Below are 57,452 nucleotides of genomic sequence, written 5' to 3'. Positions count from 1 at the left end.
TACCCACCCGTCCGGAACGACGCGCCTGCACCCTCCCGCCCGTCGTCCGCGCCCCTGCGCCCCCGCACCGGCCTCCGCGGCCGCCCCGTCGCCGACCGGCAGATCTCCACCGGCCTGGACCTGCTGCGCAACCTGCTCCGCAGCCAGCTCGCCGCCTCGCCCCAACTCGTGCCCGCCGGCGCCCCGTTCGGCCACCCGCACGGCTCCGGCCTGGCGCTGCGCACCACCGCTGCCGGCTCCACCGGCACCGGCTCGCGCGGCCGCACCGGCAGCACCGGCGTCGGCCGCGGCCGCGCCCGGACCGCGCCGAGCCCCGGCTACGAGACCGAGCACAACCCGATCATGGAGCTGGTCGAGCGGGCCCAGGCCGGCGAGAGCGAGGCCTTCGGCCGGCTCTACGACCACTACGCGGACACCGTCTACCGCTACATCTACTACCGGGTCGGCAGCCGGGCCACCGCCGAGGACCTCACCAGCGAGACGTTCCTGCGCGCGCTGCGCCGGATCGGCACCTTCACCTGGCAGGGCCGGGACTTCGGCGCCTGGCTGGTGACCATCGCCCGCAACCTGGTCGCCGACCACTTCAAGTCCAGCCGCTTCCGGCTGGAGGTGACCACCGGCGAGATGCTCGACTCCAACGAGTGCGAGCGCAGCCCGGAGGAGTCGGTGCTGGAGTCGCTCTCCAACGCCGCCCTGCTGGACGCGGTGCACCGGCTCAACCCGCAGCAGCAGGAGTGCGTGACGCTCCGCTTCCTCCAGGGGCTCTCGGTGGCCGAGACCGCGCGGATCATGGGCAAGAACGAGGGTGCCATCAAGACCCTCCAGTACCGCGCCGTCCGCACCCTGGCCCGGCTGCTGCCGCCGGACGCCCGGTGAGGCCGCGGTGACCGGGGGAGGCATAGCCGGCGGGCGGCCCGACGGGCCGTCACCATCCGTACCCGACCGACACGTCCGGGTGAACGGTCGATCCGATGATCAGCCGCGCGTAACCCACCGCCCACACCACTCGTTGGCCAGCGTGCAAGTCCCCACCAGGCGTACGGTCAAGCCGAATTGCGACCTGTCACCCGATGGAGTGGCTTTGGCCCGCCGAGGCAACCGTCCGGCAGGCCGGGGTGTCGACAACGACGAAGGGAGGTGTGGCCCGTGACGGCAAACGTGCTGGAGCACCGACGGGCGAAGGCCTTCGCCGAGGCGCTGGAGGCCCACCGGGCGGAGCAGCGCGGCGCAGCGGACGCCGAATCGGCCAACACCGCTGCCACCGGCGCCGGTTCGGTCGCGATGGCCCAACTGGTCGGCCTGACCGACGCACTGGGCGCGATGCCCGGACCAGCGCTGGACCCGGAGGTACGGACCGTCCAACGCGCGCAGCTGATGGCCGCGTTCGAGCAGGCCTTCGCCGGCGGACCGGGCGCCACAGTGCCCCGCCAACGCCGGCACCGGGCCATCCGGACGGCGCCGCGCGGCCGCTGGAGCCGCCGGTTCGCGATCGGCGGACTGGTCGCCGGACTGGCCGTCGGCAGCCTCGCCGGCGCCGCCGCCGCCAGCTCCAACGCCCTCCCCGGGGACACGCTGTACGGCATGAAGCGCGGCCTCGAAGGGCTCAGGCTCGACCTGGCGGACACCGACTCCGAACGCGGCGAACTGCTGCTCGACAACGCCGCCACCAGGCTCGGCGAGGCCAAGACCCTGGTCGGCCACCCCGGCCCGGCCACCGGGCTCAGCCCGGGCACCGTCGAACGGGTCCGCCGCGCGCTGGACGACATGCACGCCGACGCCATCAAGGGCCGCGAGCTGCTCCGCTCGGTCTACCGCAGCAACGGCTCGCTCGGCCCGATGCGCGCCCTGGCCGGCTTCGCCCAGGGCGAGGACGGCCGCTGGACCGAACTGGCGGGCCAGCTGCCCGTCCAGCTCACCCAGCAGGCCCACCTGGTCGACCAGCTCTTCGACGACATAAGCGAGGACGTCGCGCCCCTGCGCCTGGCCCAGCCCACCGCCAAGAGCGGTGGCCCGGCCGGCACCGGAGCGGGCGGCGACACGGCCGGCCCGGCCACCGGCGGCGCCCCCGCCGACACCCCGGCGAACGGCTCCGGCACCGCGCCCGGCGAACGCCCGGCCCAGGGTGGCGGCACCGGCGCGACCAGCGGCGGCAACAACCGCCCCGGCGGCACCGAGCGGGCCCCCGCCAGCACCGGCGCCAGCACGCCCGGCGGCATCGGCGCCAAGGGCGGCGGCCTGCCCAGCACCCTGCCCAGCAGCGCGCCGGACGCCGTCAACGGGCTCGTCGGGGACCTCACCAGCGGGCTCACCGGCGGCAAGACCTCGCCGAGCGCCGTCCCGGCCCCGCCGCAGGCACCGCAGCAGCCCTCCGGCACGCCCAGCGCCCCGGCCGCCGGCCAGCCGCAGGGCGTCGAGGTGCCCCCGCTGATCCCGGGCCTGCTGCCCGGGCTGCGGCTCCTCGGCGGCTGACCGGCAGCCGACCGGACGGCGCAGGGCCCCGGCGATCCCTGGAGTTCCAGGATCGCCGGGGCCCTCGGCCGTCCCTCGCGGGTCTCCTGTGCTCCGGGGGCCACGGGAGACCCAGGGGTCGCGGGAGACCTAGAAGAACACCGACCGGCGCTGCACCAGCAGCTTGTAGAGCGTGTGCTGGATCGTCTCGCGCACCTCGTCGGCCAGGTCGAAGACCAGCATCGGGTCGTCCGCCGCCTCCGCCGGGTACCCGTCGGTGGCGATCGGCTCCCCGAACCGGATGGTCCACTTGGTCGGCAGCGGCAGCACGCCCAGCGGCCCCAGCCACGGGAAGGTCGGCGTGATCGGCACGTACGGCAGGCCCAGCAGCCGGGCCAGTGTCTTCACGTTGCCGATCATCGGGTAGGTCTCCTCGGCGCCGACGATCGAGCACGGCACGATCGGCACCTTCGCGCGCAGCGCCGAGGAGACGAAGCCGCCGCGCCCGAAGCGCTGGAGCTTGTACCGCTCGGCGAACGGCTTGCCGATGCCCTTGAAGCCCTCCGGCCAGACCCCGACCACCTCGCCGCGCTCCAGCAGCGCCTGGGCGTCCTCGTTGCAGGCCAGCGTGTGGCCGGCCTTGCGGGCCAGCTCGTTGACGCCCGGCAGCACGAACACCAGGTCGGCGGCGAGCATCCGCAGGTGCCGGTGGTGCGGGTGGTGGTCGTGGATGGCGACCTGGGTCATCAGGGCGTCCAGCGGGATCGTCCCGGAGTGGTTGGCGACGATCAGCGCGCCGCCCTCGGCCGGGATGTTCTCGACGCCCTGGACCTCGATCCGGAAGTACTTCTCGGACAACGGGCGCAGCAGGGCGAGCAGCACCTCCTCGGTGAGCTCCCGGTCGAAGCCGAACTCGTCCACCTCGTAGTCGCCGGTGATCCGGCGGCGCAGGAAGGCCAGCCCGTCCGCGGCCCGGCCCTCCCAGCCCTTGCCGAACAGCCGGGTGGCCGCCGAACCGAGCTGCCCGGACAGCGCCCCGCCGACGGCGTCGGCGAGCCGGTCGGCGGGCCGGTCGGCGGGCCCGGGGTCGTCGGGCGAGGTCCAGCTGGGGGCGGACTCGATCGGGATGACCCTGGCCTCGCCCGGCGCGTTCTCGGCTGCGGCACTCATCGCGGGTTCAGCTCCTGGGTCGGCGGGGGCGGTCGGTACGGACGGTGGGGACGCCGGCGGCCGGGGCCCGCACCGGGCCGAGCAGGGCGGCCAGCCGGTCGGTGACGGCGGCCAGCCGCTCGGGCGGCAGCAGGCCGGACCCCTGCGCGGCGGCGAAGTCGGCGAAGGCCTCCGGGGTGGTGAACGCCGGGCGGTAGCCGAGCGTCTCGCGCAGTCGCGTGGTGTCCACCACCCGGCCGTGGGTGAGCAGCCGCAGCTGCTCCGGCGAGACGTCCAGCAGCCGGGTCTGCCGGGCCAGCCCGGCCATCCAGCTGACCGCGGGCAGCAGCAGCGGCACGGTCGGCCGGCCGAGCCGGCGGGCGCACTGGGAGAGCAGCAGGACGCCCTCCCCGGCCACGTTGAAGGTCCCGGTGTTGACGGTGCCCGGTTCGGCCTCGGCGGCGGCCCGGCAGAGCACCGCGACGGCGTCGTCCTCGTGCACGAACTGCAGCCGGGGGTCGTAGCCGAGGACGGTCGGCAGCACGGGCAGCGCGAAGTACTCGCTGAGCGGGGTGTCCGCGGCGGGGCCGACGATGTTGGCGAAGCGCAGGACCGTCACCGCGACGTCCGGGCGGCGCCGGGCGAAGCCGCGGACGTAGCCCTCGACCTCCGCCGCGTCCTTGGCGAAGCCGCCGCCGGGCGGGTTCTTCGGCTGGATGCGCTCGGTGAACACCGCCGGGTCGCGGGGCGCGGAGCCGTAGACGCCGGTGGTCGACTTCACCACCAACCGGCGCACCCCGGGCGCCTTCTGGCAGGCGCCGAGCAGCTGCATGGTGCCGATGACGTTGGACTCCTTCACCGCGGAGCGGTTGGTGGAGCCCAGGCCGGTGGCGCTGACGCTGAGGTGGACCACGGTGTCGACCCGGTGCTCGGCGATCACCCGGGAGACCGCCGGGCGGCGCAGGTCGAGCTGGTGGAAGCGGTACTCGGCGGCCGGTCCGTCCGGCTCCTCGACCGGCAGCCGGGGCGGCTGCACGTCCACGCCGACCACCAGGTCCACGCCCGGACGGCGGCGGACCTCGGCGGCGAAGCGGGCACCGAGATGGCGTGCCACGCCGGTGACGAGCACGACCACGCCCACGGTGTGCACCCCATTCCCTCGGCCCGAGCGGCCTGCGTGCACCGTACCGCGCCGCCCTGCCGGGCCGTGAAACGACACCGCCCGCCCAGGCCGAGGCCTGGACGGGCGGTGGAAGCGCCGGGCGCGCTGAGCGCGGCCGGGGGCGCTTACTTCTTGTTGCGACGCTGAACGCGGGTCCTCTTCAGAAGCTTGCGGTGCTTCTTCTTGGCCATACGCTTGCGACGCTTCTTGATGACAGAGCCCACGGAACAACCCTCGCTCACTGAGACTCGCGCCCGTGAGAGACGGAGTCCATACGACTGACGGACGGCCTAGCCTACCGTCCACGGGCCCTGGGCCGTAATCGTGCTCCCGGTGACCGGGAAACTCGCGGGGAATCCCCGGCGAACGGGGGTGGGATCCGCAGCTGCGGCCCCACCCCCGCCCACCCGGAACTACGCGCTCTCAAGCCTCACGTAGGACTCCTTGAGGTACTCGTGCACCGCCTGCTGGGGCACCCGGAAGGACCGCCCGACCCTGATGGCCGGCAGCTCTCCGCTGTGCACCAACCGGTACACCGTCATCTTCGACACCCGCATGACCGAGGCAACCTCCGCCACGGTCAGGAAGACGACTTCCTGCAAGGGGCGTTCGCCGGAACTCATGACCATCACCCGACCCTTCACCCGTGTGCAAGGCACCGGCTTCCCCTCCGGTGACTCCACCGGCACACGTGTATCCCCAGAGTAGTTATGGGTGGTACCAGTGGGAAGAGGGGAGGTGCGGTCCTCGTACGGTGAGAGATAGGACTGTTGCAGTACGTAGTCACTCGGCGGAACGCGGGAGCGGGCATACGCACGGCCCACCCGCACCTGGGCCGGGAGGCCGGTCTCAGGCCAGGAGGCCGAGGTGGGGGAACACCGCGCGGCGGCTGGCGAGGATGGCCTGATCGAGTCGGTCGGCCGGATCGTAACCCGCGTCGAAGTCGCGCCAGACCGGTCGGGCGCCGTCGGTCATCCGCAGCGGGGCGGGCCGGCGGGTGCGGCGGTAGACCTCGGCGCGCCAGGACTCGGGGGTCTCGGTGGCCAGGTCGACGGGCCGTCCGGCGGCGGTGGCGACCAGGTGGGTCCAGGTGCGCGGGACGACGTCCACGACGGCGTAGCCGCCCCCGCCGGTGGCGATCCAGCGGCCGCCGGTGAGCTGGTGGGCGAGGTCGTGCAGTTCCTCGGCGATCATCCGCTGGGCGTCCAGCGTGACGGCGAGGTGGGCGAGCGGGTCCTCCAGGTGGGTGTCGGCACCGTGCTGGGTGACCAGGACCTGCGGGCGGAAGGCGGTGAGCAGTTCGGGCACCACGGCGTGGAAGGCGCGCAGCCAGCCGGCGTCGCCGGTGCCGGCCGGCAGCGGCAGGTTGGCGGCGGAGCCGGGGGCGTCCGGGCCGCCGGTCTCGGTGGGCCAGCCGGTCTGCGGGAAGAGCGTGGCGGGGTGCTCGTGGAGCGAGATCGTGAGCACCCTGGGGTCGTTCCAGAAGACCTGCTGGACGCCGTCCCCGTGGTGGACGTCCACGTCGACGTAGGCGACCCGCTCGGCGCCGAGTTCGAGCAGCCGGGCGACGGCCAGCGCCGGGTCGTTGTAGACGCAGAAGCCCGAGGCCTTGGCGGGCATCGCGTGGTGCAGTCCGCCGGCGAAGTTCACCGCGTGCGGGGTCTCCCCGTGCCAGACCGCCTCGGCGGCGGCCACGGACTGACCGGCGATCAGCGCGGAGGCCGAATGGATTGCGGGGAAAGCCCAGTTGTCGTCGGTGCCGAGCCCGTGCCGGGGATCCGACTCGTCGGGGTGGGCGGCGGCGTATTTGACCGCCTCGACGTACTCCCGGGTGTGCACCAGCCGCAGGGTGGACTCGCCGGCGGGCGGTGCGGCCCGCACCGTCACCCCGGGCCCGGCGTCCAGTCCGAGGGCCTCGACCAGGCGCATGGTGAGCGCCAGCCGGGTCGGGTCCATCGGGTGGCCGGGGCCGAAGTCGTAGGCGGTGACGGCCTCGTCCCAGAAGAGGTGCAGGCCGCAGGGGGTGTCACGCTCGGCGTCGGGCATGGCCTCCACCGTAGCGGGTGGGGGTGGCCGGGCCTTGTCCAGGGCGCGCCGGGGGCGGGGCTCAGGGCCCCTGCGGAGGCCCTACAGACAAAACCTTCACGACTTCATATCCTCTCCGCCATGAAGCCATTCAGCGCGCAACGCCTTGGGGTAATTCTCGCTGCATTACTGGGACTTGGCCTGCTCTTTGCCGCCCAGCCGGCCTCCGCCGCGGTTAGCGGCAGCTCGTTCGCCGTCGACAAGAAGACGGCGGCACCGGGCGACCAGCTGACCCTGACGCTCTCGCTCACCAACACCGAGACCACCGACATCTACTTCGCCTACGAGTACATCCAGCCGATCTGGCCGGCCAACCAGCAGGCCGGCGCGTTCACGGTCACCGGGTGCTCCGGTGACTCCACCGACTGCGCCTTCGGCGGGAACAACGCGAACTTCCACTTCCGGGCGCCGATCGCCCCGGGCGAGACCCGCACCGTCGCGGTCACCGTCCAGATCACCTCGGCCCCGACCTGGACCGGGCCGTACACCCTGAACTGGGCACCGTACGTCTACTACGAGTACTACCAGTCGGGCGGTGGCATCAAGGACCAGCTGTGGGCCAACGGCCTGCCCGAGCTGGCCACCGTGATCGGCTGACCTCCCTTCCCGCCCCAGCTCGCCCCCGTCACACCCTGGCGGGGGCGAGCGCCGGCGCCGGGGCGAAGCGCTCGGCCAGCGGCAGGACGGCGAGCACCAGCAGCATCGGGGCGAGCAGCGCCCAGCGGTACGAACTCGCGTCGGCGATCGTCCCGACCAGCGGCGAACCGATCAGGAAACCCACGTAGTTGAAGAGGTTCAGCCGGGCCACCGCGGCGTCCGAGTCGGCCGGGAACAGCCGGCCCCCGGCCGCGAACACCTGCGGGATGATCGCGCAGATGCCGAAGCCGAGCACGGTGAAACCGGCGATCCCCACCCAGGCGGTGGGCGCGGCGGCGGCCAGCGCGAAGCCGAGCGCGGCCAGCCCGGCACCGGCCCGGACCACCGGGACGGCGCCCCAGCGCTGCACGGCGCGGTCGCCCAGCGCGCGGCCCAGCAGCATCGCGACCATGTAGCCGAGGTAGGACAGCTTGGCGACGTCCGCGGCGCTGCCCAGGCCGTCGGTGAGGTACTTGACGCTGTAGTTGGAGACCGAGGCGTCGGCGATGTACGCGAACGCCATCGCCAGGCACAGCGGCAGCAGCGGCCGCCAGGGGATGGACCGCGCGGCGGCCTCGGCGGCCTCCCGTACGGCGTCCCCGAGTTCGGCCGGTCCGGCGAATCGGGTGCCGGTCAGCAGGGCCAGCGGGACGATCACCGCCGCGGCCGTGCCGAACAGCACTGGCAGGCCGAGGTCGTAGTGCGAGCCGAGGCCGGCGAGGGCCGCCCCGAGGATGCCGCCGAGGCTGAACGCGGCGTGGAAGCCGATCATGATCGAGCGGCCGTAGCGGTGCTGCAGGCCCACCCCCAGCATGTTCATACTCGCGTCGAGCGCGCCCACCAGCAGGCCGAACACCCCGAGCGCGACGGCGAGTTGCCAGAGCGTGTCGCCGAGGCCGGCGCCCGCGAGGCTGAGGCAGACCAGCGGCTGGACGACCCGCAGCACGGCCCGCGCGCCGGTGCGCTTCACCAGCTGCTCGGAGGTGATCGAGCCGACCCCGGCGAGGATCGGCACCGCGGCCAGGAACAGCGGCAGCAGCGCGTCGCTCAGCCCGTACCGGTGCTGGATCTCCGGGATGCAGGTGACCAGCAGCGCGAAGGTGGTGCCCTGGAGCAGGAAGCTGACGGCGAGCGCGGCCCGCCCGGCGCGCAGGCCGGGCGGGATCGCGGGTGACGCGGCACTCATGACGGACCTCGCTACTGGCCGGTACGACGATGTTGGCGAGAGCGTAGGCGGTGGACCGCGATTGCGGGAGGGGTCGCGCAGGGACTTTCCTCCGTCGGGCACCAGGCCGCGCGGAACGGGTCGGGACAGGACGGGTCAGAGCGGAACGGGTCAGAGCAGGGCGGGTCAGAGCAGGGCGGGTCAGAGCAGGACGGTGACCTCGGAGAGGTCGGCGATCAGCCCGGTGGCCCCGGCGGCGGTCAGCTTCGCCGGGTCGGTGAGCGCGGTGTAGCCGTACACGTCCATGCCCGCGGCCCGGGCCGCCAGCACGCCGTTGGGGCTGTCCTCGACGACCAGGCAGCGGGCCGGGTCGACGCCGAGGGTACGGGCGGCGTGCAGGAAGAGGTCCGGCGCGGGCTTGCCCACGCCGACGTCCTGGGCGCTGAAGATCCGCTCCTCGGCGACGTACCCGCGCAGGCCGGTGACGTCCAGCGCGGTGCGGATCCACACGTGGTGCGCCGAGGAGGCCAGGCAGTAGGGGACGGAGCGCTGCCGCAGTTCCTTCAGCAGCTGCTCCGCACCCCGGACGGCCGTCAGCTCGGTGCCGAACGCGTCGAAGACCCGGCCGTGGAACAGCTCGTCGAAGCCCTCCGGCAACGTCGCGCCGTCGTGCCGCTCGGCGATCACGTCGTGGATGCGGTGGGCGGCGCAGCCCATGAAGTCCCGGTAGGAGTCCTCGACCGTGGTCGGGTAGCCGAGTTCGGTCAGGTACGCGGCCAGCACCCGGTTGGAGAGCGGCTCGCTGTCCACCAGGACACCGTCGTTGTCGAAGATCACCAGGTCGTAGGCCATGCCGTCGAGCCTACCCAGTCGGCTACTTGCCCCCGGAGGCGAGCTCCCGGGAGCGGTCCCGGGCCGCCTCCAGGGCGCCCAGCAGCGCGGCCCGCACCCCGTGGTTCTCCAGCTCGCGGATGGCCGCGATCGTGGTGCCGGCCGGGGAGGTGACGGCCTCGCGCAGCTTCACCGGGTGCTCGCCGGAGTCGCGCAGCATCACCGAGGCGCCGATCGCGGACTGCACGATCAGGTCGTGCGCCACCTGCCGGGGCAGGCCGAGCAGGATGCCGGCGTCGGTCATCGCCTCGACCAGGAAGTAGAAGTAGGCCGGGCCGGAGCCGGAGAGCGCGGTGGCCGCGTCCTGCTGGGCCTCGGGCAGCCGCAGCGCCTTGCCGACCGAGCTGAAGATCTCCTCGGCCCGCTCCAGGTGCTCCTCGGTGGCGTGCGAGCCGCCGGAGATGACGCTCATCCCCTCGTCCACCAGGACCGGCGTGTTGGGCATCACCCGGACCACCGGGGTGCCGGCCGCCAGCCGCTCCTCGAACCAGGCGGTGGGGATGCCGGCCGCGGCCGAGATCACCAGCCGGTCCGCGCCGACGTGCGGGGCCAGCTCCTCCAGCAGGGTGCCCATGTCCTGCGGCTTGACGGCGAGGATCAGGGTGTCGGCGAGCTTGGCGGCCTCGGCGTTGGAGGCGGCCACCACGCCGTAGCGGGCGGCGAGTTCGGCGGCGCGCTCGGGGCGGCGGGCGGTCACCAGGACGTCCGCCGGGTCCTTGCCGGCCCGCAGCAGGCCGGAGAGCAGGGCCTCGCCGATCTTGCCCGTGCCCAGGAAGGCGATCTTCTGTCCGTGTGCTGCGCTGGCGCCCATGGCCGCTCCTTACCTCGGTACTGCGGCCATCCTCGCACCGCACGGGGGCACCCGCCGGGACCGTCCAGCCCGTGGTCGACGACGAGTTGCCCGACCTCGTCCCTAGGGAGAATCTCGGGGGTTTCCCCTATGGCCTCCGGCGCCGCGCGGGAGCACCGTGGAGTCATGGCACACGACGAAATGTCCCGACGTGAGAACCGGCAACTCGCCGTCGCCTCGGCGACCGTGGGACCGTGGCGGACGGCCGCGGGGGTCGGTGCGGTGGTGGGTGCGACCGCCCTGGGGATCGACGCGATCTCCGGGCACTGGTCACTGGGCATGCTGGCCGGGCCGGCCGGCTGGGCCCTGTTCTTCTTCTTCCTGGTCGGCACCGTCGGCGGGCAGCTGCGCCGCGACACCTCCGAACGGCGGCTGCGCCGCTGGGCGAACGACCACCCGTGGCAGTCGGCCCTCCCGGCGGCCGGCGGACTGCTGGTGCTGGACATGCTGGCGCAGCTGCTGCTCGGGGACGCGGGCCTTTTCGGCGCGTTCTTCCTGGCGCTGCTGCCGGCCGGCATCCTGCTGGCCGTCGCCGGGATCGTGGGGTCGGTGAAGCAGGCCCGCACCAAGGACTGACGCCCCCGCAGGGCGGCCCGGACTCGACCGGACCCGGCCGGAACGGAACGGAACGGAATAGAACGGAACAGACCGGGACGGATCGCCGCGCCCGCGCACGAGTTCACCACAAGGTGTGCCCCCGATCGACGAATCGTCACACCCCGTCGGCATACTGGCGCGATGCCGATAGCCGAAGATCCACAACCGCGCCCCGCCGAGGGCCGTGAGCCGGGCGGGTCCGACCCGTCCGGAGCGGGTGAGAAGGACCCGTTCGCCGACCTCGTCCTGGACGAGGAGTTCGTCAAGGGGGCCGCCGTCACCGAGCAGTCCGGGCGCACCCGGATGCTGGCCGCCCGATGGAAGCACACCCCGCCGGTCGACCCGGGCGGCCGCCGCTCGGTCAACGACGGCCCGGCCAAGGCCGGCCGCCGGTTCGGCCGCACGCCGAAGCCCCCGGTGACCGACCCCTGGGGCAACCCGCGCCCGCGCCGCCGCCGGCTGGACTGGCGCGCGCCGCTGTACGTCGTGCTGACCATCGCGGTGCTGCTCGCGGCCCTGAACCTCGACGGGCTGCGCAGCTGGTACTCCGACCACTACGGCGGGGGCTCCTCGAACGCCCATACCCCCGTGCCCACCGTCGCCCCGGAGACGGCCCAGCCGACCGCCGCGCCGCCGAAGGTCGACGAGCAGCAGCCGACCGTGGACCACCCGTGGGCCGGTTCCGTCGCCGAGGGCTGGCCGAGCGGCGCGGAGGCCTTCGTCCTGCCCGACGCCCGGGCCACCGGCGTGTTCTCCGCCGAACAGGTCGGTACCCAGCTGCAGTTGGTCAAGGACTACCTGACCGCCGCCAACCTGGACCCGCAGGTGATCGCGGGCGGCCGGCCGGAAGCCGCCCTGGCGCTGCTGGACCGGGAGGACCGGGACCGCGCGATCAACGCGCTGGCCAACCCCGCCAAGGACACCGACCCGACCACCTGGTTCAGCCGCTTCGACCAGCGCGAGGCCGTCCAGGTGGGCGACACGGTCAAGGTGCAGGGCCGGATCACCTTCGAGGGCGACGGGGACAAGGGCCTCCTCGTCCACGCCGACTTCAGCTACGTGTACGCGATGCGCCCCGGCCCGGACGCCGCCAAGCGCGCCGCGTCACCCCAGCCGCCGACGGGCGGGCAGCCGCCGACGAAGCCGGCCGCGCCGAAGGACGGCACGGCCAAGCCGGTGGGTCTGCTGGTGCCGGTGGGTCTGCTGGTGCCGGCGGCCGACGTGGCCGGGGACACCTGGACCACGCGCACGATCGTGCGCCGGGTCGAGAACTTCCGCTTCTACGACCCGGCCCGCTACCGGGTCAACCCGAAGAAGCTCGTGTTCGGCGAGGGCGGCGGGTCGGAGTCCGCCAACTCGTCCTGCGACGTCTACGACGGCTACTACCACCCGGAGTTCGACCAGTTCGCGGCGCAGTCGCCGGACGCCCCGGGCAGCCGTCCGACCGGCCCCACGACCGACCCGTACGACCGCCGCAAGGACCTGTCGACCCGCGACGAGTGCGGCGCGGCCAGCCGCCTCTGAGGCTCAGCCCCGGCGCTTGCCCCGGCCCGGCGCCTTGGCGCCGGGCCGGCCGCTGCGGCCCGCCTGGCGCTTCTCGTACTGGGCGACGGCCCGCTCGTACGAGGAGCGCCTGACCGCCTCGCCGGGGGCCTCGACCAGGCTGCGGGCGAAGTAGGCGGCCAGGCTGCCGGCGCCGCCGATGAGCCAGACCGCGCCGAGCGACTTGTCCTCGGCCATCCAGCCGCTCAGCTGGTCCTTGCCCTCGGTGAGGACCTTCCAGGTGCGCATGACGCACATCATCGAGCAGACCGCGATCGCGGCCGTCAGCAGCCCGTTCAGGAAGCCGCCGCCGTCGGAGAGGGCGACGCCCTCGACCCCGAAGCGCAGCAGCAGGACGGCGACGGCGGTCGCGACCAGCGCACCGGCCGACACGGCGACGCGGCGCAGCCAGTAGCCGTTGTCCCGGTTCACCCAGCTGGTGCCGAACCAGCGGATCGGCTCCGGCTCGGGGGCGCCGGCGGGCTTGGGTGCGGGGGTGGGGGGCTGCTCGCTCACGGGGTCGATTATCACCCAACGCGCGAGGAGCCGCCCCGGCCTGCGGGACGGCTCCTGCGGTGCTGCGGTGCCGCGGGGCTCAGCCGAGCTTGGTGACATCGCGGACGGCGCCCTTGTCGGCGGAGGTGGCCATCGCGGCGTAGGCGCGCAGGGCCTGGCTGACCTGGCGGTCGCGGTTCTTCGGGCGGTAGCCGCCCGCGGCCTCCAGGGCGCGGCGGCGCTCGGCCAGGACCTCGTCGGGCACCTCCAGGGAGATGCTCCGGCCGGGGATGTCGATGGCGATGGTGTCGCCGTCCTCGACCAGGGCGATGGTGCCGCCGGAGGCGGCCTCCGGGGAGGCGTGGCCGATGGACAGGCCGGAGGTGCCGCCGGAGAAGCGGCCGTCGGTGACCAGCGCGCAGGCCTTGCCGAGGCCGCGGCCCTTGAGGAAGGACGTCGGGTAGAGCATCTCCTGCATGCCCGGGCCGCCCTTGGGGCCCTCGTAGCGGATGACGACGACGTCGCCCTCCTTGACCCGCTTGGCGAGGATCGCCTCGACGGCGTCGTCCTGGGACTCGACGACCACGGCCGGGCCGCTGAAGGTCCAGATCGACTCGTCGACGCCGGCGGTCTTCACGATGCAGCCGTCCTCGGCGAGGTTGCCGTGCAGGACGGCGAGGCCGCCCTCGAGCGAGTAGGCGTGCTCGACGCTGCGGATGCAGCCCTTGGCGGCGTCGGTGTCCAGCGACTCCCAGCGCTCGGACTGCGAGAAGGCCTCGGCGGAGCGGACGCAGCCGGGGGCGGCGTGCCACAGTTCGACGGCCTCGGCGGAGGGCGAACCGCCGCGCACGTCCCAGGTCTTGAGCCACTCGGCGAGCGAGTCGGAGTGGACGGTGTGGACGTCCTCGTTGAGCATTCCGCCGCGGTACAGCTCGCCGAGGATGGCGGGGACGCCGCCGGCCCGGTGCACGTCCTCCATGTAGTACGAGCCGTTGGGCGCGACCTTGGACAGGCAGGGCACCCGGCGGGAGACGGCGTCAATGGCCCGCAGGTCGAAGTCCAGCTCGGCCTCCTGGGCGGCGGCGAGCAGATGCAGGATGGTGTTGGTCGAGCCGCCCATGGCGATGTCCAGGGCCATGGCGTTCTCGAAGGCGGCGCGGGTGGCGATCGCGCGGGGCAGCACCGAGGCGTCGTCCTGGCCGTAGTGGCGGTCCGCGATCTCGACGACCGCCCGCCCGGCCCGCTCGTACAGGGCCTTGCGGGCGGTGTGGGTGGCGAGGACGGAGCCGTTGCCGGGCAGCGAGAGGCCGATGGCCTCGGTGAGGCAGTTCATCGAGTTGGCGGTGAACATGCCGGAGCACGAGCCGCAGGTGGGGCAGGCGTTCTCCTCGATGATCGCGATGTCCTCGTCGGAGACGTTCTCGTTGGCCGCCTGGGAGATCGCGTCGATCAGGTCGAGCCTGCGCACGGTGCCGTCGACGAGGGTGGCCTTGCCGGCCTCCATCGGGCCGCCGGAGACGAAGACGGTCGGGATGTTCAGGCGCAGCGCGGCCATCAGCATGCCCGGGGTGATCTTGTCGCAGTTGGAGATGCAGATCAGCGCGTCGGCGCAGTGCGCGTTGACCATGTACTCGACCGAGTCGGCGATCAGGTCGCGCGAGGGCAGCGAGTAGAGCATGCCGCCGTGGCCCATCGCGATGCCGTCGTCCACGGCGATGGTGTTGAACTCGCGCGGGATGCCGCCCGCCTGCTTGATCGCCTCGGAGACGATCCGGCCGACCGGCTGGAGGTGGGTGTGGCCCGGGACGAACTCGGTGAAGGAGTTGGCGACCGCGATGATCGGCTTGCCGAAGTCCTCGCGGGCTACGCCGGCGGCCCGGAGAAGCGCCCGGGCGCCTGCCATGTTGCGACCGTGGGTGACCGTACGGGACCTCAGCTCGGGCACTGTGCTCCACTCCTTCGGGGCTCTCGCCGGCGCCCCGCCGGTAGGAGGGTGCGGGGGCCGCTGTGGCTACCGAGCCTACGCCCGCCGTCCAGGCGGCGGACGGTCCGTCCGCGATGCGGGCACGCGGGCGGGCCGTCCGGGCGCGGGTCGGGCAAGGCGCAGGTCAGGCCGGGGTGATCCCCACCGCCAGCTCCAGGACGTAGGGCTCGACCACCCAGCCGTCGGGGAACTCGGCGATCATCGCCTGCCGCTCGACGGCCAGCACCGGTTCGCGCTCGGCGGGGGACAGCGCGGCCATGAACGAGCGGGAGACCAGGTCGTCGAGCACGTGGTCGACGGTGGCCCGCCGCTCCCAGCGCAGCACCGCGCGTTCGACCGTCAGCCCGGCCGGGGCGAGGAGGGCGGTGAACTCGGCGACCCGGCCGTAGCCGTGGTAGTTGGGCAGCGCGGCGCTCAGCCGCTCCACCCGGGCCCGGACCCAGGGCACGGTCTCGTCGTGCACGTTCCACCAGACGGCGAGGGCGCCGCCGGGCCGCAGCACCCGGATCGCCTCGGGGATGGCCCGTTCGGTGCGGGTCCAGTGGAAGGACTGGGCGTAGCTGATCAGGTCCGCGGAGTCGTCGTGGAACGGCAGTTCGTCACCGCCGGCCCTGACCAGCGGCAGGCCCGGCGAGGAGGCCAGGAACTGGGCGGCCATGCCCGCGTTGGGCTCCACCGCGACGACGTCGGCGCCGCGCGCGGCCAGCAGCCGGGTGGCGATGCCGGTGCCGGCGCCGATGTCCAGCACCCGGGCGCCCTTGAGGCTGCGGCCGGACAACCGCTCCAGCGCCTCGAACAGCCCGTCCGGGTAGCCGGGGCGGCCCCGGTCGTACTCGGCGGCAACCCCGCCGAAGCTCTCGGCGATCTCCCGGAAGCCCTGTTGATCCGTCATCTCTCCCCCTACCCAAGGAAGTTCGCACCCAGCCGGGCGCGGCTCCTCAGCGTACGCGCGAGGGGGTGGCCAGGTGCAAGCGGGTGAAGGCGAGCGCCTCGGCCAGGTCGGCCTCGCGTTCGGCGGGGGACGCGGAGCGGCGGGTGTTGACCTCCAGCACCACGTGGCCGTCGAAACCGGTACGGGCCAGGTGCTCCAGCAGTTCGGCACAGGGCTGCTTGCCGCGGCCCGGGATCAGGTGTTCGTCCTTGCCGGAGCCGCTGCCGTCGGCGAGGTGGATGTGGGCGAGCCGGTCGCCCATCCGCTCGACCATGGCGAACGCGTCGATCCGGGAGGTGGCGACGTGCGAGAGGTCGATGGTGAAGTGCCGGTACTCCTCGTCGGTGACGTCCCAGCCCGGCGCGTAGGCCAGCACCTCGCGGTCGCGGTAGCGCCACGGGTACATGTTCTCCACCGCGAAGCGGACGTCGGTCTCGCCCGCCATCCGGTTGATGCCCGTCACGAAGTCCCGGGCGTACTGGCGCTGCCAGCGGAACGGCGGGTGGACCACGACGGCGCTCGCGCCGAGCTTCTCGGCCGCCGCCCGGGCCCGGACCAGCTTGGTCCACGGGTCGGTGGTCCACACCCGCTGGGTGATCAGCAGGCAGGGCGCGTGCACGGCCAGGATCGGCAGCTGGTGGGCGTCGGAGAGCCGGCGCAGGGCGTCGATGTCCTGGCTGACCGGGTCGTTCCAGACCATCACCTCGACCCCGTCGTAGCCGAGCTTGGCGGCCAGCTCGAAGGCGACGGCGGTGCCCGCCGGGTACACCGACGCGGTGGACAGGACCACCTTGGTGTCGGGGATGTGCAGGGCCGGGTGCGAGGGCAGCACCAGCCGGTCGGTGGTGCGCAGCAGCGGCGGGCGGGCGGCGTCGCGCCGGGCGGCCTTGACCGAGCGCACCGACTGGACGGCGGCCTTGGCGGCGCCGGCGGCCCGGGCGGTACGGGTCTCCCGGGGGGCGGCTGTCGCGGCGGCCTTCCGCGTCCCGGGCTTCCGCGCTTCGGGCTTCGCCCCGGCGGGCTTCCTCGCTTCGGGCTTCCTCGCTTCGGGCTTCGTCCCGGCAGGCTTCGTCCCGGCGGTCGTCTTCGCCTCGGACGTGTCCCCCGCGGGCGTCTTCGCCTCGGGCACGGACGGCTGCTCGGCGGCCTTGCGCGCCGCGCTCTTGCGCCCGGTGCGCCGGGCCGCCTCGACGGCCTTCGCGGCCTGCGCCCCGGTGGCACCCTTGACGGCCTTGCCGAGTTTGCGGCGCGGGCCGTCCGGCCGCGGCTGCCCGTCCCCGGGAGCGCGGCCCTCCCGCGTCCCGTCCTCACCCGCTGGTTGCGCCACGGGAGACAGCGTAAGCGGACCGCGCTCCGAACGGGACCGGATCCCCGGCCGGCCCCGGCGGGAGCCGCCGGACGGGCCATGGGGCCCACGGTGTGGAGCCCTGCGGCGCGCGGGCCCTACGGGGTGAGGGCCGGGCGGCGGCGGTCGGCGGCGCCGTCCATGGCGTCCAGGCGGCGCAGGATGATGCCCTCGCGCAGCGCCCACGGGCAGACGTCCAGCTCGTCGAGGCCGAACAGGTCCATCGCGGCGTCCGCGACCAGTGCCCCGGCCAGCAGCTGCTTGGCGCGGCCCTCGGAGACGCCGGGGATCCGCGCCCGTTCCTCGACGGTCATCGAGGACAGTCGCGGCAGCCAGGCGGACAGCCCGCTGCGGGTGAGCCGGCGGTCGGCGTACGGGCCGGCGTCGGCGGGGGCGGCGCCGGTCATCCGGGCCAGCTGCTTGAAGGTCTTGGAGGTGGCGACGGCGTGCTGCGGCGCGCCGAGCCGGGCGACCTCGCCCACGACGGTGGCCATCTCGGCCCGGATGTGGCGTCTCAGCCCGCGCAGCCCCTCCGGGTCGGCGATGTCGCCGGGCAGCCAGCGGGCGGTGAGCCGGCCGGCGCCCAGCGGCAGCGAGCAGGCGACGTCGGGCTGCTCGTCCTGACCGCAGGCGATCTCCAGCGAGCCGCCGCCGATGTCCAGGTTGAGCAGTCGGCCCGAGGACCAGCCGAACCAGCGCCGGACGGCCAGGAAGGTGAGCCGGGCCTCGTCCTGCCCGGACAGCACCCGCAGCTCCACCCCGGTCTCGGTGGCGACCCGGCGCAGCACCTCCTCGCCGTTGGCGGCCTCCCGGACGGCGGAGGTGGCGAACGGCAGGATGTCGACGACGCCCTTGTCCTCCGCGACCCGCAGCGACGAGGCGATGTGGCCGACCAGCCGCTCGACGCCTGCCTCGCTTATCGCGCCGTCGTCGTCGAGCAGTTCGGCCAGCCGCAGCTCGGCCTTGTGCGAGTACGCGGGCAGCGGGGCGGCACCCGGATGGGCGTCCACCACGAGGAAGTGGACGGTGTTGGAACCTACGTCGAGTACACCGAGTCGCATAACTCTCCACGCTACGCGATCCGGCCCCGGGCGAAACCGGTCTCGACCGTCTTCACACTGGTCCCGCCCGTACCCCGCCTCCGGCGACCGGACGCCCTCAGTGGCCGCGCGGTCCGGCCCGGCGCTCGGGGCGGCAGTTGGTGTCCACCCAGCGGCGGGCCCGGCCCGGGGTGTCCGTGATCAGGCCGTCCGCGTCCCGGGCCGACATCAGCTGCCAGGACTCCTCGTCGTCGAGCGTCCAGACGTACACCTCGCGGCCCGCCTTGCGCTCGGCGGCGATCCGGGAGGCGCTGGCCAGCGCCGCGTCCAGGGCGATGCCGCGCAGCGGCAGGTCGCCCGGGTCCTCGGCGATCGCGGAGCCCTGGATCAGCACGACCGGCAGGGCGGGCGCGGCGGCGTGGGCCTGGCGCAGGTGCTCCGCCGAGAACGAGTAGAGGACGACCCTGGCACCGCTGGCGGCGGCGATCCGGGCGATCCGGGTGACGTCCTCGGCGCGCTGCCACTTGATCTCCATCAGCAGGGTGGCGTTGCTGTCGGAGAGGCGCTTGAGCAGTTCCTGGAGGGTGGGGACGGGCTCGGTGGGGCCGGGGCCGACGGTCACTCCCAGGGCGGCGATCTGGGCGGCGGTGAGGTCGGCGACGGCGCCCTTGCCGTTGGTGGTGCGGTCCACCGTGGGGTCGTGCATCAGCACCGGGACGCCGTCCCTGGTGGTCTGGACGTCGGTCTCCAGCCAGTCGGCGCCCTGGTCGAGGGCGGTTTCGAAGGAGGCCATGGTGTTCTCGGGGGCGTTGCGCGGGGCGCCCCGGTGACCGATCACCACCGGGGCGTCGCACAGCGGAGCGGCGGCGGCCGTCCGGGCCCGCAGCGCGGGCGCGGAGGCGCACCCGGCGGCCAGGACCGCGAGGGCGGCGAGGACGGCCGTGTGGGCGGCGCGGGGCGAGGCGGTCACGGCTCGGTGCTCCAGTGGTGATCCGGGGTGTTCCAGGGCATCCAATACGGGTCAACGCGAGATCATCAAACTGATCTGACAACCCGACAGCGCCGTCTGGTTCCCTCCAGCCTGCGGTCGGCCGGCCCTCGCCGACGCCACGGCGCACCCCGGATCACCCGGACGGGTCCCGGCCGGCCGGCCCGAAGGCTCTACCCTTGCCGGGTGGCACCAGCAGAAACGTCCAAGAAGAAGTCCAAGGCCTCCCCCGCCCCCGTCGACCTGGCGATGCCGACCCTGCGCGGCGAGAGCCCGCTCGGCGGGATCCCCCGTGACGAGGTCCCGCTCGACTTCCCGCGCGCCTGGGTCGAGTTCGCCGACCCCGACGACGAGGAGCAGGTGTTCCGCTGTGACCTCACCTGGCTGACCTCCCGCTGGGGTTGCGTCTTCGGCCAGGGCTGCCACGGCATCCGCGAGGGCCGCGGCGAGTCGGACGGCTGCTGCACGCTGGGCGCGCACTACTCGGACGAGGACGACGAGAAGCGCGTCCTCGGCCACGCGGCGCGGCTGACGCCCGAGCTGTGGGAGAACTTCGCGCACGGCACCGACGCCGCGGGCCGGATCACGTCCGACGGCGGCATCACCATGCTCGACGAGGACGGCGACCGACAGACCCGCCGGGTCGGCGGGGCGTGCATCTTCGTGAACAGCCCCGGCTTCGCGGGCGGCGCCGGCTGCGCGCTGCACGCGCTGGCGCTCAAGGAGGGCCGGGAGCCGCTGGAGACGAAGCCGGACGTCTGCTGGCAGCTGCCGGTCCGCCGCACCTACGACTGGATCGACCGGCCGGACGACACCCGCTACCTCCAGGTCTCGATCGGCGAGTACGACCGCCGCGGCTGGGGCCCGGGCGGCCACGACCTGCACTGGTGGTGCACCGGCAGCCCGGCGGCGCACCAGGGGCCGGACCCGGTGTACGTCAGCTACCGCCCCGAGCTGACCGAGCTGATGGGCAAGGCGGCGTACGACGTGCTGGCCGGCCTGTGCGCGGAGCGGATCGCCACCAAGGGCGACCGCAAGGTGGCCCCGCACCCGGCCGACCCGGCCAAGCGGCCGAAGAAGGGCTGAGCCCGGGAAGCACCGGGCCCGAAAAGCACGGGACCTGCGCAGGCCCGGCCCGCGAAGGGCCGGGCCCTACTTGTCGATGTCCCCGACGACGAAGAACATCGACCCGAGGATCGCCACCATGTCCGCGACCAGCGTCCCGGGCAGCAGCTCGGTCAGCGCCTGGACGTTGTTGAAGGACGCCGAGCGCAGCTTGAGCCGCCACGGCGTCTTGTCGCCGCGCGAGACCAGGTAGTAGCCGTTGATGCCGAGCGGGTTCTCGGTCCAGGAGTAGGTGCTGCCCTCGGGGGCCTTGAGCACCTTGGGCAGCCGCTGGTTGACCGGGCCGGGCGGCAGGGTGGCGATCTTGTCGAGGCAGGCGACGGCGAGGTCCAGCGAGTTGAGGGTCTGCTCCAGCAGGCACTCGAACCGGGCCAGGCAGTCGCCCTCCTCGCGGGTGACCACGGTGAGCACCTGCCGCAGCTCGTCGGAGTCGTACGCGAGGTAGGGCTCGTCGCGGCGCAGGTCGAGGTCGAGGCCGCTGGCGCGGGCGATCGGGCCGCTGACGCCGTACGCCTGGGCCTGGGCCCGGGTGAGGATGCCGACGCCGGCGGTGCGGGCGCGGAAGATCTCGTTGCCGAGGACGAGGTCCTCGAAGACCGGCAGCTGGGAGCGGACGGTGGCGACGGCGGTGCGGACGCGGCCGAGCCAGCCGGCCGGGAGGTCCTCCTTGAGGCCGCCGACCCGGTTGAACATGTAGTGCATGCGCCCGCCGGAGGCCTCCTCCAGGACGTGCTGGAGGTCCTCGCGGCCGGTGAAGGCGTGGAAGATCGGGGTGATGCCGCCGAGTTCCAGCGGGTAGGAGCCGAGGAACATCAGGTGGTTGAGCACCCGGTTGAGTTCGGCGAGCAGGGTGCGGATCCACACCGCCCGCTCGGGGACCTCCATGCCGAGCATCCGCTCGACGCCGAGGACGACGCCGAGTTCGTTGCCGAAGGCGGAGAGCCAGTCGTGCCGGTTGGCCAGCATGATGATCTGCCGGTAGTCGCGGGCCTCGAACAGTTTCTCCGCGCCCCGGTGCATGTAGCCGATCACCGGCTCGGCGGTGATGATCCGCTCGCCGTCGAGCACCAGCCGCAGCCGCAGCACGCCGTGCGTGGCGGGGTGCTGCGGGCCGATGTTGAGCACCATGTCGGTGGTGCCCGCCTCGCCGGTGAAGTTCTCGGCTCCCGCCCCGATGCCGACCGTGGTCTCCCTCATGGGGTCAGAGTCTGCCACCCCGGCAGGGCGGCCAGGGCCTCCGGTACCGGCATGCGGACGGCCTGGGCGAGCCAGCCGAACGCGCCGAGCCCGGCCGGGTCGGTCAGTTCGGCGCCCTCGCCGGCCCCGCCGAGCGCCCGCAGGTAGCCGGCCGGGTCGGTGGAGGCGAGCGCGAGCGGCGGCCGGGCGCCGCTCACGCCGAGGGCGCGCAGGGCGTCCCGCTGGGTTGTCCACAGGCTGTGGAGACCGGGTGCGGCGACGGAGTCCAGGGCGACGTGCGCGGTGACGTCGCAGGAGCCGTCCGGCACCGGCGCCACCTCGCGGCCGCCCCGGAAGCCGGTCAGGGTGCCGAACAGCGGGCGCCGGTCGGCGGTGTGCCCGTAGTCGACGGCGACGGCCAGGCCGCGCTCCAGCCCGGCGACGGCCCGCGCCCAGGCGGCGTCCCGGGTGCCGCCGAACTCCACGGAGTCCCCGGGGTGCCCGACCGGCCACCAGCGCTCGGCCCAGGCCGCGTCGGCCGCCGAGGCGGGCCCGCCGAGCCGCTCCCCGCCGGTCGCGGTGTCCACCTCCCGGTAGCGCAGCACCCCGCCGTCGTCGACCTCGCCGACGTCCAGCGGCACGTTGTCCAGCCATTCGTTGGCGAACAGCAGCCCGGTGACGCCGCGCGGCACCTCGTCCGTCCACAGGGCTGTGGACGGCAGGTCCGCCGGGCGCCGCGCGATCTCCACGCCGTACGGGCGCAGCCGCGCCAGCACCTCGCCGGGCAGTTCGGCCAGCACCCCGGTGAGCAGTTCACCGCGCCCGGCCCCGACGTCGACGAGGGCCAGCTCCTCCGGACGGCCTAGGGCGGCGTCAACCTCCAGCAGCAGCCGGGCCACCGCGCGGGCGAACCGCGGCGAGGCGTGCACCGAGGTGCGGAAGTGCCCTGCCGGACCCTCCGACCTGCGGTAGAAGCCGCCGTCCGGGTCGTACAGGGCCTGCTCCATGGCAGGCGCCCACCGCATCCAAGTCATAGCGCGGGACGCTACCCGCAGCCGGGCGCGCCCTCCCCACCGGTACGGTGCGTCTCCGACCTACGGAGTAGGACGGATCGCCCTACCGGCGGACCTGAACACGCCAGGTGACTGCCTAGGCTGGAGACGTGCATCGACTCAACGCCTGGCTCCGCCGTCACCCCGTGGTGGTCGACGCCGCCTGGGCTGCGATGGTGCTCTTCGTCGGCCTGCTGCCGAACGACAGTTTCAGCGACGGCTGGCGCTTCGACGCACAGATCCTGATCGCGGTGCTGCTGCCCGCGCTGATGGTCTTCCGCCGACGCTTCCCCGACGTCACCGTGGCGGCCGCCACCGGCCTCGGCCTCGGCCAGGTGGCCGCCGACGTCCTCCCGGCCGCCTCCTCCCTCGCCTACCTGGTGTTCGCGTACACCGGCGCCGCCTTCGGCCAGAAGTGGACGTCCCGGCTGGCACTGGTCGCCGGGCTGGCCGCCGGGCCCCTGGTGTTCTGGCAGCTCCACCCGCTGAAGACGGTCGCCAACGGCGCCGGGGACTACCACACCCGCCCGTACTCCTTCGGCGAGGCGGCGCTGATCACGCTGCTGATGAGCACCCCGTTCATCCTGTGCTGGGCATGGGGCCGGCTGACCAGGGTGCGCCGCGCCTACCTGACCGAGCTGGAAGACCGCGCCGCCCGGCTGGAGCGCGAGCGGGACGCCCAGTCCAAGGTGGCGGTGGCCGCCGAGCGCGCCCGGATCGCCCGCGAGCTGCACGACGTGGTCGCACACAACGTCTCGGTGATGATCGTCCAGGCCGACGGCGCCGCGTACGTGCTCGACAACTCGCCGCAGCAGGCGAAGGAGGCGCTCGGCACGATCGCGTCCACCGGCCGGCAGGCGCTGGTCGAGATGCGCCGCCTGCTGGGCGTGCTACGCACCGCCGACACCGCCGAGGAGTACGTGCCACAGCCGGGCGTCGAGGAGCTGCCGGAGCTGCTGGAGCAGGTCCGCACGGCCGGGCTGCAGGTGGACTACGCGACCTCCGGGCATCCGCGCGAGCTGCCGCGCGGCGTCGAGCTGACGGTCTACCGGATCGTCCAGGAGGCGCTGACCAACGTCCGCAAGCACGGCGGCCCCGACGTGCACGCCCGGGTCGCGGTCGACTTCGGCGAGCGCGAGCTGGCCGTCCTGGTCGAGGACGACGGCCGCGGCAGCACCGACGAGCAACTGGCCGTCGGCGGCGCGGACGGCCTCGGCCACGGCCTGATCGGCATGCGCGAGCGGGTCGGCATGGTCAGCGGCAGCCTCGACGTGGGCCCCCGCCCCGGCGGCGGCTTCCGGATCCGCGCCATCCTGCCGCTCAAGGCGGCCCACTAACCCCCCGGTCCCCCCGACGCCCCCTGAAGGAGCCACCTTGACCATCCGCGTGATGCTCGTCGACGACCAGGAACTGCTGCGCACCGGCTTCCGGATGATCCTGCAGTCGCAGGGCGACATCGAGATCGTCGCCGAGGCCGGCGACGGCGCCCGGGCCCTGGAGGAGCTGCGGCACACCCAGGTGGACGTGATCCTGATGGACGTGCGGATGCCGCGCCTGGACGGGGTGCAGACCACCCGCCGGATCTGCCTGGCCGAGGACGGCAGCCCCGTACCCAACGCCCCGCACGTGCTCATCCTGACCACCTTCGACCTGGACGAGTACGCCTTCGCCGCGCTCAAGGCCGGCGCCAGCGGCTTCCTGCTCAAGGACGTCCCGCCGACCGAGCTGGTGGCCGCGATCCGCGCGGTGCACGGCGGGGACGCGGTGGTCGCGCCGACCACCACCCGCCGCATGATCGACCGCTTCGCCGAGGTGCTGCCGACCCCGCAGAGCGCGCCCGGCTCGGACGCCCTCGGGCCGCTGACCGAGCGGGAGCGGGAGGTGTTCCTGCTGGTCGCCCAGGGGCTGTCGAACGGCGAGATCGCGGCCCGGCTGGTGCTCTCCGAGGCCACCGTGAAGACCCACGTCGGCCGGATCCTGGCCAAGCTCGGCCTGCGCGACCGGGTCCAGGCCGTGGTGCTCGCCTACGAGGCCGGGCTGATCCGGGCCGGGGCGACGGACTGAGCGGCCCCGGGCACCCCCGGGCGTCCCGTGGAGGACCCCGTGGAGCACCCCGTGGAGGACCGGCTGAGCGCCCGTAGAATGGGCCGGTACGTCCGGTACCCGAAGAGGACCGGAACGAGGAGCTAAGGACGAGGGCCGGGCCGTGAACACGTCCGACAGTGCCGACCACGCCGCCGACGGCGGGTTCGCCCCGCTCGCCGACGGCTTCGGCGATCCGAGCCACCTGAACGACCCGAACCACCCGAGCTACCCCGACGACCCGGCCGACCCCGGCAACCGCCCGGCCCGGCTGGCCGTCGGCGTGGTCGGCACCGGCCGGGTCGGCCCGGCACTGGGCGCCGCCCTGCAGCTCGCCGGGCACACCGTGGTCGCCGCCTCCGGGGTGTCCGCCACCTCCCGCCGCCGCGCCGAGGCACTGCTGCCGGGGGTGCGGATCGTCACCCCGCCGCAGGTGCTGGCCGCCGCCGACCTGGTGCTGCTCACCGTGCCGGACGACACGCTGGCCGACCTGGTGGCCGGCCTCGCCGCGACCGGCGCCGTCCGCCCCGGGCAGCTGCTGGTGCACACCTCCGGCGCGCACGGCGTCGGCATCCTGGAGCCCGCCACCCGGGCCGGGGCGCTGCCGCTGGCGCTGCACCCGGCGATGACCTTCACCGGCACCTCCGTCGACCTGGACCGGCTGGCCGGCTGCCCGTTCGGGGTGACCGCCCCCGAGGAGCTGCGGCCGGTCGCCGAGGCGCTGGTGGTGGAGATGGGCGGCGAGCCGGAGTGGGTGCCGGAGCAGGTCCGCCCGCTCTACCACACGGCCCTCGCGCACGGCGCGAACCACCTGGTCACCCTGGTCGCGCAGGCGATGGACCTGCTGCGCACGGCCGGCGTCGCCGAGCCCGGCCGGCTGCTCGGCCCGCTGCTCGGCGCCGCCCTGGACAACAGCCTGCGCTCCGGCGACGCGGCCCTCACCGGCCCGGTCGCCCGGGGCGACGCGGGCACCGTGCGGCGCCACCTGGCGCAGCTCAGTACGGTGTCCCCGGACATCCCGGCAGCCTACCGCGCGATGGCCCGCGCCACCGCGCAGCGGGCGCTCGCCAACGGGACGATCGACGAAGCGTCGGCGGCGGCGCTGCTGGACGTACTGAACGAGGAGAATCGCTAATGGCACGCGGAAAGCAGCCGGTCAGGACCCAGCGGGCGCCGAAGGTCCACCGGGCCGTCGTCACCCGCACCGTGGACGACTTCGAGGCCGCGTTCTGGCCGGACGAGCGCCCGGTCGACAACGCCGTCGTGATGACCATGGGCGCGCTGCACGAGGGCCACGCCGCGCTGATCCGGGCCGCCCGCAAGCAGGTCGGTCAGGAGGGCCGGGTCGCGGTGACGGTCTTCGTCAACCCGCTGCAGTTCGGCCCGGCCGAGGACCTGGAACGCTACCCGCGCAGCCTGGACGAGGACGTGAAGCTGGCCGAGGAGAACGGCGCCGACGTGGTGTTCGCGCCCTCCGTCGACGAGGTGTACCCGAACGGCCGGCCGCAGGTGCGCCTGTCGGCCGGCCCGATGGGCGAGCGCTTCGAGGGCGCCACCCGCCCCGGCCACTTCGACGGCGTGCTGACCGTCGTCGCCAAGCTGCTGCACATCACCGACCCGGACTTCGCGTTCTTCGGCGAGAAGGACGCGCAGCAGCTCGCGATCATCCAGCGGATGGTCGCCGACCTGGACTTCGACGTCGAGGTGGTCGGGGTGCCGACCGCCCGCGAGGAGGACGGGCTGGCGCGCTCCTCGCGCAACCGCTACCTCTCCGCCGACGAGCGCGAGCAGGCCCTCGCCCTCTCCAAGGCGCTGTTCGCCGGCCGGGACGCCGCCGCCCAGGGCCCGAAGGCCGTCCGCGAGGCCGCCTCGGCGGTCCTGGACGCGGCCGAAGGCATCAACCTCGACTACCTCGCCCTGGTCGACCCGCACGACTTCAGCGAAGCGGCGGACGACTTCCAGGGCGCGGCGGTGCTGGCCGTCGCCGCGACGGTGGGTTCCACCCGCCTGATCGACAACGTCCACGTCATCTGCCGCTAGGTCCTGTCCGGCCGGACAGGACCTGGGCAGCCGGCCACCCAGCACGGAACCGTTCGGTAAGAGCTCCCCTTTAGGCATGCACTCACAGGAGGCGTGACCCGCAATGCTCCGCACCATGCTCAAGTCCAAGATCCACCGGGCCACCGTGACCCAGGCCGACCTGCACTACGTCGGCTCCGTCACGGTGGACGAGGACCTGCTCGACGCCGCCGACCTGCTCCCCGGCGAGCTGGTCCACATCGTCGACATCAACAACGGCGCCCGGCTGGAGACCTACACCATCGCCGGCCCGCGCGGCTCCGGCGTGATCGGCATCAACGGCGCCGCCGCCCGCCTGGTCCACCCCGGCGACCTGGTCATACTCATCGCCTACGGGCAGATGGACACGGCCGAGGCCAAGAGCTACGCACCGAGCATCGTCTTCGTGGACGAGCGGAACCGGATCACCGGCCTGGGCGGCGACCCCGCCGAGGCCCCGGAGGGCACCGGACTGCTCCGCGGCGACGAGGCGTACGGTGACGGCAACGGCGCGGCCCCGACCGCCGCGCGCTGAAGGAGCCACTGACGCCATGTCCGCCACGCACCGCCTCACCGCCCCGGCCCCCGGCTGGACCGCCACCACCGACGTGGTCGTGGTCGGCTCCGGGGTGGCCGGCCTCACCGTCGCCCTCAACGCCCGCAAGGCCGGTCTGCGGACCATGGTGGTCACCAAGGCGATGCTGGACGACGGCTCCACCCGCTGGGCCCAGGGCGGCATCGCGGCCGCCCTGGGCGAGGGCGACACCCCCGCGCAGCACCTGGACGACACCCTGGTGGCCGGCGCCGGGATCTGTGACGAGGAGGCCGTGCGCACCCTGGTCACCGAGGGCCCGGACGCCGTCCGCCGGCTGATCGCCGTCGGCGCCGCCTTCGACCGCGGCACCGACGGCGAGATCCTGCTCACCCGCGAGGGCGGCCACCACCGCCGCCGGATCGCGCACGCCGGCGGGGACGCCACCGGCGCCGAGATATCGCGAGCCCTGGTGGAAGCCGTCCGCAGCGACCCCGGCGTCGAGCTGATCGAGCACGCCCTCGTCCTCGACCTGCTCACCGACGCCGACGGGCACGCCGCCGGCCTCACCCTGCACGTGATGGGCGAGGGCCAGCGCGACGGCGTCGGCGCCGTCCGGGCCCGCGCGGTGGTGCTCGCCACCGGCGGCATGGGCCAGGTCTTCTCCGCCACCACCAACCCGGCGGTCTCCACCGGCGACGGCGTGGCGCTCGCCCTGCGGGCCGGCGCCGCCGTCACCGACCTGGAGTTCGTCCAGTTCCACCCGACCGTGCTCTGGCTCGGCCCGGAGGCCGAGGGCCAGCAGCCGCTGGTCTCCGAGGCGGTCCGCGGCGAGGGCGCCCACCTGGTGGACGCGCACGGCACCCGCTTCATGCTCGGGCAGCACGAGCTGGCCGAACTGGCCCCGCGCGACATCGTCGCCAAGGCGATCACCCGGCGCATGCAGGAGCAGGGCGCCGAGCACATGTACCTGGACGGGCGGCACTTCGGCGCCGAGATGTGGGAGCAGCGCTTCCCGACCATCCTCGCCTCCTGCCGCGCGCACGGCATCGACCCGGTCACCGAGCCGATCCCGGTCGCCCCGGCCGCGCACTACGCCTCCGGCGGCATCCGCACCGACCGGCACGGCCGCACCAGCGTCCCCGGCCTGTACGCCTGCGGCGAGGTCGCCTGCACCGGGGTGCACGGCGCCAACCGGCTGGCCTCCAACTCGCTGCTGGAGGGCCTGGTCTTCGCCGAGGGGATCGCCGCCGACCTCGCCGACCGGCACCGCCACGGCGCGCTGCCCGAGCGCGCCGTGGACGTCGCCGCCGCCCGCGCCGCACGGCCGGTGCCGCTGCCCGCCCCCGAGTCGCGCGCCGAGATCCAGCGGCTGATGTCGCGCGGCGCCGGCGTGCTGCGCTCGGCCGCCTCGATGGCCGGCGCCGCCGCCGGGCTGGCCCTGCTCGCCGAGCAGGCCCACGCGCACGTCGCCGAGGAGAAGCCCGCCGACCCGCGGGTGGAGACCTGGGAGGCCGCCAACCTGCTGCTGGTCTCCACCGCGCTGGTCGCGGCCGCCGCGCAGCGCGAGGAGACCCGCGGCTGCCACTGGCGCGAGGACTTCCCCGAGCGCGACGACGCCCACTGGCGGCGCCACCTGATCACCACCCTCACCGCCTCCGGCGACCCCGTCAGCACCCCTGAGGAGCAGTAGAACCATGACCCACTCCCACGAGGAACTCCCCCTGGCCGACGCCCAGGGCGGCTGCGGCGACGGCTGCGCCTGCGGGGACGGCGAGGGCTACGAGACCGGCCTGGACCCGCAGTTGGCCGAGCTGCTGGAGCAGGCCGGACTGGACCCGATCGAGGTCGAGGACATCGCCACCCTGGCGCTGGCCGAGGACCTGGCCGGCGGCGAGGACGTCACCTCGGTGGCCACCGTGCCCGCCGAGGCCGTCGCCACCGCCGACTTCACCGCCCGCCAGGCCGGTGTGGTGGCCGGCCTGCGGATCGCCGAGGCGGTCGTCTCGCTGATCTGCGAGGAGGAGTTCGAGGTCGAGCGGCACGTCCAGGACGGCGACCGGGTCGAGGCCGGCCAGGTGCTGCTGTCGGTCCGCTCCCACACCCGCGACCTGCTCACCGCCGAGCGCAGCGCGCTCAACCTGCTCTGCCACCTGTCCGGCATCGCCACCGCGACCCGCGCCTGGGCCGACGCCCTGGAGGGCACCGGCGCCGTCGTCCGGGACACCCGCAAGACGACCCCGGGCCTGCGCGCGCTGGAGAAGTTCGCGGTGCGCTGCGGCGGCGGCGCCAACCACCGGATGGCCCTGTCCGACGCCGCCCTGGTCAAGGACAACCACGTGGTCGCGGCCGGCGGCGTCGCCGAGGCCTTCCGGGCCGTCAAGGCCGCCTACCCCGACCTGCCGGTCGAGATCGAGGTCGACACCCTGGAGCAGATCCCGCCGGTGCTGGCGGCCGGGGCCGACCTGATCCTGCTGGACAACTTCACCGTCCCGCAGCTGAAGGAGGCCGTCGAGCTGGTGGCCGGCCGGGCGAAGCTGGAGGCCTCCGGCGGCCTGACCCTGGCCACCGCGCGCGAGGTCGCCCAGACTGGTGTCGACTACCTGGCGGTGGGCGCGCTCACCCACTCCTCGCCGATCCTGGACATCGGCCTCGACCTGCGCGCCTGACCCTCGTCCCGACTCGCAGAAAGCGCCCCATGCTCCTCACCATCGACGTCGGCAACACCCAGACCACGCTCGGCCTGTTCGACGGCGAGGACGTGGTGGAACATTGGCGGATCTCGACCGATTCGCGCCGCACGGCCGATGAACTGGCAGTGCTGCTACAGGGGTTGATGGGCAACCACACTGCGGTCCGGGAGGCCGCGGTGGAGGGCCTGGCGATCTGCTCGTCCGTTCCCGCCGTGCTCCACGAGCTGCGCGAGGTGACCCGCCGCTACTACGGCGACGTCCCCGCGGTGATCGTGGAGCCCGGCGTGAAGACCGGGGTGCACGTCCTGATGGACAACCCCAAGGAGGTCGGCGCCGACCGGATCGTCAACGCCCTGGCCGCCAACCACCTGTACGGCGGCCCGTGCATCGTGGTCGACTTCGGCACCGCCACCACCTTCGACGCCGTCAACGCCCGCGGCGACTACGTGGGCGGCGCGATCGCCCCCGGCATCGAGATCTCGGTCGAGGCGCTCGGCCTCCGCGGCGCCCAACTGCGCAAGATCGAGCTGGCCAAGCCCCGCAACGTGATCGGCAAGAACACCGTCGAGGGCATGCAGTCCGGCATCCTGTACGGCTTCGCGGGCCAGGTCGACGGCCTGGTCGACCGGATGGCCAAGGAGCTGTCCAAGGACCCGGACGACGTCCAGGTGATCGCCACCGGCGGGCTGGCCCCCCTGGTCCTCGGCGAGGCCTCCACCATCGACGTGCACGAGCCCTGGCTCACCCTGATCGGCCTGCGCCTGGTCTTCGAGCGCAACCGCCCGGCCTGACCGGCCCCCAGGGCCCACCGTCGGCGCCCCCCGGTCCGTCCGGGGGGCGCCGACGCGCGTCCTCCCCCACCCCCGCGGCCGATTCCGCCGGGCCGAACGTGGGGCGTCGGCGCGACGCTACCGACAAATCGGATATTCCTCACGTAGTGTCAGCCCATGCCTACGCCACACGGATCGCGCGGCGGCATGGCCTTCAGCGCCGACGAAGTCCGCGTGCTGCGCCGCGCCCTCGCCCAAGCCCTGCACCCCGCCGTCCCCGTCCACCTCCAGCTCCCCGACCGTCCGGTGTTCGCCGGGCCGGGCGCCGAGCTGTGGGCGGAGGACGTCCAGGACGCGCTGCGTCTGACCGAGGCGATCGACGAGGCCGTCCAGGAGGGCGGCCGGCTGCGCGCCTTCCTGCTCGCCGACCTCGGGCGCTACCGGGCAGCCCTGCCCGGCAGTGCCCCCGGCTACCTGGAACGCCTGGAGGAGGCCGTGACCGACGGCTACCTGCCCGGCCCGGAGGACCTCACCGCGCTGCGCGGGCTGACCCGCCAGCCGTGCGGCCACGGCGAACGCGCCCGCCGCTCCCGGCTGGCCGGCCGCTGCCACGCGCTGGCCGAGGCCGCCGTCCGCGAACGGCTCGCCCTCACCACCGGGCAGCACCGCCACCTCGTCGTCGTACCGAGCCCCGCCGCACCCCCGAGCAGTCTCCCCACCCCTGTTGGAGGACGGATCACGATGAGCAGCACCGACTCCCCCGCCGAGCGGCCCACCGCCCCCCAGAACCCGCCCCGCCCGCACCGGATGCCCACCCCGGCCGAACTCTTCGGGCGCCGCCCCAAGCCCCCCGCCCACCCCGCGCCCCCGGCCGCCCCGGATCCCGACGAGATCGAACTCGCCACCGGCACCGGCTGAGCCGCCCGCGCCCGAGGAGGGGGACCGCCGACGCGGTCCCCCTCCTGCGTTATCCCGTGGCGGAGCACGGTGTGTGGCTGGCTACCCTTGTGGGGTGAGCGATCAGAGCCCCATCCCCGCGACCGACGACCTTCCCGAGCAGATGCGCGTCCGGCGCGAGAAGCTGGACCGGCTCCGGGCGGCCGGTGTCGACCCCTACCCGGTCGGCTTCCCCCGCACCAGCACCATCGCGGACCTGCGCGCCAAGCACCCCGACCTGGAGCCCGACACCGCGACCGGTGAGCGGGCCGGCGTCACCGGCCGGGTGATCCTCTCCCGCACCGGCGGCAAGCTCTGCTTCGCCACGCTGCGCGACGGCACCGGCGACCTCCAGGTGATGTTCTCCCTGGACAAGCTGGGAGCGGAGCGGCTGGCGGCCTGGAAGACGGACATCGACCTGGGCGACCAGGTCGGCGTCGAGGGCGAGGTGATCACCTCCAAGCGCGGCGAGCTGTCCGTGATGGTGGACCGCTGGGAGCTCACCGCCAAGTGCCTGCGCCCGCTGCCGGACAAGCACAAGGGCCTGACCGACCCGGAGGCCCGGGTCCGCCAGCGGTACGTCGACCTGATCGTCAACCCCGAGGCCCGCGAGATCCTGCACCTGCGCAGCAAGGTGGTCCGCTCGATCCGCCGCACCTACGAGGACCGCGGCTACATCGAGGTCGAGACCCCGATGCTGCAGCCGGTGCACGGCGGCGCCAACGCCCGCCCGTTCAAGACGCACATCAACGCGTACGACATCGACCTCTACATGCGCATCGCCCCCGAGCTGTACCTCAAGCGGCTGGTGGTCGGCGGCGCCGAGAAGGTCTTCGAGATCAACCGCAACTTCCGCAACGAGGGCGCGGACTCCACCCACAACCCGGAGTTCACCTCGCTGGAGTCGTACGAGGCGTACGGCGACTACGACACCCAGGCCGAGCTGATCCGCGAGACGATCGTCAACGCGGCCCGGGACGCGCTGGGCACCACGGTGATCAAGGGCCTGGACGCGCACGGCGTGGAGCACGAGATCGACCTGGCCGAGCCGTGGGAGGAGGTCTCCGTCTACCCGGGCATCTCCGCCCGCCTGGGCGTCGAGGTCACCCCGGAGACCGGCGTCGAGGAGCTGCGCAAGCTGGCCTTCGACCACGGCATCCCGTTCGACAAGGACTGGGGCCACGGTCAGATCGTGCTGGAGATGGTCGAGCGCCTGCTGGAGGAGAACGCCGTCCGGCCGACCTTCATCAAGGACTACCCGACCGAGGTCTCCCCGCTGACCCGCCAGCACCGCTCGGTGCCGGGCGTGGCCGAGAAGTGGGACCTGGTGATCTTCGGTACCGAGATCGGCACCGCCTACTCCGAGCTGGTCGACCCGGTCGAGCAGCGCGCCCGCCTGACCGCGCAGTCCCTGCTGGCGGCCGGCGGCGACGTCGAGGCGATGCAGATCGACGAGGACTTCCTGCGGGCCCTGGAGTACGCGATGCCGCCGACCGGCGGCCTCGGCCTCGGGGTGGACCGCCTGATCATGCTGCTGACCGGCAAGAACATCCGGGAGACCGTGCTCTTCCCGCTGGTGAAGCCGGAGGCGAAGGCTTCCGCCGCGACGGCGGAGAAGACCGAGGAGGAGTGACTGATGGACTACGTCAGCGCGATCGTGCCGCCGCTGGTCATGGCGATCGGCTTCGGATTCCTGGTGCGGGCCATCATCCGCAGCCAGGGCGGAGCCCAGAAGGCCAAGGAAGACCTCGACTGACCCGCGAGCGAACCCGCGACTGACACCGTCAGCCGCCGAACCACCGACGCGCCGCCATTCCCGATTCCGGGGGTGGCGGCGCGCCGGTTTGGCGCACTTCACAAGATTTGCCCCATTCACTCCCTATCCTGGCCGCACTATGGTCCGGCAACTCGGTGAACTTGAGAACGCCATCATGACCCGGGTGTGGCAGTGGAACCGACCGGTGACGGTTCGCGAGGTTCTCCTGGATCTGCAGTCGGAACGCGAAATCGCGTACACCACGGTGATGACCGTCCTGGACAAGCTCCACAGAAAGGGCTGGCTGCGCCGCGAGCGGGTCGGCCGGGCCTATCGATATGAACCGGTCTCGTCCCGCGAGGCGTACACCGCGGCGCTGATGAACGACGCGTGGGCCACCAGTGACAATCCGGCCGCGGCCCTGGTGCACTTCTTCGGCCTGATGTCGCCCGGCCAGCGCGAGGCACTGCGGGACGCCTTGCGGGTCGCCGCTCTGTTCCCGTCGGATCCGGCCCCCGCCGAATCCGCGGAGCCGGGACCGGATACCGGGGAGACCCCGCCGGGCGCGACACGATAACGTCCCGGCCATGGAGGTCACCATCCGCCGTGCGCGGACCACGGACGTGCGGACCGTACGCGGGCTCATCGACGCCTACTCACGCAACGGCATTCTGCTCGACAAGCCCACAGTCACACTGTTCGAATCCGTCCAGGAGTTCTGGGTCGCCGAACGCGACGACACCGGTGCGGTGGTGGCCTGCGGCGCCCTGCACGTGATGTGGGAGGACCTGGCCGAAGTCCGCACGCTCGCCGTCGATCCGTCCTGCCGGGGCTTCGGGGTCGGACATCTGCTGCTGGAGAAGCTGCTGCAGACCGCACGCTGGCTCGGCGTCCGTCGGATTTTCTGCTTGACGTTCGAGGTTCCGTTCTTCGCGAAACACGGTTTCGTCGAGATCGGTGAGCTTCAGGAAACCGATGATGGTACGACAGACCCGGCGGCGATCGCTACGGATGTCTATGAAGAACTTCTCCGCTCGTACGATGAAGGTGTCGCGGAGTTCCTTGACCTGGAGCGGGTGAAGCCCAACACACTGGGCAACTCGCGCATGCTGCTGCACCTCTGAGCGGCTCCGCGCCGGTCAAGGGTTTGTGTTTTCCGGAGAAAGGCGCTTTCCTTTCCTTAGGCAATGGGTCGTTTAGCGGAAAGGGAAGCCCGTGGCACAGAGGGTGCAGGTCATTCTTGAAGACGATCTCGACGGTGGTTCGGCGGACGAGACGGTGACGTTCGCGCTCGACGGCGTTGCCTACGAGATCGACCTGAAGAGCGCCAACGCGGACAAGCTGCGCGGTCTGCTGGCGCCGTACGTGGAGAAGGGCCGCAAGCAGAGCGGCCGGCTCGCCGGCCCGCGGCGCCCGGGTCGCGGCACCGCGCCGCGCCCCTCCGGCAGCGCGCCGGACACCGCGAAGATCCGCGCGTGGGCCAAGGAGCAGGGCATGGAGGTCAACGACCGCGGCCGGGTGCCGAGCACCGTCCGCGAGGCCTACGACAAGGCCAACGCGTCCTGACCCCGGCGCCGCCGGAACGCCGGAGCGGATGCGGGGCCCCGGCGGCCGCACACGGCGCCGACGACACACGCGCGGGGCGCGGAGGACTCTCCTCCGCGCCCCGCGGCGCGCACCCCGGGGGCCGCAGCAGCACCGGTACCGGGGGGCGTCCGGGGCGCGGGCTCGGGCGGCGGAACAATCACGAGCTGTGCAACGCTGTAAGGGCGAAGCGGTAACGCCGGCACCACCGGGCGGCGTACCTGCCGCACCGGCCGTGCCGAACCGCCGTCGCCGCGACGCGACTTCTCGCCAGGCGAACACCGCCACCGCGGAAACTGCGCGAGAAGCGCCCCGATACCGGGTATGAATGCAGGTGGACGGGTTCTCGGACCCGTCCAGGGGCAGCATGCGTGACCGGCCGGAGACGGCCCGGCTCCGCCCCGGCGGTTCTTGTTCGCCGATGGCGTAGCGGTATCCGGTGCATCCGGGCCACCTGTGGGAACACCGTTTCCCAGCATCAGGTTGGGATTGGTGTCGGATGGTCGCGCAGCATCTCGCTCCCGTACCGGGGAGTGAATCCGTGGGCCGCGCCGCTGAGCGGGACTAGCATGCGGAAGGACAGGGCGGGGACCGACCCCGAACTGCCCGACCGCTCTGAGGAGCGATAAACGATGTTCGAGAGGTTCACCGACCGCGCGCGGCGGGTTGTCGTCCTGGCTCAGGAAGAAGCCCGGATGCTCAACCACAACTACATCGGCACCGAGCACATCCTCCTGGGTCTGATCCACGAGGGCGAGGGCGTCGCCGCCAAGGCCCTGGAGAGCCTCGGGATTTCCCTTGAGGCCGTGCGCCAGCAGGTCGAGGAGATCATCGGCCAGGGGCAGCAGGCCCCGTCCGGCCACATTCCCTTCACCCCGCGGGCGAAGAAGGTCCTGGAGCTGTCGCTCCGGGAGGCGCTGCAGCTCGGCCACAACTACATCGGCACCGAGCACATCCTGCTCGGTCTGATCCGCGAGGGCGAGGGCGTCGCCGCCCAGGTCCTGGTCAAGCTGGGCGCCGACCTCAACCGGGTGCGCCAGCAGGTCATCCAGCTGCTCTCCGGCTACCAGACCGGCGGCGGCAAGGAGTCGGCCACGGCCGGCGGGCCCGCCGAGGGCACCCCGTCGACCTCGCTGGTCCTGGACCAGTTCGGCCGCAACCTCACCCAGGCCGCCCGCGAGGCCAAGCTCGACCCGGTCATCGGGCGCGAGAAGGAGATCGAGCGGGTCATGCAGGTGCTGTCCCGCCGCACCAAGAACAACCCGGTCCTGATCGGCGAGCCCGGCGTGGGCAAGACCGCCGTGGTCGAGGGCCTGGCGCAGGCGATCGTCAAGGGCGAGGTCCCGGAGACGCTCAAGGACAAGCAGCTCTACACGCTGGACCTGGGCGCCCTGGTGGCCGGCTCGCGCTACCGCGGTGACTTCGAGGAGCGCCTGAAGAAGGTGCTCAAGGAGATCCGCACCCGCGGCGACATCATCCTGTTCATCGACGAGCTGCACACCCTGGTCGGCGCGGGCGCCGCCGAGGGCGCCATCGACGCCGCCAGCATCCTCAAGCCGATGCTGGCCCGCGGCGAGCTGCAGACCATCGGTGCCACCACCTTGGACGAGTACCGCAAGCACCTGGAGAAGGACGCCGCGCTGGAGCGCCGCTTCCAGCCGATCCAGGTCGCCGAGCCGTCGCTGCCGCACACCATCGAGATCCTCAAGGGTCTGCGCGACCGCTACGAGGCCCACCACCGGGTCTCCATCACGGACTCCGCGCTGGTCGCCGCCGCCACCCTGGCCGACCGCTACATCTCGGACCGCTTCCTGCCGGACAAGGCGATCGACCTGATCGACGAGGCCGGCTCCCGAATGCGCATCCGCCGGATGACCGCGCCGCCGGACCTGCGCGAGTTCGACGAGAAGATCGCCGACGTGCGCCGCGAGAAGGAGAGCGCGATCGACGCGCAGGACTTCGAGAAGGCCGCGTCCCTGCGCGACGACGAGAAGCAGCTCCTCCAGGCCAAGGCCAAGCGCGAGAAGGAGTGGAAGGCCGGCGACATGGACGTCGTCGCGGAGGTCAACGAGGAGCTCATCGCCGAGGTCCTGGCCACCGCCACCGGCATCCCGGTCTTCAAGCTGACCGAGGAGGAGACCTCGCGACTGCTGCGCATGGAGGACGAGCTGCACAAGCGCGTCATCGGCCAGAAGGACGCCATCAAGGCGCTCTCCCAGGCCATCCGGCGCACCCGTGCGGGCCTCAAGGACCCGAAGCGCCCCGGCGGCTCGTTCATCTTCGCCGGCCCGTCCGGCGTCGGTAAGACCGAGCTGTCCAAGACGCTCGCCGAGTTCCTCTTCGGCGACGAGGACGCGCTGATCGCGCTCGACATGTCCGAGTTCTCCGAGAAGCACACCGTCTCCCGGCTCTTCGGTTCGCCCCCCGGGTACGTGGGCTACGAGGAGGGCGGCCAGCTGACCGAGAAGGTCCGCCGCAAGCCGTTCTCCGTCGTCCTCTTCGACGAGGTCGAGAAGGCCCACCCGGACATCTTCAACTCGCTGCTGCAGATCCTGGAGGACGGTCGCCTGACCGACTCCCAGGGCCGCGTGGTCGACTTCAAGAACACCGTCATCATCATGACGACCAACCTCGGCACCCGGGACATCTCCAAGGGCTTCAACCTGGGCTTCGCGGCCACGGGTGACTCCACGACCGGGTACGAGCGGATGAAGGCGAAGGTCGGCGAGGAGCTCAAGCAGCACTTCCGCCCCGAGTTCCTGAACCGCGTCGACGACATCGTGGTGTTCCACCAGCTGTCCGAGGAAGACATCATCCAGATCGTCGACCTGATGATCGACAAGGTGGACGGCCGCCTCAAGGACAAGGACATGGGCCTGGAGCTCAGCGTCGAGGCCAAGAAGCTGCTGGCCAAGCGCGGCTACGACCCGATCCTGGGTGCCCGGCCGCTGCGTCGCACCATCCAGCGCGAGATCGAGGACCACCTCTCCGAGAAGATCCTCTTCGGCGAACTGCGGGCCGGCCACATCGTGGTCGTCGGTGTCGAGGGTGAGGGCAAGGAGGCCAAGTTCACCTTCCGCGGTGAGGAGAAGTCGGCCGTCGCGGACACCCCGGCCGAGGTCGCCTCGTCCGGTCCGGACCTGACGAAGTAGCAACATTTAACAGACAACTTCACAGCTACCGAGCCCCCGGCGTCCGCGCCGGGGGCTCGGTGCGTTCCGGCCGGCCGGACCGGGGGTGCCCGTGGGCGAGGGCGGATGGCCTCGCGGCGGGCTGGTGCGGGTGCGTCCGATTTCTCAGTAAGCTTTAACGGACATACGGTTGACATATGGTCAGCTGATGGGAAGTTGCGCAGGATAGCGCCGTGGCCATGTCATGGTCAAGGGCTATCTTTTTTGTCCACGCTTGTATCAAATGACGTCCACCTGTCTTTCATTTTGGTTTGCCGGGCTTTGGCCAAGAGCTGGCCCCGGTCGGGGAGGACGTCACAACTTTGAAGAACATCAGGAGATCCGCTGCGGCTGCCACGGCCGCAGCGGTCATAGTCGCGCTCGGCGCGGGCCTGTTCCCGGCCACCGCCGTCGCCGCGGGCTCGGCTCCCGCACCCAGGGACCCGGCCGACGCCGTCCAGTCCGCCAACATCGAGCACAACCTGCCGGGCCCGCTGACCGAGAAGGTCGAGGCCGAGCAGAAGGCCGCCACCGAGCAGCTGATCGCGGGCACCGCCCAGGTCGAGCAGCACAACGGCAGCAGCAGCATCAAGCTGGGCAAGGACAAGTACGTGGAGCTCGGTCGCGAGCGCACGGACAAGATCTTCACCATCCTCGTCGACTTCGGCGACCAGGTGGACAACACCACCAAGACCGCAGACGGCAAGGTCATGTACGGCGGTGAGGCCGGCCCGAAGCACAACGAGATCGAGAAGCCGGACCGCGCCAACGACAACTCGACCGCCTGGCAGGCCGACTACAACCAGCAGCACTTCCAGGAGCTGTACTTCTCCAAGGACAAGCCCTCGCTGAAGACCTTCTACGAGAAGCAGTCCTCGGGCCGCTACTCGGTCGACGGCGTGGTCTCGGACTGGGTGCGGGTGCCGTGGAACGAGGCCCGGTACGGCTCGGACTACTGCGGCTCCAACGTCTGCGACAGCGCCCAGGACCTGATCCGCGACGCCGTGGACATCTGGTACAAGGACCAGATCGCCAAGGGCCAGACCAAGGAGCAGGTCAAGGCCACCCTGGCGTCGTACGACCAGTGGGACCGCTACGGTTCCCACAACGACGGGAACTTCAACCAGCCCGACGGGTACATCGACCACTTCCAGATCGTGCACGCCGGTGAGGACAAGTCGGCCGGCGGCGGCAAGCAGGGCAGCAAGGCCCTGTGGGCCCACCGCGCGTACGCCTACGGCAACCTGAACGGCCAGGCGGGCCCGGCCGACAACAAGCTCGGCGGCGTCCAGGTCGGCGACTCCGGCTTCTGGATCGGCGACTACACGATGCAGCCGGAGAACGGCGGCCTCGGCGTCTTCGCCCACGAGTACGGCCACGACCTCGGTCTGCCGGACCTCTACGACACCGCCGGCACCGGCATCGACAACTCGGTCGGCTTCTGGTCGCTGATGTCCTCCGGTTCCTGGCTCGGCGAGGGCAAGGGCGCCATCGGCGACATGCCGAACGACCTCGACGCCTGGAGCAAGCTCAAGCTCGGCTGGCTGAAGTTCGACAAGGCCAAGGCCGGCACCGAGTCGACCCACCACATCGGCCCGGTCGAGTACAACAGCAGCCTCCCGCAGGCCCTGGTCGTCGAGCTGCCGAAGAAGACCATCCCCACCGACATCAACAAGCCCGCTTCGGGCAAGAGCGAGTGGTGGAGCGGCAGCGCCGACAACCTGAACGTCACGCTCACCCGTGACATCGACCTGACCGGCAAGACCAAGGCCAGCCTGAACGCCAAGGCCTGGTACGAGCTGGAGGCGAACTTCGACTACGCCTTCGCCGAGGTCTCCACCGACGGCGGCACCAACTGGACCGCCCTGGACGGCACCTGGAACGGCAAGCCGATCACGAAGGACGCCGGCGGCCGCGCGGCCCTGACCGGCCTCACCGCCGCCTGGGGCGACGTGTCCTTCTCGCTGGACGCCTACGCCGGCAAGGCCGTCAAGGTCCGCTTCCACAACACCACCGACGGTGGCCTGCACTACCGCGGCTTCGCCGTCGACGACATCTCGGTGACCGCCGACGGTTCGACGATCTTCAGCGACGACGTCGAGAACGGTGACAACGGCTGGGTGGCCAAGGGCTTCACCCGCTTCGCCGGCAGCTACACCAAGGACTACGGGCAGTACTACATCGCGGAGAACCGCCAGTACGTCTCCTTCGACCAGACCCTGAAGACCGGCCCGTACAACTTCGGTTGGGGCAACAGCCGGCCGAAGTGGGTCGAGTACTACCCGTACCAGCCCGGTCTGCTGATCTGGTTCTGGGACGAGTCGCAGCCCAACAACAACGTCAGCGCCCACCCGGGCCACGGTCTGATCCTGCCGATCGACTCGCACCCGACCCCGCTCAAGTGGAGCGACGGCGCCCTGCTGCGTCCGCGCATGCAGGGTTACGACTCGACCTTCGGCTCGCGCAAGACCAGCCAGCTGACCCTGCACAAGAACGGCGTCGAGACGATCGTCCCGAAGGCCAAGGGTGTCGACGAGTTCTCGGACCTGAAGTCGTGGTGGTCCAAGGACAACCCGTACAGCGGCGTGGACGTCCCGAAGACCGGTACCAGCATCGAGGTCGAGAACGAGTCCTCGAACTACCTGGAGACCTGGATCCGGGTCCGCCCGGTCGACAACTGATCGGTCGAGCAGTAGCGATCAGCCTGTGACCAGGCGGTTCTGACCCACCACGTCCGGCCCGTCCCCGCATCGCGCGGGGGCGGGCCGGACGCTTTCCGGTCAGGCCCCGCCGCGGCTCCCGCCGGCCCCGGCGCCCCGGGCCGGCAGCCGGTCCAGGAAGGCGGCGGCCGCCTCGGCGACGTCCGCCGGCGTCCAGTCGAGCGCGGACGCCGACACCGTGACCTCCGTCATCGCCAGGCCCGGCAGGTCCCGCTCGCGCCAGCCGCCGAACAGGGCGACCCCGGTCTCCTCCGCCAGCCCCAGCCCGGCCTCGTCCAACTCCCCGGCGGCGTACGGCAGCCAGAGCTGGAACTGGTGGGTGTGCGGCGGGGCCGGGTGCACCCGGGCGCCGGGGACCGCCGCGAAGGCCGCGTCCAGCGCCTCGGCGACCACCTTGGCGTGCGTCACGTACCGCTCCAGCAGCGGGAGTCGGGCGTCCAGGCCGGCCAGCGCGGCGAGCGCCGCCGGCCACTGCTGGTAGAGCTGGCCGCCGTACCGGTGCCGCCAGGCCTTGGCGGTGCGGACGAAGCCCAGCGAACCGGCCAGCGCGGCGCCGCTGATGCCGCCGAGCGTCTTGTAGAAGGACACGTAGACCGAGTCGGCCAGCGCGACGATCTCCGGCAGCGGGTGCCCGAGGTGGAACACCGACTCCCAGATCCGGGCACCGTCCAGGTGCAGGGCCGCGCCGCACTCCTCCCGGACGACCCCGGCCAGCGCCGCCAGCTCCGCCCAGTCGGGCAGCACGAAGCCGGCCTCGCGCAGCGGCAGCTCCAGGCTGAGCGCGGCGTACGGCTCGTCGAAGGAGCGCAGCTCCGCGACGGTGGGCTGGCGCGGGGCCATGGTCGGCCAGACGCTGCGCAGGCCGGTCAGCACGCCGAGCGCGTGCCGCTCGTGCTGGTCGGTGTGGGCCAGCGGGTGGGTCGCGACGGTGCGCAGCCCGGCCGCCTCGGCGTGGATCCGCAGGGCGACCTGCTGGGCCATGGTGCCGGTGGGGAAGAAGGCCGCGTCCTCGGTGCCGAGCAGGTCGGCGACCGTGCGTTCCAGGGTGCGGACCACGCCGTCGCCGTACTGGTCCGGGCGGTGGTCCAGGTCGTGGCCGCCGCCCTCCCCCGCGAGGGCGGCGAGGCGTTCGCGCATGCTCTGCGGCCGGTCGCCGGACAGGATCCGCTCGCAGCCGCGCAGGGCGGCGAAGCGGCGGTCCGGCAGGCTCGGGCGGTCATTGCCGTCGAGGTCTTCGCTCCTGTTGCCATACATGCGTCGATGGTCCCCCAGCGGGCCCGCCAGGTCAGCGGGGCGGACGGCGGAAAGGGGTGTGCGGCCGACCCAAACCCTGGACGGGCGTGGCGCTGGTCACACCGGCCGGGCTCCCGCCGGGCGCGGTACGACCGGCGGTAGTAGCCCGGCCGCGGGCGCGGGCGGCCTGCCGCGGACCGGTGGCAGACGATCGGATCTCATGATCATTACTCCGTCAGCTTGAATCTCCGGCGCAACGCCGACTACACGCCGTAGTACGTCACGCCGTTTGGGACTCCGCTCGGTGACCGTTACACCTGAGTGGTCCCCCGCTCAGCACGCGCCCGAACGGGCACTTCGTGCTGCCCTCGTCCACCGTGAGGTACGGCTACCGATGTCCTCTGTCCCGCCCGTGGGGCCGGTCCTGCGCCGGCTCGCCGCCCGTACGGCGGCCCAGGCGGCGGCCTGGCAGCCCCGGCTCGGCCATGCCGCCCGCACCCATGCCGCGCCGCTGCGCGCGCTCGCCGCGCCCCGGCACCCGCTGCCCGGCGGGCACCCGCAGGCCGAGCGGGAGCGCGCGGTGGTCGCCGCCGGGGCGGCCGCGGTGCTGCTCGCCGGCGCGCTGCTGGTGGCCGCGCCCGGCAGCGCCTCGGCGCAGACCGTCCGGCCCACCACGCCCGGCAGCTCGGCCTTCACCGCGCCGCAGGCCGCCGTGCCCAGCCCGGGGCTGGTCCAGGTGGCCGGACCGAGCCCGTACCGGCTCCCGAACGACGGCGACTCGGCGCAGGAGTTCGTGGCGGTGGCCGCCAACCTGCTGCCGGTGGAGCCGCCCGTCGCCGGCGCACCGGCCGAGGGCCCCGCGCCGGGGCCCGAGGCCGCGCCCGCACCGGAGCCGGCTCCGGCTCCGGCTCCGGCTCCGGCTCCGGAGTGGTCGGCCCCGGTGCCGGACGCGCCGACCAGCAATCCGTACGGGGCGGCCAACTCCGAGTACGCCGCCGGGTACCACACCGGGGTGGACTTCGCGGTCGACCCGGGCACGCCGCTGCTGGCGGTCGGGAACGCGACCGTGGTGTCGGCCGGCTGGGACGGCTCGTACGGCAAGGAGGTCGTGCTGCGGCTGGCGGACGGGCACTACGCGCAGTACGCGCACATGTCCTCGCTCGGGGTCGCGGCCGGGGACCAGGTGTCGGCCGGCGAGCAGATCGGGCGGTCCGGGAGCACCGGCAACTCGACCGGGCCCCATCTGCACTTCGAGATCCGCACCAGCAACCGCTACGGCGCGGTGGTGAACCCGATCGCGTTCCTCGCGGGGCACGGCGTCACCGACTTCTGAGTCCGGCCCCGGCTACCGGTCCGCCCGCCTGCCCGACTGTCCGTCCGTCTGTCCGTCCGCCTGCCCGCCCGCCCGCTCAGGAATGGGCGGGGGCCGGGTGGCCGATCCGGCCGCCGATCTCCAGCGCGACCTCCCGGGCCGCCCCGATCGCGTCCTCCAGGGTGGCCGCCGGCGGCCAGGGCTCGCCCCACACGTTGTCGCCGTGGTCGCAGTCCGCGGTGTCCTGCTTGAGCAGGAACATCGCCGAGTGGACGGTGAACAGCGACATCGTGGCGCGCAGCCGCTCCCGGAAGTCGGCGTCCGGCCCGTGCACCAGCTGGATCATCGTGATCATGCGGTCCTTGAACGCCAGCCCGGCCGCGGACTCGCGCAGCGCGGGCTGGTTCTCGTGGAAGAAGCGCAGCAGCGGCGCCCGCTCGGCCATCCCGTCGGCGAAGCGGCGGATCAGCTCGTCGCGCATCTCCGGGCTCCAGGACTGCTGCCGGCCCCACGCGATGGTCTCGTCGATCGGCGCGGCCATCCGCTCCACGATGCCCAGGACGATGTCGTCCTTGGTCTTGAAGTGGTAGTAGAGCGCGGCCTTGGTGACGCCGAGGCGGTCGGCGATCTCGCGCAGCGAGGTCTGCTCGTAGCCCTGCTCGGAGAAGAGCTCCAGGGACACCTCGATGATGCGGGACCGCGTGTCGCTGCGGGGGCTGTGCGGAGTGCCCATGGCCTGCCTCATGAGTGCGTCGGTGACTGCTGCGGACCCCGGTGGCGTCCGCCCCGGGCCTATTCTCCCTGCCCAGGCAGCCGGGCGGGAAACTGGCTTGACGACCGGCTAGTAAACAACTTACCGTGCCGACGGTCCACAAACTAGCCGGGCGTCAAGTAAGTGAATCACTGCGCGGCCTCCGCCCGTCCGAAACACCCCTCCGGGAGACACCACCTCATGTCACAGTCCAAGACCACCGGCCCGGTACCGGAGGAGAAGTCAGCCGAGGAGGAGCAGCCGCGGTCACCCCGCGAGATCCGCCTCGTCATGGTCGGCCTGGTCGTCACCATGCTGCTGGCCATGCTCGACAACCTGATCGTCGGCACCGCGATGCCGACCATCGTCGGCGACCTCGGCGGCGCCGAGCACCTGTCCTGGGTCGTCACCTCGTACACCCTGGCCACCGCCGCCTCCACCCCGATCTGGGGCAAGCTCGGCGACCTCTACGGCCGCAAGGGCACCTTCCTCACCTCGATCGTGATCTTCCTGGTGGGCTCGGCGCTGTCCGGCCTGTCGCAGAACATGAACGAGCTGATCGGCTTCCGCGCCCTCCAGGGCCTGGGCGCCGGCGGCCTGATGGTCGGCGTCATGTCGATCATGGGCGCGCTGGTCGCGCCGCGTGACCGCGGCAAGTACCAGGGCATGTTCGCCGCGGTCATGGCCCTCGCCACCATCGGCGGCCCGCTGGTCGGCGGCTTCATCACCGACCACCTGAGCTGGCACTGGACCTTCTACATCAACCTGCCGCTCGGCGTGATCGCGCTCGCCGTGGTCGTCGTCACCCTGAAGCTGCCGAAGGTCCGCAACAACGCCCGGATCGACTACTGGGGCGCCATCCTGCTCACGACGGGCATCACCTCGCTCGTCCTGATCACCACCTGGGGCGGCCAGCAGTACGACTGGGGCTCCAAGCAGATCCTGGGCCTCGCCGCGCTCGCCGCCGCGACGCTGATCGCCTTCTGCTACGTCGAGCAGCGGGTGCAGGAGCCGATGCTGCCGCTGAGCCTGTTCAAGAACCTGAACTTCACCCTGGTCTCGATCATCGGCTTCATCGTCGGCTTCGTGATGTTCGGTGCGACCGTCTTCCTGCCGCTCTACCAGCAGATCGTCCAGGGCGCCTCGGCCACCAACTCCGGCCTGCTGCTGATGCCGATGATGTTCGGCATGCTGGTCGTCTCGCTGGTGGTCGGCCAGGCCGTCACCAAGACCGGCAAGTACCGGATATTCCCGATCATCGGCACCATCGTGATGACCGTCGGCATGGTGCTGCTCTCCACCATGGGCACCGCGACCAGCAGCTTCACCTCCGCCTGCTGGATGGTCGTGCTCGGTGCCGGCATGGGCTTCCTGATGCAGATCACCATGCTGGTCGCGCAGAACAGCGTCGAGCTCAAGGACATGGGCGTGGCCAGCTCCACCGCCACCCTGTTCCGCACCATCGGCGGTTCCTTCGGTGTCGCGCTGTTCGGCGCCCTGTTCAACAACCGGGTCACCGACACCATGAAGGAGCGGCTGGGCGACCACGCGGCGGCCGGCGGTGGCGGCGCCGTGAAGGACCCGGGCCAGATGAGCCCGGCGGACCTGCGCAAGCTCCCCGAGAACATCCAGGACGCCTACCACCACGCGGTGTCCAACGGCATGCACACCGTCTTCCTGTGGGGCGCGGGGGTGGCCGTGGTCGCGATCGCCGCCGCGGTGTTCATGCGCGAGGTGCCGCTGCGCGGTACCGGCACGGGCAAGGCGGACAAGTCCGCCGAGGCCTCGCTGGAGGCGGCGGCCGTCTGACCGCCCTCCCGCCGACACGACGGCGCCCCCGGAGGAATCCTCCGGGGGCGCCGTCCCGCGTTCGTGGCCGACTACTCGTGGCCGACTACTGGGGAAGTCGGTAGACGCCCTGCTCGACGGGCTCCACCAGGCCATCCGCGACCAGGCCGTCCAGTGCCCGGGCCCGCTGCACCGCGTCCGGCCAGACCGCGTCCAGCCGGGCCTGCGGCACCGAACCGTGCGACTCCCGCAGCACCGCGAGCAGCTTGCCGCGCACCTGCCGGTCCGTCCCCTCGTAGGTCTGGCCGCGCCGGGCCGGGCCCTCGTACGGCGGGCGGCCGGCCCGCTGCCAGGCGCAGTGGGCGAACAGCGGGCAGCCCCCGCACTCCGGGCCGCGCGCGGTACAGACCAGCGCGCCCAGCTCCATCACGCCGACCGCCCAGGTGGCCGCGGTCTCGGCGTCGTCGGGCAGCAGCGCCGTCGCCGTGCGGCGCTCGGCGGCCGTGGTGGCCTGGGCCGGGTACTCAACGCCGGACACCGCGCGGGCGAACACCCGGCGGACGTTGGTGTCCAGCACCACGTGCCGCTGGCGGAAGGCGAAGGAGGCGACCGCGGCGGCCGTGTACTCCCCCACCCCGGGCAGTGAGAGCAGGGTGGCGTGGTCGTCCGGCACCTCGCCGCCGTGCTCCTCGGTGATCGCCACCGCGGCCGCGTGCAGCCGCAGCGCGCGGCGCGGGTAGCCGAGCCGACCCCACATCCGGACCGCCTCGCCGGGCGCATCGGCCGCGAGGTCCGCCGGGGTGGGCCAGCGGGTCAGCCACGCCTCCCAGGCAGGCAGCACCCGCTTCACCGGGGTCTGCTGGAGCATGAACTCGCTCACCATGATCGCCCAGGGCGTCGCCTCGGGCGTCCGCCAGGGGAGGTCGCGCTTGTCGGCCTCGTACCAGTCGAGGACGGTCGCGTGCAGCAGCGGCATCGGCATCGGCGGCCGGACGGCGTCCGGCGCGGCGCCTGCCGGGGGGACGGGGGCGGGGGTGACGGTGATGGCAGCCATGGCCCTTCGATCCTCCCATGTCGACGGGCGCGACCGAAGCGGAGAGAAGCGCTCCGGATACCCCCGTGGATCTCCCGGAAACTTACCGCTTCAGAGCTCCCTCGAACGGCGCAAATGGCGGATCATGTGAAGGAAGGGGCGACTGTGCGGTGTTGGTGCGTCAAGCGGCACACACAGTCTCGTAGAGTTTGGGCGTGCCCTCTCTGCGTCAACCCGTGGGACCGCTGCCGGCCTCGATCTACTGGCGTCGGCGCGTCGTCGTGCTCGTCGCCGTCGCGGCGGTCGCCGCCCTGATCGCCTGGCTGATGATCGATCAGGACGGGGGCGGTGACGGCGGCTCATCGAGCAAGGCCGCGCAGGCCGTTCCATCCCAGAGCCAGACCCCCGCCCAGTCCATCACGCCCGGTGCGTCGCCGAGCGGCCCTGCGGCGCGCCCCGGCGGCGGCAGCGGCGGCAACGCGAGCGGCGGCCCGGTGGCCGGCTCCGGCGGCGGCGAGGTCAGCCTCAGCACCGGCGGCACCGGCGGCGGTGCCAACCCGGCTCCTGCCACCGGCGGGGGCACGGGTGGCGGCGCGGCGGCGGGCGGCGGTGCAGCCGGCAGTTCCGGCGGCGCGGGCGGCACGGGCGGCGGCGCCCCGGTGGTGAACACGCCCGAGGTGATGGCGCTTCCGGTCTGCGCCTCCTCGCAGGTCACCCTGGAGCTGGCCAGCGCGCAGAACTCGTACCAGCCCAAGGACAAGCCGCGACTCTCACTCACCGTGAAGAACGCCTCCGGCGCCAACTGCCGGGTGGACCTGGGCCGGGCGGCCTCCGCGATCACCGTGACCGCCAGCAACGGCGACCGGGTCTGGTCCTCGGGCGACTGCCCGTCCGACCGCGGCAGCAGCTGGGTGCAGATCCCGGCCAACAACGGCCTGACCGAGACGTTCACCTGGGACCGCAGCCGCAGCAAGCCGCAGTGCGCCACCGCCGACCCGGCGCCCCCCGCGGCGGGCACCTACCTGGTGGTCGCCGACCTCACCGGGCTCTCCGGCGGCCAGGTCTCGGCGCGCTCCTCGATCCGCCTGGACAGCTGAACCCCCCTCGACTCAACTCGACTCGACTCGAAGCCCCCGGCCGACGCGGCCGGGGGCTTCGGCGCCTCACGGGCCGGTCGGGGTGCGCCGGTCGGGGTGGCTCGACGAGGGGGGACTCGACGGGGTGACTCGGCGGGGTGCACGACGGCCCCCGGGGCGTTCCCCGGGGGCCGTGCGCGGCGGTGCGTCAGGTCGGACGTGGCGCCTGGTCAGACGTAGCGCTCCAGGATGGACGATTCGGCCAGCCGGGACAGGCCCTCGCGGACCGAGCGGGCCCGGGTCTCACCGACGCCCTCGACCGTCTGCAGGTCGTCGATGCTGGCGGCGAGCAGCTTCTGCAGGCCGCCGAAGTGCTCGACCAGGCGCTCTATCACCGTGTTGGGCAGGCGCGGGATCTTCGCCAGCAGCCGGTAGCCGCGCGGCGAGACCGCGGAGTCCAGCGACTCCGGGGAGCCTGAGTAGCCGAGCGCCTTGGCGACCGTCTGAAGGTCCAGCAGCTCGGCGTGGGTGAGCGCCTCCAGGTCTGCCAGCACCTCGTTGACCGTCCGGCCCTTCTTGGCGGCCCGCTCCGGGAAGTAGTCCCGGGCGACCAGTTCGCGCTCCGGCTCCACGCCCGCGATCAGCTCGTCCAGCTGGAGCGAGAGCAGCCGACCGTCGATGCCGAGTTCCAGCACGTAGCCGGCGATCTCGGTGGCGATCAGCCGGACCATCTCCAGCCGCTGGGCGACGGCGGTGACGTCCCGGACCGTCACCAGGTCCTCGATCTCCAGCGCCGACAGCGTGCCGGCCACCTCGTCCAGGCGCAGCTTGTAGCGCTCCAGGGTGGCCAGCGCCTGGTTGGCGCGGGACAGGACGGTGGTGGAGTCCTCCAGCACCCGGCGGGTGCCGTTGACGTACATCGCGATCAGCCGCATCGAGTGCGAGACCGCCACCACCGGGAAGCCGGTCTGCCGGTTGACCCGCTCCGCGGTGCGGTGGCGGGTGCCGGTCTCGTCGGTGGGGATCGTGGAGTCCGGCATCAGGTGCACGCCGGCCCGGACGATCTTGGTGATGTCCTTGTCCAGCACCACCGCGCCGTCCAGCTTGCACAGCTCGCGCAGCCGGGTCGCGGTGAACTCGACGTCCAGGACGAAGCCGCCGGTGCAGATCGACTCGACCGTCTTGTCGAAACCGAGCACGATCAGGCCGCCGGTGTTGGCCCGGAGCACCCGCTCCAGGCCGTCGCGCAGCCCCGTGCCGGGTGCGATGGCACTGAGGGAGGCCCGCAGCAGGGCCTCCTCACGGGAGGCCTTGTCCGCCCCCCGGTCGCTGGCTGCCACGTGACTCCTCCGGTCGACCCCGTGCCGCGCGCCTCGCGCCGTGCGCCGGTCCGCGGTCTGTTGCTCTGTCGCTCAGTACCGCTCGGTACTGCCTTCTGGCCAATGAGACTGGGGAAAGTCTAACTGCGTGCGGCATCGACAGGGCTTGGGTCAGCGCAGTTCGTCGGAGTCGACCGGCTCCCAGCCCTCCATCAGCTCCTCCGGGTGCGCGACGACCCGGGCCGCGCGCGGGGCCGGCGGCGCCGACGGCGCCTCAGCACGCGCCTCAGCGCGCGGCTTGGCGGCGGCCCGGCGGCGGCCCGGGATGGCCCGCAGCGCCTCGCCGATGTCGGCCACCTCGACCACCTTCATGCCCGGCGGCACCTTGCCCGGATCCGGCGGGACGAGGGCGTGCGTGAAGCCCAGCCGGTGTGCCTCGGCGAGCCGCCGCTGCACCCCCGTCACCCGCCGTACCTCGCCCGCCAGACCGACCTCGCCGATCGCCACCAGGTTGCTGGGCAGCGGGGTGTCCGAGGAGGAGCTCGCCACCGCGAGCGCGATCGCGAGGTCGGCGGACGGCTCGCTCAGCTTCACCCCGCCCACCGTCGCGGTGTAGATGTCCTGCTTGCCGAGCTTCACCCCGCCGTGCCGCTCCACCACGGCCAGGATCATCGCGATCCGGGGCGACTCCAGGCCCGAGGTGGTGCGCCGCGGGGACGGGATCTGCGAATCCACCATCAGCGCCTGCACCTCCGCCACCAGCGGGCGCTTGCCCTCCAGGGTGACGGTGAGGCAGGTGCCCGGGACGGGCTTGTCACGCCTGGTCAGGAAGAGGCCGGACGGATCGGCCAGGCCGACGATGCCCTCGTCGTGCAGCTCGAAGCAGCCCACCTCGTCGGTGGCGCCGTAGCGGTTCTTGATCCCGCGGATGAGCCGCAGCCGGGCGTGCCGGTCCCCCTCGAAGCTGAGCACCACGTCCACCAGGTGCTCCAGCAGGCGCGGGCCGGCGATCTGGCCGTCCTTGGTGACGTGGCCGACCAGCAGCGTCGCCATGCCGCGCTCCTTGGACACCCGGATCAACGCGCCCGCCACCTCGCGGACCTGGGCCGGACCGCCGGGGGCGCCGTCCAGCTCGGCGGAGGCGATGGTCTGCACCGAGTCCAGGATCAGCAGACCGGGGTTGACCGCGTCGATGTGCCCGAGCACCGCGCCGAGGTCGGACTCGGCGGCGAGGTAGAGGTGCTCGGAGAGCGCGTTGATCCGGTCGGCGCGCAGCCGGACCTGACCGGCCGACTCCTCGCCGGTGACGTAGAGCGTGCGGTGCCGGTCGGTGGCGGCCTTGGCCGCGACGTCCAGCAGCAGGGTGGACTTGCCGACGCCGGGCTCGCCGGCCAGCAGGACGACCGCGCCGGGGACCAGCCCGCCCCCGAGCACCCTGTCCAGCTCCGGCACGCCCGTCGAGCGGGCCGTCGCGACCTGGCCGTCCACCTGGCCGATCGGACGGGCCGGCGAGCTGACCGGGCCCGCGGCCGTCGTCCGGATCGGCACCGCGCCGTACTCCTCGACCGTGCCCCAGGCGTTGCACTCCGGGCAGCGGCCGACCCACTTGGGCAGCTGGTTGCCGCACTCGGTGCAGCGGTACGCCGGGCGCGGCTTGGCGGTGGTCTTGGTACGGGCAGCCATGCGGCCCACCGTAGCGCCTGGGTCCGACAACGCCCTGCTCCGCCGGAACCGGGCCCGAACTCCACCGGAACCGGGCCCAAACCCACACAGATGGGCGATGTTGTTACCCGAAAGAAGTACATACACGGCGAATGGCCGAGGTACGCCGCCCGCCGTCTCTACCGTCGGACGGGTGACAACGCGTACTGAAGGGCCGCCGGCCGCCGTGCTGGCGGCGTACGACCGGCAGGTGGACGGCCTGTTCACCTACTGTCTCTCGGTGCTGTGCGAGCACGACGCGGCCGCCGGCGCCCTGCGCGAGGCCCGCGAGCTGGCACGGCGGCACGGCGCCCGGCTGACCGAGCCCGGGCTGGTCCGGGCCTGGCTGTTCTCGCTGGCCCGGTACTGCTGCCTGCGGCGGCTCGCGGACGGCGCCGGGCGGGACGCCACGGCGGAGCCGACCGAGGCCGAGGCGGCCCGGCGGCGGCGCGAGCTGGCCTCGCTCGCCTGGCCGGAGGCGGCCGGCACCGACCCGGAGCAGCGCGAGGCGCTGGAGCTGTCCGTCCGGCACCGGCTGACCCCGCACGAGGTGGCGGCGGTGCTGGGCCTGCCGTTCGAGCGGACCCGCGCGCTGCTCGCCGCCGCCGAGGCGGAGGTGGCCCGGACCAGGGCGGCGCTGCTGGTGCTCGGGGTGGGCAGCTGCCCGGAGCTGGACCGGCTCGGCGGGGCCGGGGCGGAGTCCTGGCGGGACTGGGTGCTCGGCCCGGCGCTGCGCCGGGAGCTGGTGCAGCACGTGGTGGACTGCCCGACCTGCCGGGGGACGGCGGAGCGGGTGGCCGGCGAGGTGGCGGAGGGCGCGGCGGCGCTGTCCGGGCTGCCGTTGCTGGCGGCGCCCGCCCCGACCCCGACGACCTCCCCAGCGCCCTCGGGCGAGGGAGGCGAGGGAGGCGAGGGAGCGGCGTACCTGCCGTCGGCGGCCGGTGCGGTGCGGCGGGCGGGGGCGGCGCCGGTGGCCGAGTCGGGGCTGCGGTTCGACCAGGGCGGCTTTCCCCGGCACCGGGCGCCGGACGCGGGCCGGGCGCTGGCGGTGCGTCGGCGGGTGGTGACCACCGGGGTGCTCGCGGCCGTCCTGGCGGCGCCGGTGGTCGCCCTGTGGGCGGGGCACCGGAGCAGCGGGGAGGGGACGGCGGCCGCGGTATCCACGGTGCGGGTGGAGGAGGCCGGGCGGACGGGCGGGCAGCAGCCGTCGAAGCCGTGGCCGGCGGCGGGCACGACGGCGGGCATGGGGGTGCCGGGGGTGCCGGGGATGGAGTTGGCGGGTGCGGGGGCGGGGGGTGCAGAAACGTTGCCCCTCGGCTTTCCGCGGCTGACCCTCCAGGGCCCGGCGGTCCCGGTACCGGCCCACGGGGCGACCCCGATCGGCAGTCCGACCCTGGTCGCCGCCCCCGCACCCGCCGTCGGCCAGGCACCCGCGCCCGGCGGCGGCCCGGGCGGCGCCGAACCGGCCCCGGCCGGGCTGCTCACCGTCGAGGCCGCCGAGTACGGCAGCCGGACCGTCCTCACCCTCACCGACTCCGGCACCACCGAGATCCATTGGCACGCCGTGACGGACGCCGGCTGGCTGCGGCTCAGCCGCGACTCCGGCACCCTCGCACCGGGCCAGCGGATCACCGTGACCGTCACCGTGGACGAGGACCTCGCGCCCACCGCGCACTGGACCGCCCGGATCGCGCTGCCGCCCTCGCAGGCGGTGGTCACCCTGGAGGGCGGACCGCACAACCGGGGCGGCTCGGCCTCCTCCCCCGCTGCTCCGGGGACGTCGGCATCGGCGTCGGCGTCCGCGTCGGCCACGACGGACCCGCAGCCGAGCAGTTCCCCGCAGCCGTCGGTGCCGGCCACGGCGGCTCCGTCCCCGTCGGGGTCGCCGTCGTCCTCCGCTCCCTCGCCTTCGCCTTCGCCTTCGTCGTCGGCATCGGCATCGGCATCCGCGCACCCGTCCTCGCCACCGCCCTCGGGCACCCCGACGGGCACCGCGACCCCGGCTCCGCACTGAGCGTCCGGTGTCCCCCTCGACGTCCGCGCCCGGCAGAGACGGCGGTCAGCTCCGGTCGATCGGCGGCACCCGGTAACTGCCGTCCAGCACGGCCGGCTTCGGCTGGTAGAGCCGGATGATCGGCCGGAACTCGCCGACCGGGGCGGGCAGCCAGTTGGCCGCCTCCACCTCGTCCTCGGGCTGCTCGTGCTGGAGCGTCAGGGTGAGCGAGCCGTCCGCGCCGTACACCAGGCCCGGGGTGCGGTCGCCGATCGTGTAGCGCTCGATCGGGTTGTCCACCAGGTAGTAGTCCGGCAGCGCGTACATCGTGACGGACCAGAACGCCTCGGCCGGCGGTGGCTGGTCGAACCGCAGCGTGTAGCGGTGCGCGCCGCTGAGCGGGCGGCCGCCGGAGTCGTCGTAGGTCATCGCGAACGAGGCCTCGTAGGCGTGGTTGCCCCAGAGGCCGGCCCGGGCGGCGGCGGCCCGGCTGAGGTAGCCGGCGCGGCGGTCGGGGATGCGCCACTCGGGGTCGTCGAGGGTGCCGGGGCCCAGGTGGTCGATGTTGTAGTCGAACAGGTGGAGCGCCGAGCGCCACTCGCCGGGCGGGTGGTCCTCGGGCGGGCGGGTGGCGTCCTCGACCCGTTCGCGGCCGGCGGCCAGGCCCTTGGCCAGCGCGAGGGTCCAGTCCGCGGCGGCCGCACGGTACGGCGAGGTGCCCTCGTCGAGCAGGCCGAGCGGGGCGAAGCGCTGCTGGTACTCGACGTCCGGACCGGCCGGTGGGAAGGCCTGCATCCAGACCCGAAGCCGTTCGAAGAAGGCCAGCCGCTCGGGCACCTCCGGATCGGGCTCGGGCAGTCCGGCGACCAGCCCGCCGGGCTCCAGCGGCTCCAGGGTGAGGGCCTTCTGGAGGGCCTTGACCCGGCGGAGGTCGTCCGGCCCGGTGCAGGCGAAGCGGCCGACGATGGTCGCCACCGTGGTCGGCGCCTCGATCACCCGGGCCGGGTCGGACGGGGTGCCGTGCCAGCCGGGCGGGACGATCAGCCAGGTCTGCTCGCCGGTGCCGGTGGCACGGCTGCCGACGTAGGCGACGTTGTCCGTCCACGCGCCGACGACCTGCAGCACGTAGTAGGCGCCCGCGGTGTCCGGGACGCGCAGCACCTGCGGGCCCTCGGAGAGGTCGAGCTGGGCGATCGAGTAGAGGGTGTCGTTGTTGACCGAGACGAAGTGGTCCTTGGGCCCGGCCAGCCGGGTGGCGTGGCTGAAGTGGTTGAACGACGCCGCCGGCAGGGTGCCCAGGCCGCCCCGGGAGAAGCGCTCGACCATGGTGAGGTCGGCGACGATCGGGTAGCCGTAGACGTAGGCGTCGGCGGCCAGGGCCTCCAGCTCGGGGTGGTTCATCGGGGTGTCCTTCGTCCGGTCGGCGCGGTCCCTGCGGTGCGGATCTCTGCGGTGCGGATTTCTGCGCTGCGGGTCAGCTCGGGTCAGCTCGGGTCGAGCGGCGGGAGGTGCCAGCGGCCGTCGAGGACGGACCGGTCCGGGCCGTGGAGCCGGACGACGACCGTGAACGGGCCGTCCGGGGCGGGCAGCCAGTTGGCGGAGTGCTGGGCGTCGGCGGGCCGCTTGTGCCGGAGGTGGAGGGTGAGCCCGCCGTCCGGGTCGCGGACCAGGCCGGGGGTGCGGTCGCCGATCGCGTAGCGGTCCAGGGTGTTGTCGACCAGCAGGCGGTCCGGGAGCGCGTACATGGTGGCGGACCAGAAGTACCGGGCCGGCGGCAGGTCGTCCGGGCCGAAGCGGACGGCGTAGTCGCGGTCGCTGGCGTTCGGCGGCCGGTTGCCCGCGCTGTCCGCCGCCCAACCGCCGCACCAGGCTTCCTCGGTGGGCAGCCCGTAGCGGCCGAGCCTGGCGCCGAGGGCCTGGCGGAGGAAGTCCCCGCCGATCCGCTCACGGGTGCCGAAGAGTGCGGCCGGGGTGGTGGGTTCGGATTCGGCGGCGGCGCGCTCCAGCCGTGCGCGGCCGTCCGCGATGCCGCGCTCGATCTCGGCCCGGACCTCGATCGGCAGCGTGGCGGGCTCGAACTCGCCGCGCCCGTCGACGCCGAGGTCGGTGAGGCGGCCGCGCAGGTCGACCTCGGCGGGCGGCAGCTCGACGGGCCCGCGGAGCGGGAAGAAGCCGAGCAGGAAGTCGAGGAAGCTGAGGAACTCGACGGTGTCCAGCACCTCCTCGCGCCAGACCGGCCAGACCGGCTCCGGCGCGGGGGCGGGCGCCGGGGTGCCGGCGTACTCGTGCAGCGGGCGCAGCCGGTACTGCTGCTGGACGGCCTTCAGTTCGGCGATGTCCGCGGGGGTGTCGCCGGTGAGGTGGGTGCGGCCGAGGATGCCGACCAGGCGGGTGGCGGTGCGGAGCACGCCCCGGACGCCGGGCGGGGGATCGCCCTGCCAGTCGGGGCCGGCCACCAGGTAGTCGCCGGCCTCCTGGCCGGTGCTCCGGGCACCGACGAACCCGGCGTACACGGTGTCGAGTTCGTGCAGCGGGAGGACGTAGTAGCGGTCCGCGGCCGGGACGGACACCACCCACGGTTCGGCGCGCAGGTCGAGCCAGGCCCAGGAGTGCGGGGTGTCGTTGTCGGGGGAGGCGACGTCGGTGTCGGCCGGGGTGAACGGCTGCGAGCGGTGGCGGAAGACGCCGAAGCCGCCGACGTACCCCGGGTCCGCGTCGTCCAGTGCCTGCGCGTACAGGGTGCGGTAGTTCTGCAGGATCGGGTAGGCACGGATCCAGGCCTCGGCGGCGGTCGCGCGGATCGTGGCCGGGTCCACGAGTGCCGGGTTGGCCATGCTCGTCGCTCTCCCCAGTGCACGGAAGGCCGGCGGCGCAGGCGCGCACCGGAATTCGGGACATATGAGTACATAGGGGATGCTATGCGGGGTGGGGCGGGTCAGCATGTCGGGTGGCCCGACGCTTCCCGGGCGCCGGGCCCGGAGTGGGAAGTCGGACCGGCCGACTTCCCACTCCCGACGAGTCCGGTCAGCCGAGTCCGGCCGGACGAGCCCGGTCAGTGGCTGCGGCGGGTGACCAGTTCGGCCAGCACCAGCAGTTCGTCGGCCGCCGACGGCTCCGGGACGGCCGTGGCCAGCTGCGCCATCGCCGCCGCCATCCGCTCGCAGGACTCGCCCTGCGCCCAGCCGCGGCCGCCGGCGCCTTCGACGGACGCCGCGCACTGCGCCAACTCCTCAGGGCTGAGCTGGCGTTCGAGGGCGTACAGCCCGGCGAGCCGGGCCCCCTCGGGGGTGCCGGAGCCCAGCGCCGCGACCACCGGCAGCGACTTCTTCCGGGCGACCAGGTCCGCGCCCACCGGCTTGCCGGTCACCGCCGGATCGCCCCAGATGCCGATCAGGTCGTCGATCAGCTGGAACGCCAGGCCGATCTCCCGGCCGAAGCCGTCCATCGCCTGCGCGGCCTCCTCCGACCCGCCGCCGTACAGGGCGCCCATCGCGCAGGCGGCGCCGAGCAGGGCGCCGGTCTTGGCCTCCGCCATCGCCAGGCACTCGGCGAGCGAGACGTCGCTGCGCTGCTCGAAGGCGCAGTCGATCTGCTGGCCCTCGCACAGCTCGACCACGCAGTCGGTGAGCCGGCGGACCGAGCTCCGGGCGGCCGGGTGGGCGTCCTCGGCGAGCAGGCGCAGCGCCAGCGAGTGCATGGCGTCCCCGGCCAGGATGGCCTCGGTGGTGCCGAACACCCGCCAGGCGGTGGGCCGGTGGCGGCGCGTCTCGTCCCGGTCGATGACATCGTCGTGGAGCAGCGTGAAGTTGTGCACCAGCTCGACGGCGGCGGCCGCGGCGGTGGCCTCGGCGGTCGTGCCGCCGAGTGCCTGGGTGGCGGCGAGGACCATGGCGGGCCGGATCGCCTTGCCGGAGGGGGCGTCGGCGGGCGAGCCGTCCGCCTCCCACCAGCCGAAGTGGTAGCCGGCGACCTTGCGCATCGCGCCCGGCAGTGAGTCGACGGCGGCCCGCAGGACCGGGTCGACCAGGTTGCGGGCCCGGGCGAGGACGTCCGCCGCCTCGTTCCCCTCTTTGTGGTCCCGCTCCAGTGTGGAGCTCGTCATGGGTTTCTCCCCCTGTCGGCCTGCGGTGAGGCGGCCTGGTGTGAGGTGCCGGTCGTGGGTCGGCCGAACCGGGGGGTGGGCGGGTGGGGCCAACGGCGGCCCCCTGTACGGTACTGGCCCGGCGCGGGGCCCCCCCCGCGCGGGGGGGGGGGGCGCCGGGGGGGGGGGGTATGAGCACGCGA

The 57,452-nt window shown here is 73.1% G+C and carries 49 protein-coding genes; 25 read left to right on the top strand and 24 right to left on the bottom strand.

Features of this window, described 5'->3' with window-relative positions; genetic code table 11:
* Positions 1-54: 54 nt before the first annotated feature.
* Together ACFVHI_RS11585 and ACFVHI_RS11580 are read left to right on the top strand one after the other, a co-directional pair.
* The gene (locus ACFVHI_RS11585; RefSeq protein ID WP_063351307.1) at positions 55-876 is read left to right on the top strand and encodes an ECF subfamily RNA polymerase sigma factor, BldN family; all 822 of its coding nucleotides are present in this window, start codon (positions 55-57) and stop codon (positions 874-876) included.
* Positions 877-1,146: 270 nt separating this feature from the next.
* On the top strand, positions 1,147-2,469 hold the full coding sequence (locus ACFVHI_RS11580; RefSeq protein ID WP_380338099.1) for a DUF5667 domain-containing protein: 1,323 nt from the start codon (positions 1,147-1,149) through the stop codon (positions 2,467-2,469).
* 129 nt (positions 2,470-2,598) lie between these two features.
* On the opposite strand, the gene ACFVHI_RS11575 is transcribed toward ACFVHI_RS11580, so the two are convergent.
* The 5 genes from ACFVHI_RS11575 to ACFVHI_RS11555 all read right to left on the bottom strand — a co-directional run bounded on the left by ACFVHI_RS11575 (position 2,599) and on the right by ACFVHI_RS11555 (position 6,805).
* Positions 2,599-3,618, bottom strand: coding sequence for a lysophospholipid acyltransferase family protein (locus ACFVHI_RS11575; RefSeq protein ID WP_063348850.1), 1,020 nt, complete (start codon positions 3,616-3,618; stop codon positions 2,599-2,601).
* A 7-nt stretch (positions 3,619-3,625) separates the two neighbouring features.
* A complete protein-coding gene (locus ACFVHI_RS11570; RefSeq protein WP_063351306.1) occupies positions 3,626-4,738 on the bottom strand; it encodes an NAD-dependent epimerase/dehydratase family protein in 1,113 nt (370 codons plus the stop codon).
* Between the two features lie 146 nt (positions 4,739-4,884).
* Positions 4,885-4,983, bottom strand: a complete 99-nt coding sequence (locus ACFVHI_RS11565) for a 30S ribosomal protein bS22 (RefSeq protein WP_003948845.1) — start codon at positions 4,981-4,983, stop codon at positions 4,885-4,887.
* 189 nt (positions 4,984-5,172) lie between these two features.
* The gene (locus ACFVHI_RS11560; RefSeq protein WP_063351305.1) at positions 5,173-5,382 is read right to left on the bottom strand and encodes a helix-turn-helix domain-containing protein; all 210 of its coding nucleotides are present in this window, start codon (positions 5,380-5,382) and stop codon (positions 5,173-5,175) included.
* A gap of 226 nt (positions 5,383-5,608) precedes the next feature.
* On the bottom strand, positions 5,609-6,805 hold the full coding sequence (locus ACFVHI_RS11555) for an acetoin utilization protein AcuC (protein WP_380338095.1): 1,197 nt from the start codon (positions 6,803-6,805) through the stop codon (positions 5,609-5,611).
* 120 nt (positions 6,806-6,925) lie between these two features.
* Between ACFVHI_RS11555 and ACFVHI_RS11550 the strand changes: the two genes are divergently transcribed.
* Positions 6,926-7,441 (top strand): DUF11 domain-containing protein, encoded by a 516-nt coding sequence (locus ACFVHI_RS11550; protein ID WP_063348848.1) that lies wholly within the window; start codon positions 6,926-6,928, stop codon positions 7,439-7,441.
* A 28-nt stretch (positions 7,442-7,469) separates the two neighbouring features.
* Here ACFVHI_RS11550 and ACFVHI_RS11545 read toward each other — a convergent pair whose 3' ends face one another.
* The 3 genes from ACFVHI_RS11545 to proC all read right to left on the bottom strand — a co-directional run bounded on the left by ACFVHI_RS11545 (position 7,470) and on the right by proC (position 10,347).
* Positions 7,470-8,666, bottom strand: coding sequence for an MFS transporter (locus ACFVHI_RS11545; protein WP_063348847.1), 1,197 nt, complete (start codon positions 8,664-8,666; stop codon positions 7,470-7,472).
* A gap of 180 nt (positions 8,667-8,846) precedes the next feature.
* Complete coding sequence (locus tag ACFVHI_RS11540; protein ID WP_380338091.1) at positions 8,847-9,497, bottom strand: HAD family hydrolase; 651 nt, start codon at positions 9,495-9,497, stop codon at positions 8,847-8,849.
* Between the two features lie 22 nt (positions 9,498-9,519).
* Positions 9,520-10,347, bottom strand: a complete 828-nt coding sequence (gene proC, locus ACFVHI_RS11535) for a pyrroline-5-carboxylate reductase (RefSeq protein ID WP_063348845.1) — start codon at positions 10,345-10,347, stop codon at positions 9,520-9,522.
* A 165-nt stretch (positions 10,348-10,512) separates the two neighbouring features.
* Here proC and ACFVHI_RS11530 point away from each other — a divergent pair, with 165 nt between their 5' ends.
* A complete protein-coding gene (locus tag ACFVHI_RS11530) occupies positions 10,513-10,962 on the top strand; it encodes a hypothetical protein (protein WP_159398487.1) in 450 nt (149 codons plus the stop codon).
* A 162-nt stretch (positions 10,963-11,124) separates the two neighbouring features.
* Positions 11,125-12,507, top strand: coding sequence for a hypothetical protein (locus ACFVHI_RS11525; protein ID WP_380338088.1), 1,383 nt, complete (start codon positions 11,125-11,127; stop codon positions 12,505-12,507).
* Between the two features lie 3 nt (positions 12,508-12,510).
* Here the strand turns inward: ACFVHI_RS11525 and ACFVHI_RS11520 are convergent, their stop codons facing one another.
* From ACFVHI_RS11520 to ACFVHI_RS11495, 6 genes are all read right to left on the bottom strand, one after another.
* On the bottom strand, positions 12,511-13,041 hold the full coding sequence (locus ACFVHI_RS11520; RefSeq protein WP_380338085.1) for a hypothetical protein: 531 nt from the start codon (positions 13,039-13,041) through the stop codon (positions 12,511-12,513).
* A gap of 79 nt (positions 13,042-13,120) precedes the next feature.
* Positions 13,121-14,965, bottom strand: a complete 1,845-nt coding sequence (ilvD, locus tag ACFVHI_RS11515) for a dihydroxy-acid dehydratase (RefSeq protein ID WP_380338082.1) — start codon at positions 14,963-14,965, stop codon at positions 13,121-13,123.
* A gap of 163 nt (positions 14,966-15,128) precedes the next feature.
* A complete protein-coding gene (locus ACFVHI_RS11510) occupies positions 15,129-15,896 on the bottom strand; it encodes a class I SAM-dependent methyltransferase (RefSeq protein ID WP_363374858.1) in 768 nt (255 codons plus the stop codon).
* A 46-nt stretch (positions 15,897-15,942) separates the two neighbouring features.
* Entirely contained in the window at positions 15,943-16,770 is an 828-nt protein-coding gene (locus ACFVHI_RS11505; protein ID WP_079136295.1) for a sugar phosphate isomerase/epimerase, read from the bottom strand.
* 608 nt (positions 16,771-17,378) lie between these two features.
* A complete protein-coding gene (locus ACFVHI_RS11500) occupies positions 17,379-18,341 on the bottom strand; it encodes a Ppx/GppA phosphatase family protein (RefSeq protein WP_063348839.1) in 963 nt (320 codons plus the stop codon).
* A gap of 97 nt (positions 18,342-18,438) precedes the next feature.
* Positions 18,439-19,290, bottom strand: a complete 852-nt coding sequence (locus ACFVHI_RS11495; protein WP_063348838.1) for a glycerophosphodiester phosphodiesterase — start codon at positions 19,288-19,290, stop codon at positions 18,439-18,441.
* A gap of 267 nt (positions 19,291-19,557) precedes the next feature.
* On the opposite strand from ACFVHI_RS11495, the gene ACFVHI_RS11490 reads away from it, so the two are divergent.
* On the top strand, positions 19,558-20,394 hold the full coding sequence (locus ACFVHI_RS11490) for a hypothetical protein (protein ID WP_063348837.1): 837 nt from the start codon (positions 19,558-19,560) through the stop codon (positions 20,392-20,394).
* Positions 20,395-20,460: 66 nt separating this feature from the next.
* On the opposite strand, the gene ACFVHI_RS11485 is transcribed toward ACFVHI_RS11490, so the two are convergent.
* Positions 20,461-21,630: an NADH-quinone oxidoreductase subunit D gene (locus tag ACFVHI_RS11485; protein WP_063348836.1), complete on the bottom strand. Its 1,170-nt coding sequence runs from the start codon at positions 21,628-21,630 to the stop codon at positions 20,461-20,463.
* Positions 21,627-22,616, bottom strand: a complete 990-nt coding sequence (locus ACFVHI_RS11480) for an SAM-dependent methyltransferase (RefSeq protein WP_380338078.1) — start codon at positions 22,614-22,616, stop codon at positions 21,627-21,629. The genes ACFVHI_RS11485 and ACFVHI_RS11480 overlap by 4 nt, the downstream gene beginning before the upstream one ends.
* A gap of 155 nt (positions 22,617-22,771) precedes the next feature.
* Between ACFVHI_RS11480 and ACFVHI_RS11475 the strand changes: the two genes are divergently transcribed.
* The 15 genes from ACFVHI_RS11475 to ACFVHI_RS11405 all read left to right on the top strand — a co-directional run bounded on the left by ACFVHI_RS11475 (position 22,772) and on the right by ACFVHI_RS11405 (position 40,923).
* Complete coding sequence (locus ACFVHI_RS11475; RefSeq protein ID WP_063348834.1) at positions 22,772-23,998, top strand: sensor histidine kinase; 1,227 nt, start codon at positions 22,772-22,774, stop codon at positions 23,996-23,998.
* Positions 23,999-24,035: 37 nt separating this feature from the next.
* Positions 24,036-24,725: a response regulator transcription factor gene (locus tag ACFVHI_RS11470; protein WP_063348833.1), complete on the top strand. Its 690-nt coding sequence runs from the start codon at positions 24,036-24,038 to the stop codon at positions 24,723-24,725.
* A 223-nt stretch (positions 24,726-24,948) separates the two neighbouring features.
* A complete protein-coding gene (locus ACFVHI_RS11465) occupies positions 24,949-25,878 on the top strand; it encodes a Rossmann-like and DUF2520 domain-containing protein (protein ID WP_380338170.1) in 930 nt (309 codons plus the stop codon).
* A complete protein-coding gene (gene panC / locus ACFVHI_RS11460; protein WP_380338074.1) occupies positions 25,878-26,783 on the top strand; it encodes a pantoate--beta-alanine ligase in 906 nt (301 codons plus the stop codon). The genes ACFVHI_RS11465 and panC overlap by 1 nt, the downstream gene beginning before the upstream one ends.
* Before the next feature lie 103 nt (positions 26,784-26,886).
* Entirely contained in the window at positions 26,887-27,336 is a 450-nt protein-coding gene (gene panD, locus ACFVHI_RS11455; RefSeq protein WP_380338071.1) for an aspartate 1-decarboxylase, read from the top strand.
* A 16-nt stretch (positions 27,337-27,352) separates the two neighbouring features.
* Positions 27,353-29,026: an L-aspartate oxidase gene (locus ACFVHI_RS11450; RefSeq protein WP_063348831.1), complete on the top strand. Its 1,674-nt coding sequence runs from the start codon at positions 27,353-27,355 to the stop codon at positions 29,024-29,026.
* Between the two features lie 4 nt (positions 29,027-29,030).
* Positions 29,031-30,002: a carboxylating nicotinate-nucleotide diphosphorylase gene (gene nadC, locus ACFVHI_RS11445; RefSeq protein ID WP_380338068.1), complete on the top strand. Its 972-nt coding sequence runs from the start codon at positions 29,031-29,033 to the stop codon at positions 30,000-30,002.
* A gap of 29 nt (positions 30,003-30,031) precedes the next feature.
* Complete coding sequence (locus ACFVHI_RS11440; RefSeq protein WP_063348829.1) at positions 30,032-30,817, top strand: type III pantothenate kinase; 786 nt, start codon at positions 30,032-30,034, stop codon at positions 30,815-30,817.
* Positions 30,818-30,973: 156 nt separating this feature from the next.
* Positions 30,974-31,714, top strand: a complete 741-nt coding sequence (locus tag ACFVHI_RS11435) for a hypothetical protein (RefSeq protein ID WP_079135799.1) — start codon at positions 30,974-30,976, stop codon at positions 31,712-31,714.
* 94 nt (positions 31,715-31,808) lie between these two features.
* Positions 31,809-33,365: a bifunctional lysylphosphatidylglycerol synthetase/lysine--tRNA ligase LysX gene (gene lysX / locus ACFVHI_RS11430; protein ID WP_079135798.1), complete on the top strand. Its 1,557-nt coding sequence runs from the start codon at positions 31,809-31,811 to the stop codon at positions 33,363-33,365.
* A 262-nt stretch (positions 33,366-33,627) separates the two neighbouring features.
* Positions 33,628-34,065: a BlaI/MecI/CopY family transcriptional regulator gene (locus ACFVHI_RS11425; RefSeq protein WP_079135797.1), complete on the top strand. Its 438-nt coding sequence runs from the start codon at positions 33,628-33,630 to the stop codon at positions 34,063-34,065.
* 10 nt (positions 34,066-34,075) lie between these two features.
* A complete protein-coding gene (locus ACFVHI_RS11420) occupies positions 34,076-34,612 on the top strand; it encodes an amino-acid N-acetyltransferase (RefSeq protein ID WP_063348826.1) in 537 nt (178 codons plus the stop codon).
* A 91-nt stretch (positions 34,613-34,703) separates the two neighbouring features.
* On the top strand, positions 34,704-35,054 hold the full coding sequence (locus ACFVHI_RS11415) for an Lsr2 family protein (protein ID WP_063348825.1): 351 nt from the start codon (positions 34,704-34,706) through the stop codon (positions 35,052-35,054).
* A 650-nt stretch (positions 35,055-35,704) separates the two neighbouring features.
* Entirely contained in the window at positions 35,705-38,224 is a 2,520-nt protein-coding gene (locus tag ACFVHI_RS11410) for an ATP-dependent Clp protease ATP-binding subunit (protein WP_063348824.1), read from the top strand.
* A 341-nt stretch (positions 38,225-38,565) separates the two neighbouring features.
* Positions 38,566-40,923 (top strand): immune inhibitor A domain-containing protein, encoded by a 2,358-nt coding sequence (locus tag ACFVHI_RS11405; RefSeq protein WP_063348823.1) that lies wholly within the window; start codon positions 38,566-38,568, stop codon positions 40,921-40,923.
* Between the two features lie 99 nt (positions 40,924-41,022).
* On the opposite strand, the gene ACFVHI_RS11400 is transcribed toward ACFVHI_RS11405, so the two are convergent.
* Complete coding sequence (locus ACFVHI_RS11400; protein WP_380338061.1) at positions 41,023-42,216, bottom strand: threonine aldolase family protein; 1,194 nt, start codon at positions 42,214-42,216, stop codon at positions 41,023-41,025.
* A 373-nt stretch (positions 42,217-42,589) separates the two neighbouring features.
* Here ACFVHI_RS11400 and ACFVHI_RS11395 point away from each other — a divergent pair, with 373 nt between their 5' ends.
* Positions 42,590-43,528 (top strand): M23 family metallopeptidase, encoded by a 939-nt coding sequence (locus ACFVHI_RS11395; protein ID WP_380338058.1) that lies wholly within the window; start codon positions 42,590-42,592, stop codon positions 43,526-43,528.
* A gap of 76 nt (positions 43,529-43,604) precedes the next feature.
* Here ACFVHI_RS11395 and ACFVHI_RS11390 read toward each other — a convergent pair whose 3' ends face one another.
* On the bottom strand, positions 43,605-44,240 hold the full coding sequence (locus ACFVHI_RS11390; RefSeq protein ID WP_380338056.1) for a TetR/AcrR family transcriptional regulator: 636 nt from the start codon (positions 44,238-44,240) through the stop codon (positions 43,605-43,607).
* A 219-nt stretch (positions 44,241-44,459) separates the two neighbouring features.
* Between ACFVHI_RS11390 and ACFVHI_RS11385 the strand changes: the two genes are divergently transcribed.
* Positions 44,460-46,067 (top strand): MDR family MFS transporter, encoded by a 1,608-nt coding sequence (locus ACFVHI_RS11385; protein ID WP_363375187.1) that lies wholly within the window; start codon positions 44,460-44,462, stop codon positions 46,065-46,067.
* Between the two features lie 85 nt (positions 46,068-46,152).
* Here ACFVHI_RS11385 and ACFVHI_RS11380 read toward each other — a convergent pair whose 3' ends face one another.
* Positions 46,153-47,028: an A/G-specific adenine glycosylase gene (locus ACFVHI_RS11380; RefSeq protein WP_380338167.1), complete on the bottom strand. Its 876-nt coding sequence runs from the start codon at positions 47,026-47,028 to the stop codon at positions 46,153-46,155.
* Positions 47,029-47,294: 266 nt separating this feature from the next.
* Between ACFVHI_RS11380 and ACFVHI_RS11375 the strand changes: the two genes are divergently transcribed.
* On the top strand, positions 47,295-48,176 hold the full coding sequence (locus ACFVHI_RS11375; RefSeq protein ID WP_063348818.1) for a hypothetical protein: 882 nt from the start codon (positions 47,295-47,297) through the stop codon (positions 48,174-48,176).
* 209 nt (positions 48,177-48,385) lie between these two features.
* Here the strand turns inward: ACFVHI_RS11375 and disA are convergent, their stop codons facing one another.
* Positions 48,386-49,444, bottom strand: a complete 1,059-nt coding sequence (gene disA, locus ACFVHI_RS11370) for a DNA integrity scanning diadenylate cyclase DisA (RefSeq protein WP_063351299.1) — start codon at positions 49,442-49,444, stop codon at positions 48,386-48,388.
* Positions 49,445-49,645: 201 nt separating this feature from the next.
* Complete coding sequence (radA, locus tag ACFVHI_RS11365; protein WP_063348817.1) at positions 49,646-51,157, bottom strand: DNA repair protein RadA; 1,512 nt, start codon at positions 51,155-51,157, stop codon at positions 49,646-49,648.
* Between the two features lie 172 nt (positions 51,158-51,329).
* Between radA and ACFVHI_RS11360 the strand changes: the two genes are divergently transcribed.
* A complete protein-coding gene (locus tag ACFVHI_RS11360; RefSeq protein WP_380338051.1) occupies positions 51,330-53,189 on the top strand; it encodes a hypothetical protein in 1,860 nt (619 codons plus the stop codon).
* A gap of 45 nt (positions 53,190-53,234) precedes the next feature.
* Here the strand turns inward: ACFVHI_RS11360 and ACFVHI_RS11355 are convergent, their stop codons facing one another.
* The 3 genes from ACFVHI_RS11355 to ACFVHI_RS11345 all read right to left on the bottom strand — a co-directional run bounded on the left by ACFVHI_RS11355 (position 53,235) and on the right by ACFVHI_RS11345 (position 57,270).
* Positions 53,235-54,569 (bottom strand): DUF1254 domain-containing protein, encoded by a 1,335-nt coding sequence (locus tag ACFVHI_RS11355; protein ID WP_063348815.1) that lies wholly within the window; start codon positions 54,567-54,569, stop codon positions 53,235-53,237.
* Between the two features lie 83 nt (positions 54,570-54,652).
* Positions 54,653-56,002 (bottom strand): DUF1254 domain-containing protein, encoded by a 1,350-nt coding sequence (locus ACFVHI_RS11350; RefSeq protein ID WP_380338049.1) that lies wholly within the window; start codon positions 56,000-56,002, stop codon positions 54,653-54,655.
* A 218-nt stretch (positions 56,003-56,220) separates the two neighbouring features.
* A complete protein-coding gene (locus ACFVHI_RS11345) occupies positions 56,221-57,270 on the bottom strand; it encodes a family 2 encapsulin nanocompartment cargo protein polyprenyl transferase (RefSeq protein WP_063348813.1) in 1,050 nt (349 codons plus the stop codon).
* Between the last annotated feature and the right edge of the window lie 182 nt (positions 57,271-57,452).

It is taken from the genome of Kitasatospora sp. NPDC127121, assembly GCF_042677305.1.
Classification (GTDB): domain Bacteria; phylum Actinomycetota; class Actinomycetes; order Streptomycetales; family Streptomycetaceae; genus Kitasatospora.
The sequence above is the reverse complement of the archived record's forward strand: the minus strand, read 5'-3'. Positions and strand labels throughout refer to the sequence as shown.

Bases quoted from the DNA above. Each gene is read 5' to 3' on its own strand.
- ACFVHI_RS11575 (WP_063348850.1), bottom strand. From the start codon at position 3,618: ATGAGTGCCGCAGCCGAGAACGCGCCGGGCGAGGCCAGGGTCATCCCG.
- ACFVHI_RS11560 (WP_063351305.1), bottom strand. From the start codon at position 5,382: ATGAGTTCCGGCGAACGCCCCTTGCAGGAAGTCGTCTTCCTGACCGTG.
- ACFVHI_RS11555 (WP_380338095.1), bottom strand. From the start codon at position 6,805: ATGCCCGACGCCGAGCGTGACACCCCCTGCGGCCTGCACCTCTTCTGG.
- ACFVHI_RS11550 (WP_063348848.1), top strand. From the start codon at position 6,926: ATGAAGCCATTCAGCGCGCAACGCCTTGGGGTAATTCTCGCTGCATTA.
- ACFVHI_RS11545 (WP_063348847.1), bottom strand. From the start codon at position 8,666: ATGAGTGCCGCGTCACCCGCGATCCCGCCCGGCCTGCGCGCCGGGCGG.
- ACFVHI_RS11540 (WP_380338091.1), bottom strand. From the start codon at position 9,497: ATGGCCTACGACCTGGTGATCTTCGACAACGACGGTGTCCTGGTGGAC.
- proC (WP_063348845.1), bottom strand. From the start codon at position 10,347: ATGGGCGCCAGCGCAGCACACGGACAGAAGATCGCCTTCCTGGGCACG.
- ACFVHI_RS11530 (WP_159398487.1), top strand. From the start codon at position 10,513: ATGGCACACGACGAAATGTCCCGACGTGAGAACCGGCAACTCGCCGTC.
- ACFVHI_RS11525 (WP_380338088.1), top strand. From the start codon at position 11,125: ATGCCGATAGCCGAAGATCCACAACCGCGCCCCGCCGAGGGCCGTGAG.
- ACFVHI_RS11510 (WP_363374858.1), bottom strand. From the start codon at position 15,896: ATGACGGATCAACAGGGCTTCCGGGAGATCGCCGAGAGCTTCGGCGGG.
- ACFVHI_RS11500 (WP_063348839.1), bottom strand. From the start codon at position 18,341: ATGCGACTCGGTGTACTCGACGTAGGTTCCAACACCGTCCACTTCCTC.
- ACFVHI_RS11490 (WP_063348837.1), top strand. From the start codon at position 19,558: ATGCCGACCCTGCGCGGCGAGAGCCCGCTCGGCGGGATCCCCCGTGAC.
- ACFVHI_RS11485 (WP_063348836.1), bottom strand. From the start codon at position 21,630: ATGAGGGAGACCACGGTCGGCATCGGGGCGGGAGCCGAGAACTTCACC.
- ACFVHI_RS11480 (WP_380338078.1), bottom strand. From the start codon at position 22,616: ATGGAGCAGGCCCTGTACGACCCGGACGGCGGCTTCTACCGCAGGTCG.
- panC (WP_380338074.1), top strand. From the start codon at position 25,878: ATGGCACGCGGAAAGCAGCCGGTCAGGACCCAGCGGGCGCCGAAGGTC.
- panD (WP_380338071.1), top strand. From the start codon at position 26,887: ATGCTCCGCACCATGCTCAAGTCCAAGATCCACCGGGCCACCGTGACC.
- ACFVHI_RS11450 (WP_063348831.1), top strand. From the start codon at position 27,353: ATGTCCGCCACGCACCGCCTCACCGCCCCGGCCCCCGGCTGGACCGCC.
- nadC (WP_380338068.1), top strand. From the start codon at position 29,031: ATGACCCACTCCCACGAGGAACTCCCCCTGGCCGACGCCCAGGGCGGC.
- ACFVHI_RS11440 (WP_063348829.1), top strand. From the start codon at position 30,032: ATGCTCCTCACCATCGACGTCGGCAACACCCAGACCACGCTCGGCCTG.
- ACFVHI_RS11435 (WP_079135799.1), top strand. From the start codon at position 30,974: ATGCCTACGCCACACGGATCGCGCGGCGGCATGGCCTTCAGCGCCGAC.
- ACFVHI_RS11425 (WP_079135797.1), top strand. From the start codon at position 33,628: ATGGTCCGGCAACTCGGTGAACTTGAGAACGCCATCATGACCCGGGTG.
- ACFVHI_RS11420 (WP_063348826.1), top strand. From the start codon at position 34,076: ATGGAGGTCACCATCCGCCGTGCGCGGACCACGGACGTGCGGACCGTA.
- ACFVHI_RS11410 (WP_063348824.1), top strand. From the start codon at position 35,705: ATGTTCGAGAGGTTCACCGACCGCGCGCGGCGGGTTGTCGTCCTGGCT.
- ACFVHI_RS11400 (WP_380338061.1), bottom strand. From the start codon at position 42,216: ATGTATGGCAACAGGAGCGAAGACCTCGACGGCAATGACCGCCCGAGC.
- ACFVHI_RS11395 (WP_380338058.1), top strand. From the start codon at position 42,590: ATGTCCTCTGTCCCGCCCGTGGGGCCGGTCCTGCGCCGGCTCGCCGCC.
- ACFVHI_RS11390 (WP_380338056.1), bottom strand. From the start codon at position 44,240: ATGGGCACTCCGCACAGCCCCCGCAGCGACACGCGGTCCCGCATCATC.
- ACFVHI_RS11385 (WP_363375187.1), top strand. From the start codon at position 44,460: ATGTCACAGTCCAAGACCACCGGCCCGGTACCGGAGGAGAAGTCAGCC.
- ACFVHI_RS11380 (WP_380338167.1), bottom strand. From the start codon at position 47,028: ATGCCGATGCCGCTGCTGCACGCGACCGTCCTCGACTGGTACGAGGCC.
- radA (WP_063348817.1), bottom strand. From the start codon at position 51,157: ATGGCTGCCCGTACCAAGACCACCGCCAAGCCGCGCCCGGCGTACCGC.
- ACFVHI_RS11355 (WP_063348815.1), bottom strand. From the start codon at position 54,569: ATGAACCACCCCGAGCTGGAGGCCCTGGCCGCCGACGCCTACGTCTAC.
- ACFVHI_RS11350 (WP_380338049.1), bottom strand. From the start codon at position 56,002: ATGGCCAACCCGGCACTCGTGGACCCGGCCACGATCCGCGCGACCGCC.
- ACFVHI_RS11345 (WP_063348813.1), bottom strand. From the start codon at position 57,270: ATGACGAGCTCCACACTGGAGCGGGACCACAAAGAGGGGAACGAGGCG.